Annotated in this window: 54 protein-coding genes (1 of these 54 running past the window's edge); 29 read left to right on the forward strand and 25 right to left on the reverse strand. The window is 69.3% G+C overall.

Annotated features, from left to right (window positions below):
* Both AB4850_RS21820 and AB4850_RS21825 read left to right on the forward strand, forming a co-directional pair.
* Nucleotides 1-415: the 3' portion of an ATP-binding protein gene (locus AB4850_RS21820; RefSeq protein ID WP_414445062.1), read on the forward strand. Its footprint begins 653 nt before the window's first position; the window shows 415 of its 1,068 coding nt (coding positions 654-1,068); its start codon lies beyond the left edge, outside the window; the stop codon is at nt 413-415.
* Between the two features lie 83 nt (nt 416-498).
* The gene (locus AB4850_RS21825) at nt 499-1,083 is read left to right on the forward strand and encodes a magnesium chelatase (RefSeq protein WP_414445578.1); all 585 of its coding nucleotides are present in this window, start codon (nt 499-501) and stop codon (nt 1,081-1,083) included.
* 242 nt (nt 1,084-1,325) lie between these two features.
* Here AB4850_RS21825 and AB4850_RS21830 read toward each other — a convergent pair whose 3' ends face one another.
* Nucleotides 1,326-2,075: an IclR family transcriptional regulator gene (locus tag AB4850_RS21830; RefSeq protein WP_414445063.1), complete on the reverse strand. Its 750-nt coding sequence runs from the start codon at nt 2,073-2,075 to the stop codon at nt 1,326-1,328.
* A 129-nt stretch (nt 2,076-2,204) separates the two neighbouring features.
* Here AB4850_RS21830 and AB4850_RS21835 point away from each other — a divergent pair, with 129 nt between their 5' ends.
* On the forward strand, nt 2,205-3,404 hold the full coding sequence (locus tag AB4850_RS21835; protein ID WP_414445064.1) for a fumarylacetoacetate hydrolase family protein: 1,200 nt from the start codon (nt 2,205-2,207) through the stop codon (nt 3,402-3,404).
* A gap of 37 nt (nt 3,405-3,441) precedes the next feature.
* Here AB4850_RS21835 and AB4850_RS21840 read toward each other — a convergent pair whose 3' ends face one another.
* The 3 genes from AB4850_RS21840 to AB4850_RS21850 all read right to left on the reverse strand — a co-directional run bounded on the left by AB4850_RS21840 (nt 3,442) and on the right by AB4850_RS21850 (nt 6,660).
* On the reverse strand, nt 3,442-4,563 hold the full coding sequence (locus tag AB4850_RS21840) for a pyridoxal-phosphate-dependent aminotransferase family protein (RefSeq protein WP_414445065.1): 1,122 nt from the start codon (nt 4,561-4,563) through the stop codon (nt 3,442-3,444).
* Between the two features lie 337 nt (nt 4,564-4,900).
* Nucleotides 4,901-6,349 carry an ATP-binding protein gene (locus AB4850_RS21845; RefSeq protein ID WP_414445066.1) on the reverse strand — a complete coding sequence of 483 codons (1,449 nt, stop codon included), beginning with the start codon at nt 6,347-6,349 and terminating at the stop codon, nt 4,901-4,903.
* A gap of 8 nt (nt 6,350-6,357) precedes the next feature.
* Entirely contained in the window at nt 6,358-6,660 is a 303-nt protein-coding gene (locus AB4850_RS21850) for a hypothetical protein (protein ID WP_414445067.1), read from the reverse strand.
* Here AB4850_RS21850 and AB4850_RS21855 point away from each other — a divergent pair.
* From AB4850_RS21855 to AB4850_RS21865, 3 genes are read left to right on the forward strand one after another with little or no spacing between them, the layout of a single operon-like run.
* Complete coding sequence (locus AB4850_RS21855) at nt 6,659-7,912, forward strand: ABC transporter substrate-binding protein (protein ID WP_414445068.1); 1,254 nt, start codon at nt 6,659-6,661, stop codon at nt 7,910-7,912. The genes AB4850_RS21850 and AB4850_RS21855 overlap by 2 nt on opposite strands.
* Nucleotides 7,909-9,030 carry a FecCD family ABC transporter permease gene (locus tag AB4850_RS21860; protein ID WP_414445069.1) on the forward strand — a complete coding sequence of 374 codons (1,122 nt, stop codon included), beginning with the start codon at nt 7,909-7,911 and terminating at the stop codon, nt 9,028-9,030. Before AB4850_RS21855 ends, AB4850_RS21860 begins: the two co-directional genes overlap by 4 nt.
* Nucleotides 9,027-9,824, forward strand: a complete 798-nt coding sequence (locus tag AB4850_RS21865) for an ABC transporter ATP-binding protein (RefSeq protein ID WP_414445070.1) — start codon at nt 9,027-9,029, stop codon at nt 9,822-9,824. Before AB4850_RS21860 ends, AB4850_RS21865 begins: the two co-directional genes overlap by 4 nt.
* Nucleotides 9,825-9,860: 36 nt before the next feature.
* Here the strand turns inward: AB4850_RS21865 and cobJ are convergent, their stop codons facing one another.
* The 4 genes from cobJ to cobG are packed head-to-tail and all read right to left on the reverse strand — an operon-like array spanning nt 9,861 to nt 14,447.
* A complete protein-coding gene (cobJ, locus tag AB4850_RS21870) occupies nt 9,861-11,669 on the reverse strand; it encodes a precorrin-3B C(17)-methyltransferase (RefSeq protein WP_414445071.1) in 1,809 nt (602 codons plus the stop codon).
* The gene (locus tag AB4850_RS21875; RefSeq protein WP_414445072.1) at nt 11,657-12,397 is read right to left on the reverse strand and encodes a precorrin-2 C(20)-methyltransferase; all 741 of its coding nucleotides are present in this window, start codon (nt 12,395-12,397) and stop codon (nt 11,657-11,659) included. The genes cobJ and AB4850_RS21875 overlap by 13 nt, the downstream gene beginning before the upstream one ends.
* Nucleotides 12,398-12,450: 53 nt before the next feature.
* Nucleotides 12,451-13,077, reverse strand: coding sequence for a precorrin-8X methylmutase (locus tag AB4850_RS21880; protein WP_414445073.1), 627 nt, complete (start codon nt 13,075-13,077; stop codon nt 12,451-12,453).
* A 5-nt stretch (nt 13,078-13,082) separates the two neighbouring features.
* Entirely contained in the window at nt 13,083-14,447 is a 1,365-nt protein-coding gene (cobG, locus tag AB4850_RS21885; protein ID WP_414445579.1) for a precorrin-3B synthase, read from the reverse strand.
* Between the two features lie 500 nt (nt 14,448-14,947).
* Here cobG and cbiE point away from each other — a divergent pair, with 500 nt between their 5' ends.
* Genes cbiE through cobM form a run of 4 tightly spaced genes read left to right on the forward strand, consistent with a single transcriptional unit; the run spans nt 14,948 to nt 18,806 of the window.
* Nucleotides 14,948-16,165 carry a precorrin-6y C5,15-methyltransferase (decarboxylating) subunit CbiE gene (gene cbiE / locus AB4850_RS21890; RefSeq protein ID WP_414445074.1) on the forward strand — a complete coding sequence of 406 codons (1,218 nt, stop codon included), beginning with the start codon at nt 14,948-14,950 and terminating at the stop codon, nt 16,163-16,165.
* Nucleotides 16,165-17,274 carry a cobalt-precorrin-5B (C(1))-methyltransferase gene (locus AB4850_RS21895; RefSeq protein WP_414445075.1) on the forward strand — a complete coding sequence of 370 codons (1,110 nt, stop codon included), beginning with the start codon at nt 16,165-16,167 and terminating at the stop codon, nt 17,272-17,274. The genes cbiE and AB4850_RS21895 overlap by 1 nt, the downstream gene beginning before the upstream one ends.
* Entirely contained in the window at nt 17,271-18,029 is a 759-nt protein-coding gene (locus tag AB4850_RS21900) for a cobalt-precorrin-6A reductase (protein WP_414445076.1), read from the forward strand. The genes AB4850_RS21895 and AB4850_RS21900 overlap by 4 nt, the downstream gene beginning before the upstream one ends.
* A 51-nt stretch (nt 18,030-18,080) precedes the next feature.
* Nucleotides 18,081-18,806: a precorrin-4 C(11)-methyltransferase gene (gene cobM / locus AB4850_RS21905; RefSeq protein ID WP_414445077.1), complete on the forward strand. Its 726-nt coding sequence runs from the start codon at nt 18,081-18,083 to the stop codon at nt 18,804-18,806.
* Nucleotides 18,807-18,878: 72 nt separating this feature from the next.
* Here cobM and AB4850_RS21910 read toward each other — a convergent pair whose 3' ends face one another.
* The 6 genes from AB4850_RS21910 to AB4850_RS21935 all read right to left on the reverse strand — a co-directional run bounded on the left by AB4850_RS21910 (nt 18,879) and on the right by AB4850_RS21935 (nt 25,814).
* Nucleotides 18,879-19,583, reverse strand: a complete 705-nt coding sequence (locus AB4850_RS21910) for a glutathione S-transferase N-terminal domain-containing protein (RefSeq protein ID WP_414445078.1) — start codon at nt 19,581-19,583, stop codon at nt 18,879-18,881.
* A 257-nt stretch (nt 19,584-19,840) separates the two neighbouring features.
* Nucleotides 19,841-21,475, reverse strand: a complete 1,635-nt coding sequence (locus tag AB4850_RS21915; protein WP_414445079.1) for a methyl-accepting chemotaxis protein — start codon at nt 21,473-21,475, stop codon at nt 19,841-19,843.
* A 413-nt stretch (nt 21,476-21,888) separates the two neighbouring features.
* On the reverse strand, nt 21,889-22,650 hold the full coding sequence (locus tag AB4850_RS21920) for an ABC transporter permease (RefSeq protein ID WP_414445080.1): 762 nt from the start codon (nt 22,648-22,650) through the stop codon (nt 21,889-21,891).
* A gap of 118 nt (nt 22,651-22,768) precedes the next feature.
* The gene (locus tag AB4850_RS21925; RefSeq protein ID WP_414445081.1) at nt 22,769-23,707 is read right to left on the reverse strand and encodes an ABC transporter ATP-binding protein; all 939 of its coding nucleotides are present in this window, start codon (nt 23,705-23,707) and stop codon (nt 22,769-22,771) included.
* Nucleotides 23,704-24,882 carry an ABC transporter permease gene (locus AB4850_RS21930; RefSeq protein ID WP_414445082.1) on the reverse strand — a complete coding sequence of 393 codons (1,179 nt, stop codon included), beginning with the start codon at nt 24,880-24,882 and terminating at the stop codon, nt 23,704-23,706. The genes AB4850_RS21925 and AB4850_RS21930 overlap by 4 nt, the downstream gene beginning before the upstream one ends.
* Nucleotides 24,879-25,814: an ABC transporter substrate-binding protein gene (locus tag AB4850_RS21935; RefSeq protein WP_414445083.1), complete on the reverse strand. Its 936-nt coding sequence runs from the start codon at nt 25,812-25,814 to the stop codon at nt 24,879-24,881. Before AB4850_RS21935 ends, AB4850_RS21930 begins: the two co-directional genes overlap by 4 nt.
* A gap of 464 nt (nt 25,815-26,278) precedes the next feature.
* Here AB4850_RS21935 and AB4850_RS21940 point away from each other — a divergent pair, with 464 nt between their 5' ends.
* On the forward strand, nt 26,279-26,476 hold the full coding sequence (locus tag AB4850_RS21940) for a DUF3562 domain-containing protein (protein WP_414445084.1): 198 nt from the start codon (nt 26,279-26,281) through the stop codon (nt 26,474-26,476).
* Nucleotides 26,477-26,638: 162 nt separating this feature from the next.
* On the opposite strand, the gene AB4850_RS21945 is transcribed toward AB4850_RS21940, so the two are convergent.
* From AB4850_RS21945 to AB4850_RS21955, 3 genes are all read right to left on the reverse strand, one after another.
* Complete coding sequence (locus AB4850_RS21945) at nt 26,639-26,941, reverse strand: hypothetical protein (RefSeq protein WP_414445085.1); 303 nt, start codon at nt 26,939-26,941, stop codon at nt 26,639-26,641.
* 260 nt (nt 26,942-27,201) lie between these two features.
* Nucleotides 27,202-27,840: a LysE family translocator gene (locus AB4850_RS21950; RefSeq protein ID WP_414445086.1), complete on the reverse strand. Its 639-nt coding sequence runs from the start codon at nt 27,838-27,840 to the stop codon at nt 27,202-27,204.
* Nucleotides 27,841-27,874: 34 nt separating this feature from the next.
* Entirely contained in the window at nt 27,875-28,849 is a 975-nt protein-coding gene (locus AB4850_RS21955) for a GGDEF domain-containing protein (protein WP_414445087.1), read from the reverse strand.
* A gap of 382 nt (nt 28,850-29,231) precedes the next feature.
* On the opposite strand from AB4850_RS21955, the gene AB4850_RS21960 reads away from it, so the two are divergent.
* The 3 genes from AB4850_RS21960 (at nt 29,232) to AB4850_RS21970 (ending at nt 32,091) form a co-directional block, all read left to right on the forward strand.
* Nucleotides 29,232-29,426, forward strand: coding sequence for a hypothetical protein (locus AB4850_RS21960; protein WP_414445088.1), 195 nt, complete (start codon nt 29,232-29,234; stop codon nt 29,424-29,426).
* A gap of 35 nt (nt 29,427-29,461) precedes the next feature.
* Nucleotides 29,462-31,576, forward strand: a complete 2,115-nt coding sequence (locus AB4850_RS21965) for a phosphocholine-specific phospholipase C (RefSeq protein ID WP_414445089.1) — start codon at nt 29,462-29,464, stop codon at nt 31,574-31,576.
* A gap of 296 nt (nt 31,577-31,872) precedes the next feature.
* Nucleotides 31,873-32,091 carry a hypothetical protein gene (locus tag AB4850_RS21970; protein WP_414445090.1) on the forward strand — a complete coding sequence of 73 codons (219 nt, stop codon included), beginning with the start codon at nt 31,873-31,875 and terminating at the stop codon, nt 32,089-32,091.
* Nucleotides 32,092-32,185: 94 nt separating this feature from the next.
* Here AB4850_RS21970 and AB4850_RS21975 read toward each other — a convergent pair whose 3' ends face one another.
* The gene (locus AB4850_RS21975; RefSeq protein ID WP_414445091.1) at nt 32,186-32,614 is read right to left on the reverse strand and encodes a CBS domain-containing protein; all 429 of its coding nucleotides are present in this window, start codon (nt 32,612-32,614) and stop codon (nt 32,186-32,188) included.
* A gap of 219 nt (nt 32,615-32,833) precedes the next feature.
* Between AB4850_RS21975 and AB4850_RS21980 the strand changes: the two genes are divergently transcribed.
* The 3 genes from AB4850_RS21980 (at nt 32,834) to AB4850_RS21990 (ending at nt 35,095) form a co-directional block, all read left to right on the forward strand.
* A complete protein-coding gene (locus AB4850_RS21980; RefSeq protein ID WP_414445092.1) occupies nt 32,834-32,989 on the forward strand; it encodes a hypothetical protein in 156 nt (51 codons plus the stop codon).
* On the forward strand, nt 32,986-33,555 hold the full coding sequence (locus AB4850_RS21985; protein ID WP_414445093.1) for a DUF3005 domain-containing protein: 570 nt from the start codon (nt 32,986-32,988) through the stop codon (nt 33,553-33,555). Before AB4850_RS21980 ends, AB4850_RS21985 begins: the two co-directional genes overlap by 4 nt.
* A 313-nt stretch (nt 33,556-33,868) precedes the next feature.
* On the forward strand, nt 33,869-35,095 hold the full coding sequence (locus AB4850_RS21990) for a YeeE/YedE family protein (protein ID WP_414445094.1): 1,227 nt from the start codon (nt 33,869-33,871) through the stop codon (nt 35,093-35,095).
* Between the two features lie 60 nt (nt 35,096-35,155).
* On the opposite strand, the gene AB4850_RS21995 is transcribed toward AB4850_RS21990, so the two are convergent.
* From AB4850_RS21995 to AB4850_RS22005, 3 genes are all read right to left on the reverse strand, one after another.
* A complete protein-coding gene (locus AB4850_RS21995; protein WP_414445095.1) occupies nt 35,156-36,700 on the reverse strand; it encodes a methyl-accepting chemotaxis protein in 1,545 nt (514 codons plus the stop codon).
* A gap of 360 nt (nt 36,701-37,060) precedes the next feature.
* Nucleotides 37,061-37,558 (reverse strand): hypothetical protein, encoded by a 498-nt coding sequence (locus tag AB4850_RS22000; RefSeq protein WP_414445096.1) that lies wholly within the window; start codon nt 37,556-37,558, stop codon nt 37,061-37,063.
* A 113-nt stretch (nt 37,559-37,671) separates the two neighbouring features.
* On the reverse strand, nt 37,672-38,403 hold the full coding sequence (locus AB4850_RS22005; protein WP_414445097.1) for a GntR family transcriptional regulator: 732 nt from the start codon (nt 38,401-38,403) through the stop codon (nt 37,672-37,674).
* A 224-nt stretch (nt 38,404-38,627) separates the two neighbouring features.
* On the opposite strand from AB4850_RS22005, the gene AB4850_RS22010 reads away from it, so the two are divergent.
* The 5 genes from AB4850_RS22010 to AB4850_RS22030 all read left to right on the forward strand — a co-directional run bounded on the left by AB4850_RS22010 (nt 38,628) and on the right by AB4850_RS22030 (nt 43,657).
* Nucleotides 38,628-39,941, forward strand: coding sequence for an MFS transporter (locus tag AB4850_RS22010; protein ID WP_414445098.1), 1,314 nt, complete (start codon nt 38,628-38,630; stop codon nt 39,939-39,941).
* A gap of 44 nt (nt 39,942-39,985) precedes the next feature.
* Complete coding sequence (locus tag AB4850_RS22015) at nt 39,986-41,560, forward strand: UxaA family hydrolase (protein WP_414445099.1); 1,575 nt, start codon at nt 39,986-39,988, stop codon at nt 41,558-41,560.
* 32 nt (nt 41,561-41,592) lie between these two features.
* Nucleotides 41,593-42,525, forward strand: coding sequence for a dihydrodipicolinate synthase family protein (locus AB4850_RS22020; protein ID WP_414445100.1), 933 nt, complete (start codon nt 41,593-41,595; stop codon nt 42,523-42,525).
* Between the two features lie 123 nt (nt 42,526-42,648).
* On the forward strand, nt 42,649-43,395 hold the full coding sequence (locus tag AB4850_RS22025; protein ID WP_414445101.1) for a DNA/RNA non-specific endonuclease: 747 nt from the start codon (nt 42,649-42,651) through the stop codon (nt 43,393-43,395).
* Complete coding sequence (locus AB4850_RS22030; protein WP_414445102.1) at nt 43,388-43,657, forward strand: hypothetical protein; 270 nt, start codon at nt 43,388-43,390, stop codon at nt 43,655-43,657. The genes AB4850_RS22025 and AB4850_RS22030 overlap by 8 nt, the downstream gene beginning before the upstream one ends.
* A gap of 49 nt (nt 43,658-43,706) precedes the next feature.
* On the opposite strand, the gene AB4850_RS22035 is transcribed toward AB4850_RS22030, so the two are convergent.
* From AB4850_RS22035 to AB4850_RS22050, 4 genes are all read right to left on the reverse strand, one after another.
* On the reverse strand, nt 43,707-44,768 hold the full coding sequence (locus tag AB4850_RS22035; protein ID WP_414445103.1) for an LLM class flavin-dependent oxidoreductase: 1,062 nt from the start codon (nt 44,766-44,768) through the stop codon (nt 43,707-43,709).
* A gap of 140 nt (nt 44,769-44,908) precedes the next feature.
* Complete coding sequence (locus tag AB4850_RS22040) at nt 44,909-45,223, reverse strand: hypothetical protein (RefSeq protein ID WP_414445104.1); 315 nt, start codon at nt 45,221-45,223, stop codon at nt 44,909-44,911.
* A complete protein-coding gene (locus AB4850_RS22045; protein ID WP_414445105.1) occupies nt 45,210-46,583 on the reverse strand; it encodes an acyclic terpene utilization AtuA family protein in 1,374 nt (457 codons plus the stop codon). Before AB4850_RS22045 ends, AB4850_RS22040 begins: the two co-directional genes overlap by 14 nt.
* A gap of 79 nt (nt 46,584-46,662) precedes the next feature.
* Nucleotides 46,663-47,967: a CitMHS family transporter gene (locus AB4850_RS22050; protein ID WP_414445106.1), complete on the reverse strand. Its 1,305-nt coding sequence runs from the start codon at nt 47,965-47,967 to the stop codon at nt 46,663-46,665.
* A 99-nt stretch (nt 47,968-48,066) separates the two neighbouring features.
* On the opposite strand from AB4850_RS22050, the gene AB4850_RS22055 reads away from it, so the two are divergent.
* From AB4850_RS22055 to hutC, 7 genes are all read left to right on the forward strand, one after another.
* Nucleotides 48,067-48,957: a LysR family transcriptional regulator gene (locus AB4850_RS22055; protein WP_414445107.1), complete on the forward strand. Its 891-nt coding sequence runs from the start codon at nt 48,067-48,069 to the stop codon at nt 48,955-48,957.
* A gap of 260 nt (nt 48,958-49,217) precedes the next feature.
* The gene (locus tag AB4850_RS22060) at nt 49,218-50,066 is read left to right on the forward strand and encodes a transporter substrate-binding domain-containing protein (RefSeq protein ID WP_414445108.1); all 849 of its coding nucleotides are present in this window, start codon (nt 49,218-49,220) and stop codon (nt 50,064-50,066) included.
* Between the two features lie 124 nt (nt 50,067-50,190).
* Complete coding sequence (locus AB4850_RS22065) at nt 50,191-50,913, forward strand: ABC transporter permease (protein WP_414445109.1); 723 nt, start codon at nt 50,191-50,193, stop codon at nt 50,911-50,913.
* 16 nt (nt 50,914-50,929) lie between these two features.
* Nucleotides 50,930-51,673, forward strand: coding sequence for an ABC transporter permease (locus AB4850_RS22070; RefSeq protein WP_414445110.1), 744 nt, complete (start codon nt 50,930-50,932; stop codon nt 51,671-51,673).
* A gap of 26 nt (nt 51,674-51,699) precedes the next feature.
* Complete coding sequence (locus AB4850_RS22075) at nt 51,700-52,494, forward strand: ABC transporter ATP-binding protein (RefSeq protein WP_414445111.1); 795 nt, start codon at nt 51,700-51,702, stop codon at nt 52,492-52,494.
* A gap of 66 nt (nt 52,495-52,560) precedes the next feature.
* Nucleotides 52,561-54,171, forward strand: coding sequence for an HAL/PAL/TAL family ammonia-lyase (locus AB4850_RS22080; protein WP_414445112.1), 1,611 nt, complete (start codon nt 52,561-52,563; stop codon nt 54,169-54,171).
* Between the two features lie 91 nt (nt 54,172-54,262).
* Nucleotides 54,263-55,000: a histidine utilization repressor gene (hutC, locus tag AB4850_RS22085; protein ID WP_414445113.1), complete on the forward strand. Its 738-nt coding sequence runs from the start codon at nt 54,263-54,265 to the stop codon at nt 54,998-55,000.
* Nucleotides 55,001-55,177 lie beyond the last annotated feature (177 nt).

Genomic DNA, 55,177 nt, shown 5'->3' on the forward strand with positions numbered 1-55,177 from the left:
CCGCGCACGCGAGGCGTTGCCGGCAGTCGCCATCGACGATGCGGTGCATGCCCGCGTGGCCGCGTTGTGCATCGAGGCCGCGGTCGACGGGCTGCGCGCCGATCTCGTGATGCTGCGCGCGGCACGCGCGCTGGCCGCGTTCGAGGGCGATGCGGCTGTCGATGCGGCGCATGTCGAGCGCGTGGCCGAGGCGGTGCTGCGGCATCGCCGGACGGTGCCCCCGTCACCGCAGCAGCCGCCGAGCGATTCGGGCGAGTCCTCCGGGTCGTCCGGTCCGTCCGGTTCGTCGCCCGATTCTCCCGCTCAAATCCCCGGCGACGTTTCGCAAGACGGCGATTGGGGCTATCTGCCGCCCGAGCCAGTCGGCCTGGTGCCGGTGAAGGGCGTGATCCCGCTGCCGTCAAAAAAAGCCTGAGCCATCGGACGCATGCCCCCGCCGCGATCGGCAGCGGGGTTCGATGGCAGCACGGCGCTACCCCTGCACCGCGAGAACGTGGCCTGCCCGGCACGCGCATCGCGTGGCCGGCCACGCTCGCGGCCCGGCGCGGTGCGCCGCTGGCCGTCGATCACTTGCGGTTCCGCCCGCGTGCCGGTACGCCGCGCGCGTTCCATTGTTTCGTGCTCGATTGCTCGGCCTCGATGCTCGACGGCGGCCGGCTCGCGCGCGCCAAGGGCTTGCTGGTGGGGCTGTTCGATGCGGCCGCGCGCGAGCGCGCCGAGGTGGCGCTGATCTGCTTCGGCGCGGGCGGGGCGGTACGCCGTTTCGGGCCGGCCGTGCCGCGCTGGTGGAACGAGCGCTGGCTCGAACCGGTGGCGGGCGGAGGCGGCACGCCGCTCACGCTCGGCATCGATGCGGCCGCTGCCTTGCTCGCGCAGGTCGCGCGCCGCCGGCCTGGCGCTGCGCGCACGCTCTGGCTGCTGACCGACGGCCGTACCGACGAAGCGCCGGGCCGCCCGGCGCAGGCCGACGCGGCGCGGATCGTCGATTTCGACGATGCGGCCGTGCGGCTTGGCCGCGCCGCGCGGTTGGCGCAGCGGTGGGGCGCGGAGTGCTGCCTGCCGGACGATTTGCTGCTTCGATGAGCCGCCGCTTTTTTTAGCTTTGAATCGCAACTAACGGTCCGCCGTTCTTGCGCCCGGCCTTCCATTTCGGTGGCTTCGACACAATCCGTCAGTTTTGACCAACCCCTGGGCTTGCAGGCAGAGGCTTCTGTATCCGATCCGAGCCCTGTCTACCGTCCGCCGTCCACTATCCATCGCCCACGGCCCGCCGTCCCGTCCTCGTATCCGTCCGACGTCCCCCGTCGTCTCGTCTCCCGTCCCCGTCACAACCCGCGCGCCACGCGCTGCGCCAGCGTGGTCAGATCGACCAGCAGCCGCGTTTCGCGACGCGCGTCGAGCCGGTCCACCGGCACGCTGGTGCTGACCGCGATCCGCTTGCCGGCCTGCGACACGCCCACGAACACGGCCAGGCACGCCAGCCCGGTGCAGGCCTCCTCGCGCTCGATCGCGTAGCCGCGCTCGCGCACCTCGGCCAGCGCCGCGATCAGGTCGGCGCGCCTGGTCAGCGAATGCTCGGTCAGCGCGCGCAGCCGGGGCGGCACGATCATCTGCGCGGTTTCGTCGGACAGGCTCGCGAGCAGCGCCTTGCCGAGCGCCGAGCAATGCGCGGGCAGCCGCGAGCCGATATCGGAGACGAGCCGCACCGCGCGCGACGGGTCCTCGCGCGCCAGATACACCACCTCGGCGCGGTCGAGCACGGCCATCTGCACGGCCTCGTTGTGCTTCGCGACGAACCACGCGGCCTCGCGGCGAAACGCGTCGAGCGTGAAATCGGCCAGCAGGTAGGTGCTGCCGATCTCGAACAGCGCCACGCCGATCGCGTAGCCGTCGCCGCTCTTGACGAGCCATTGCCGCCGCTCCAGCGCGTCGAGCGTCAGATACAGCGTGCTGCGCGGCATGCCGGTGAGCGTCAGCAGATCCTTGGCGGAGGTCGGGCGGCGGGTGGCTTTCAGCGCATCGAGAATGTCGTGCACGCGAGCGATGGCAGGCACGTCGGTGAGCTTGTCGGGCATGCGGGCCTCGGCGGGTTGGCGAATGAACGGCGGTGTCGAATCCAGCAGGCTGGATTATAGGTCGTCCTGTTGGACAGCTTCGGTGCATCGCCCGTAGCATCGTCGGCATTCCACAACGAGGAGACAGACATGACCCATCCCGCCGAGCAGGACCCGATCGCCGCATTCCTGCCCGCCGATCTCGACGACGCGCTGCTGATCGGCCGCGTCTGGCGCAAGACGGCGGCGTTCGAAGGCCCGTGCGTGGTCGCGGTGCGCGGCGGCGAGGTGTTCGACATCACGGCGTTCGCCCCGACCACCGCCGACCTGTTCGATCTGCCCGATCCGGCCGGGGCCGCCCGCCGCGCCGAAGGCGAACGGCTCGGCACGGCGCGCGAGCTGCTGGCCGCGCAGTTCGGCGAGCACCCGGATCACGCCGCGCCCGCCATCCGCCTGCTCGCGCCGTGCGACGTGCAGGCGATCAAGGCCTGCGGCGTGACGTTCGCGGTCAGCCTGATCGAGCGGGTGATCGAAGAACAGGCGGGCGGCGACGCGGCCCGCGCCGTCGAGTTGCGCGCCACCATCCAGCAGGCGATCGGCGCGGATCTCTCGCAGATCGAACCCGGCTCCGACGCGGCGATGCGCCTGAAGGCGGCGTTGCAGGCGCGCGGTGTCTGGTCGCAATACCTCGAAGTCGGCATCGGCCCCGACGCCGAGGTGTTCACGAAATCGCAGCCGATGTCGTCGGTGGGCTTCGGCAGCGAGGTCGGCCTGCTGCCGATCTCCACCTGGAACAACCCGGAGCCGGAAGTGGTGCTGGCCGTCAATGCGGCGGGCCAGGCGGTGGGGGCGACGCTCGGCAACGACGTCAACCTGCGCGATGTCGAGGGCCGCTCGGCGCTGCTGCTCGGCAAGTGCAAGGACAACAACGCGTCGTGTTCGATCGGGCCGTTCGTGCGGCTGTTCGACGGCGGTTTCACGATCGACACGGTGCGCGGCGCTTCGGTCGGCCTGCGCATCGAGGGCGAGGACGGCTTCGTGCTCGACGGCGTCAGCCACATGAGCGAGATCAGCCGCGATCCGCTCGACCTGGTCGCGCAGACGCACGGCGCGCATCACCAATACCCGGACGGCTTCATGCTGTTCCTCGGCACGATGTTCTCGCCGATCCAGGATCGCGACGAGGCCGGCGCGGGCTTCACGCATCACCTCGGCGATCGCGTGACGATCTCGACCGCCTCGCTCGGCGCGCTGGTCAATCGCGTGTCGTTGTGCACCGAGGTGGCGCCGTGGGAATTCGGCACGCGCGCGCTGTATCGCAATCTGGCGGCGCGCGGGCTGTTGCGTTGAGGCGTTGATGCGTTGAAGGATGCGGCGAGACCGCGCGTTACACGCCGGCGTACGCGTCGGCGATGGCCTGGCCGGCCGCGTCGAGGTCCACCGGGTAGTTGAGCTGTTCGAGCGCGCCGCCGTACGCGACGATGTTCGCGTGCACGGCGTCCTCGGCCGCGCGCAGGCCGGTGTGGTCGAGGCGCACGATGCGCCGGGCCAGCGGGCCGGGGCCGGGCGCGAGTTCCACGCCGTGCCGGCGCGCATGCGCGATCAGCGCCGTCGCTTCCACGCCGGGCGGCACCGGCGCGGCGGTGACGAGTGCCGAGGCGGCGTCGTCGCGCGCGATCGCGGGCGGCACGCCGAGCGCCCGCAGCGCGGCGCGGCAGGCCTGCGCGGCCTGCGCATGGCGCGCGACGGTCTGCGCGATGCCTTCGGCCTCGATCCGGTCGAGCGCCGCTTCCAGCGCCCAGAACTCCAGCGGCGGCGGCGTGCCCGGCAATTCGCCGCGGCCGCAGTCGAGCCAGTCGCGGCGCAGGCGCGTCAACGACAGGTTCGAGGTGGCCAGCGGCGTCTGCGCGACATGCGGCTCGGCCGCCTCCAGATGCGCCCAGGCACGTGCGCCGAGCGCCACCGCCGACACGCCGGCCGGCCCTGCCAACGCCTTCTGCGGGCCGATCACGGCGATATCCACGCCGAGTGCGTCGAGTTCGAGCGGATGGCCGCCCACCGACGCCACCGCATCCACCACCAGCAGCGCGCCGCGCGAGCGCGCCAGCGCGGCCAGCGCCGCCAGCGGATTGAGCACGCCGGTGGCGGGCTCCGCATGCACGGCGGCCACCAGGTCGAGCTGGCCGAGGCCGTCGGCGCATGCGGCCACCGCTTCGATCGCGATCGCCTGACCCGGTTCGGCCAGCACCTCGTGCACGGTCGCACCGCCACGTCGCAACCAGGCGCCGAACGCCGCGCCGTGCGGGCCGCTCACCACGTTCAATGCGACCAGCCCCGGATACGCCACGCCGGCTGCCACGGCTTCCAGTGCGAGCTTGGCCTCGGCCGGCACGAACACCACGTCGGCGGCGGTCGCCAGCAGATGCTTGAGGCGGTCGGCCAGCCGTGCGTAACCGTGATGCGGATAGCGGGGCGGATCGAGCAGGGAACGGGGATCGAGGCGAATCATGGCGGGCGCGACGAGGAGGGGGAAACGCGTGCCAGGCGGGAAGCGGGGTGCGGCAAGCGGGTCGCAACCTGAGCCGAAAGAGTGTGCACGCAAGCGCGGGGCCGGCGTGCGCGCGGCGCGCAGCCGGCACCGCGTTTGCGAAGTAACGCGTTTGTTACGTCATCGAATTGACATGCGTGCCGTGGGCTTTCGAAAGGCGTGACGCGTGATGTGGCGCGATGTGGCATCACATCCGGCGCACACGCATCACGTGGCAGCATCAGATCCCATCGCTGCGCGCGCCATCCATGCGATTGCGCAGCGTCAGCGTGCCGCCATGCGCGGCCGCGATGCGGCATCACACGTCACGCGGCAGCACCAGTTCGGCGTCGAGCCCGTCGATGCGCTCGCCGTCCATGCGGTTTCTCAGCGTCAGCGTGCCGCCATGCGCGGCCGCGATGCCGCGCGCGATCGTCAGCCCCAGGCCGGTGCCGTCCGGCGCGGGCTTGCCGTCGCGATCGCCGGCCGCGCGGAAATACGGCTCGAACACGCGCTCGAGCAGCGCCGGATCGGCGATGCCCGCGCCGCGATCGCCGATCACGATACGCAGCGCCTGCGCGTCGTCCGTCACGCGGATCGAGATGCCGTCGGCCGTGCCGCCGCCGTGGCGGATCGCGTTGTCGACGAGGTTCTGCAGGCAGCGCTTCAGGTTGCGCGCGAAGCCCGGGTACGGCGCGCTTGCACGGCCCTCGATGCGCACCGCGTGGCCCGCGTCGCGCGCGTCCTCGGCCAGCCCGGCCAGCATCGAATCGATGTCGATGCGCTGGCTGGCCTCGGTGATCTCGATGCCCTGCACGGCGTCGAGCGTGCTGCGCACCATCGCTTCCATCTCGTCGAGATCGCCGCGCAGCCGTTCGCGCCAGCTCGCGTCGGGCAGCATTTCGGTACGCAGGCGCAGCCGCGTCAACGGCGAACGCAGGTCGTGCGAGACGGCCGCCAGCAAGCGCGTGCGTTCCGCGAAGCTGTCGATCAGGCGCTGCTGCATCGCGTTGAACGCCTTGGCCACGCTGCGCACTTCCTGCGGCCCGTCGAGCGCCAGTGGCGCGCGATAGATATTGCGGCCGAGCGCCTCGGCGGCCTTGGCGAACACGCGCAGCGGACGCAACGCGAAGCGCACCGCGACGAACGCCAGCACGCAGACCGCCACGAAACGGATCACGTACAGCCGCAGCAGATAGTCGGCCACCAGCGAACCCGGCTCGCTCTGCATGCCGGCCTGGCCCTCGTGCGCCACCACGTCGAGCCAGCCCTGGCCCGGCACCAGCATCTGCAGATGAAAATCGCCCATCGGCATGCGCGAATTGAACAGGCTCAGGATGCCGCGCTGGCGGCCGGCATCGTCGCTGATCTGCGCGTTGAGCAGCCGCACCTCGATCGGCTCGCCGAGCCGTTTGGCGATCACTCCCGCGATCAGCGCGGCCACCGCGCGCCGCGCGAGCGTGGGCTGCGGCGCGGCGGCGGCCATGCCGGTGGCCGATTCGGGGCCGGCGATCGCCCGCAACTGGTAGCGAGCGTCGGACAGGCGCGCGAGCGTGGCGTCGCGCGCGGCGTCGTCGGGGGCGTTGCGCAGCAGGCGCACGGTGTCGGCGAGCCGGCTCGCGAACAGCCGCGACGGGATTTCGAGCGTGCGGTAATCGTGCGTGTCGAACCAGATCGTGCTGGTCAGCAACTGGCCGGCGAACATGCCGGCCGCGAGGATCGCGACGAGGCGGCCGAACAGCGAATCGGGCCACAGGCGCAGCGTCATGCGCAGGTTCATGGAATGGGCAGGCAAAAAGACGATAAAAAGGGCGACGAATCGGGCAATGAAGCGGGCCATGAAGCGGGCGATGAAGCGAGCAGGGCACCGACGATCGCGACCTTACCGCGAACCGGCGCGCCGCGCGAGCAGCGCCGGTTCAGGCGCGCAGGCCCGCCTCGGGCCACGTTCGACGCATCGGTCACGCCAACATATTCCATTACAAAAGCCCCGCCGCCCGACACATCGACATTACAAACCGCCATTACAGTGACGGCCACGCACGAATAACAATCGTTCTCATTTGAGAAGGCCATCATGCAGCAGGTTCGTATCGCTTCGTTCGCTCCGTTGTCCCGCGCCGCACGCGCACTCCTGTCGGCCGGTTCGCTGGCTGCTTCATTGGCCGCTTCATTGGCGGTTTCGCTGGCCGGCTTGTCCGTCGCGCCGCCCGCCGCCGCGCAGAACGCGCCGGCCGCCACCGCCCCGCAAACCGTCACCGACCTGGCCGGCCGAACCATCCGGATTCCGGCCGCCGCGCCGCAGCGGATCCTGCTCGGCGAGAGCCGCACGCTGGAGGCGGTGGCGCTGCTCGAAGGCCCGCATCCGCTCGCGCGCATCGTCGGCTGGCAGGGCGACCTGCCGACCATGGACCCGCAGCGCTTCGACGCCTACGCCAAGGTGTTCCCGCAGATCCGCCAGGTGCCGCTGATCGGCAAGTCGAGCGAGGACAGCATCAGCGACGAGAAGGCGCTCGCGCTTAAGCCCGACGTGGCGGTATTCAGCGTGGCGGGCCACGGCCCGAGCCGCTACAACGCGCTGGTCAAGCAACTGGAGGCGACCGGCACCACGGTGGTGTTCCTCGATTTCCGCCTGCATCCGATGCAGAACACGGTGCCGAGCATCCGCCTGCTCGGCCAGGTGCTCCATCGCGAGAAGCAAGCGAACGACTACATCGCGTTCTATCAGCAGCATCTGGCGCGCGTGAAGCAGGTGGTCGATGCGATCCCCGAGGCGCAGCGGCCGAAGGTGTTCGTCGACATGCTGGCCGGCGTGTGGGATGCGGGCTGCTGCCATACGGCCGGCAAGGGCAACTTCGGCGAGTTCGTCGACGCGGCCGGCGGGCGCAACATCGCGGCCGGCCTGCTGCCGGGCGTGCTCGGCGACCTGAGCATGGAGCAGATCATCGCGGCGCGGCCCGACGTATATATCGCCACCGGCGCGCGCACCAAGCCCGGCCTTGCGTCGCTACGGGTGGGCGCGTTGACCAGCGAGCAGGATGCCCGCGTGAGCCTCGGCCAACTGGTCGCGCGGCCCGGCTTCGACACCATCAAGGCGATCCACGACGGCCGCGTGCACGGCATCGCCCACGATTACTACGATTCGCCGTACAACATCGTCGCGATCGAGGCGTTCGCCAAGTGGTTCTATCCGGACCGCTTCAAGACGCTCGACGTCAAGGCCACCCAGGCCGAGCTGTATCGCCGCTTCCTGGCGGTGCCGGTGACGGGCACCGAGTGGGTGGATTCGCCGCTGCCCGCCTTGGGCGCGGCCGGTTCGGCGGCGCGATGAGTGCGCCGTCCCGCGCGGCGGCCGTGACGGCGCGCGATGCGTCGGCCGCCGCGAGCGATGCGCCGACCTCGCCGGCCGCCGACGATGCCCACCGCGCCTACGCGCGCCTGACGCGCCGGCGCGTGCTGTTGCTGGTCGCGATCGCGCTGCTGATCGCCGGCTCGCTGCTGTTCGACCTCGGCTCCGGCCCGTCGGGGCTGCCGCTCTCGACCTTGCTGCACACGCTGTTCTCGCGCGCCGACGCCGATCCGGCCAACGTCGTGATCGTCTGGCAGATCCGCCTGCCGTACGCGGTGATGGCGCTGGTGGTGGGTGCGGCGCTCGGCCTGTCGGGTGCGGAGATGCAGACCATCCTCAACAACCCGCTGGCCAGCCCGTACACGCTCGGCGTGTCGGCGGCGGCCGCGTTCGGCGCGTCGCTGGCGATCGTGCTCGACTTCACGATCCCGCACGTGCCGCAAACCTGGCTGATCTCGGCCAACGCGTTCGTGTTCGCGTTCGGCTCGGCGATGGCGCTCGACCTGGTGGCGCGCTGGCGCGGCATGAGCACGTCCGGCGTGGTGCTGATGGGCATCGCGTTGGTGTTCTCGTTTCACGCGCTGGTCGAGTTGATGCAGTTCATCGCCTCGGCCGACGCGTTGCAGGGCCTGGTGTTCTGGACGCTCGGCTCGCTCGCGCGCGCCGACTGGCCGAAGATCGGCGTGCTCAGTGCGGCGCTCCTGATCGCGCTGCCGCTGGCGATGCGCAACGCCTGGGCGCTGACCGCGCTGCGGCTCGGCGAGGAGCGGGCGTCCAGCTTCGGCATCGACGTGCGCCGGCTGCGGCTCGGCACGCTGCTGCGGGTGGCGGTGCTGTCGGCGCTGGCGGTGTCGTTCGTCGGCACGATCGGCTTCGTCGGCCTGATCGCGCCGCACATCGCGCGCACGCTGCTCGGCGAGGATCACCGTTTCTATCTGCCCGGCAGCCTGCTGTGCGGGGCGCTGATGCTGTCGCTGGCCTCGATCGCCTCGAAGATGATCGTGCCGGGCGTGCTGATTCCGGTCGGCATCGTCACCGCGCTGGTTGGGATTCCGCTGTTTCTCGCGATCGTGGTGCGGTCGCAGGGGAGCGCGCCATGAACGGGCTGTCGATTCACGATGTGTCGGTGCGCTACGGCCGCCGCGAGGTGCTGCGCGAGCTGTCGGCGGGGCCACTGCCGCGCGGCATGATCACGGCGCTGCTCGGGCCGAACGGCAGCGGGAAATCGACGCTGCTGCGCGTGCTGGCCGGGCTGACCGCCGCCAGTGCCGGGCGGCTGACGCTCGACGGCGAGACGCTGGCGCTGTCGGCGCGCAGCGCGCGCTCGCACAGCGTGGTGTATCTGCCGCAAACCTTGCCGGCCGGCGTGCGCCTGCAGGTGCTCGAATCGGTGCTGGTGGCGCGCCGCGCCGGGCGCGATCCGGCGCTCGCGCGCGAGGGCACGGCCGCCGATCTGGCCGCCGCGCAGGCGGTGCTGGCGCGGCTGGAGATCGGCGCGCTGGCCGCGCGTTCGCTCGACGAGCTGTCGGGCGGGCAGCGTCAACTGGTCGGCATCGCGCAGGCGCTGGTGCGCGACCCGCACGTGCTGCTGCTCGACGAGCCGCTGTCGGCGCTCGACCTGAACCATCAATTCCACGTGATGCAGGTGCTGCGCGACGTGACGCGCGAGCGCGGCATGGTGACGGTGGTGGTGCTGCACGACATCAATGCCGCGATGCGCGCCTGCGACCGCGCGATGCTGCTGCATCGCGGACGCATCGAGCGCTTCGGGGAACCGGGCGAGGTGGTCACGCCGCAAAGCCTGGCCGACGTGTTCGGCGTGGTGGCCCGCATCGAGCCGTGCTCGTTCGGCCACCGGCAGGTGATGATCGACGGGCTGGCGGCCCAAGGTTGAGCGGTTGAGGCACGGGCCGAGCGCTCGGCCGTTGCCTCAATCGTAGAAGCGCGGCGTGTAGATCCATTCGCGCTCGCCGCGGGTGAAGCGGCGCGTCTTCGACGAACCGACGATCACCATCGTGCGCATGTCCACCTGATCCGAGCGCAGTTCGCCGAGCGTGGTGCTGCGCAGCGTCGCGCCGGGGCGGCCGATGTCGCGGCCGAGCACCACCACGGTGTCGGCGGTGCGCACGGCGCGCACGATCTCCAGCGCGCGATCGAGCTGCCACGGCCGCGCCTTCGACACCGGGTTGTAGAACGCCATCACGAGATCGGCGCGCGCGGCCAGCGCGAGCCGTTCCTCGATCACGCCCCACGGCTTCAGGTTGTCCGACAGCGAGATCACGCAGAAATCGTGGCCGAGTGGCGCGCCGGCCTGCGCGGCGGCGGCCATCGCCGCCGACACGCCGGGCACCACGTCCAGCGCGACGTCGGCCCACGCGGCGGCCTCGCTGCCGGCGCTGGCGTCGAGCGCTTCGAGCACGGCCGCCGCCATCGCGAACACGCCCGGATCGCCCGACGACACCATCGCCACGTGCCGCCCTTGCGCGGCCAGTTCGAACGCATGGCGGGCGCGTTGCAATTCCTCGCGGTTGTCGGTTTCGTGCACGCGCTGGTCGGCGCGGAACGGTCCGGCCATGCGCACGTAGGTGGCGTAGCCGAGGATGTCGGTGGCGCCGGCCAGCGCCGCGCGCGCGGCCGGCGTCATCAGCTCGGCGCTGCCGGGGCCGAGGCCGAGCACGGTCAGCTTGCCGCGTGCCTGGCCGAGCCGGGTGGCGTCGACGGGGGCGTCGGCGATGGCGATCGCGAGGTCGGTGGCGTGGGCGGTTGAGGGTGCCGAGGCGGGGATCGAGGCGGCGACGAGTGCCGCGTCGAGCAGCGTTCGGGCATCGGCGTCATCCGCAACACCGTTCGCAGAGCCGCTCTCGCCACCCTCCGCATCGACGAACCGCAGCGGCACCCCCAGCGCTTGCGCACCGCGCGCCAGCGCCGCGTCGCGCATCATGCGTTTCGGCGCAACCAGCACGGCCAGCGCGAGCGGCGACAAACCGGCTGCGGCAAGCGCATCGAGCACGCGGCACGCGAGCGGATCATCGTCGCGGCCATCGGCCGTCAAGGGAATCGATGCGTCGTATCGTTCGCTTTTCCGAGTGCCCGTCACGGCCACCACGACGCTGCGCGGATGAATCACGAGTTCACCCGACGCCGCGCCGCCGGCCTGCGGCGTGATGCGCACCGCATGCGCGGCCGACGGATCGACCGGCAGCGCCACGCCGTCGAGCCAGGGCGCGTCGCCTTCGATGCGCGTCGCGGCCCCGGCCAGCAGATCGGACACGAAACGCTTGCCCGCGCCGATGTCGGCCAGCGCATAGCCCTCGGGCGGATTGAGCACGCACGCGCCGAAGCGCAACTCGCCGCTGGTGGTGATCGCGGGCGCGATGCCGAGCACGTCGGCGATCTCGCGTGCGAGCAGGTTCACGCCGGTCAGGCCGCCGAGCAGCGGCACCACGGCGCTGCCGTCCTCGGCCACGGCCAGCACCGGCGGCTCGACGCCCTTGTCGGTCAGGCACGCCGCGACGCAGCGGATCACGATGCCGGCCGCGCACAGCGCGACGATCGGATTGCCGCGCGCATACAGCGCACGCAGATGCGCGCCGAGTTCGGTGAACGCCACGTCGCCTTCGACACGGCCCGCGAGCGCATGGATCGTCGCGCCCGCGTAGCGCGCGCGAATTCGCTCGGCCACCGGCAGCGCGCCCGCGCCGAGCACCACGATGGCCGGCGCGGCGTTCAGCCTTGCCATTTTTCCCCCGGCACGACGAGCAGCGAGAAGTAGGGCGAGGCCATCGGATCGACCTCGGCCAGCGGCACGATGCGCTGGTTCGCCATGGTCGCGCGCTCCACGTAGCGCGCGCGGCTCGCGAGGCCCAGCTCGTCGAGCACGCGGCGCACCTTGTCGAAATTGCGGCCGAGCTTCATGACCACGGCCGCGTCGGCCTTGGCGAGCCGCGCGCGCAGTTCGTCCTCGGGCAGCACGCCCGACAGCACCGACAGCGTCTGGTTGCGATACACGAGCGGCACGCCGAGCACCGCCGCGCCGCCCAGCATCGAGCAGACGCCGGGCACCACCCCGGTGTCGTAGCGATGCGCGAGCCGGTCGTGCAGGTACATGTAGGAACCGTAGAAGAACGGGTCGCCCTCGCAGATCACGGCCACGTCGCGGCCCGCGTCCAGATGGGCGGCCACCACCTCGGCGGCGGTGTCGTAGAAATCGGCGATCACGCGCTCGTAGCTGAGTGGCGGCGCCAGCGCCTCCGTCGTGACCGGGTAGACCAGCGGCAACTGAACCTGGGCGTCGTGCAGATGCGCTTCGATGATGCCGTACGCGTTGCCCTTCTTGCCCTTGGCGACGAAGTAGGCCACCACCGGTGCGGCCTGCAGCAGGCGCACGGCCTTCAGCGTCAGCAGCTCGGGGTCGCCCGGGCCGACGCCGATGCCGAACAGGCGGCCGCGCGATCTTGACGCGGGCATGGGTGCAGGCGTGCCGGCCGGCGGATTCGAAGCGGACGGGAAGCCGGGCGCGCTCATTCGACCTCCGTGGCCAGGGCGTTGACGGCAGCCGCCGCCATCGCGCTGCCGCCGCGCCGGCCCATCACCACCACGAACGGCACGCCGCGGCTGTCGGCCGCCAGCATCGCCTTCGATTCGGCCGCGCCGATGAAGCCTACGGGGAAGCCGAGGATCAGCGCCGGCTTCGGTGCGCCCGCGTCGAGCATGTCGAGCAGATGGAACAGCGCGGTGGGCGCGTTGCCGATCACCACCAGGCTGCCGGCCAGCGAGGGCCGCCACAGTTCGAGCGCGGCGGCCGAGCGCGTGTTGCCGAGTTGCTGCGCGAGCGCCGGCACCTGCGGATCGCCGAGCGTGCACAGCACCGGGTTGGCGGCCGGCAGCCGCGCGCGCGTGATGCCTTCGGCCACCATCCGCGCATCGCAGAGGATCGGCGCGCCGGCCGCGAGCGCTTGCCGCCCGGCCCGGCCCGCGCCGGGCGAGAAGCGCAGGTCGGCGACGACGTCCACCATCCCGCAGGCGTGGATCACGCGTACGGCGAGTTTTTCGAGGTCGGCCGGGATGGCCGTCAGATCGGCTTCGGCGCGGATCGTCGCGAACGATTGCCGGTAGATTTCCTGGCCGTCGCGAAGGTAGTCGAGCATGCGGTTCAGTCCTGATGGCGCCGCGCGGCGTCGAGCAACGCGGCGGCTTGGTCGATCGTCAGATGGCGCGCGTCGAGCCGGCCGAAGCCGTGCTCGCCGTCGCGCCGGTACAGGTCGTAACGGCCCGCCGCCACCGCGACCAGCGTGGCGGGGGCGGGCCACGGTTGCGCGCAGGCGCGCGCGCAACCGCTCAGATGCAGGGCCTGGGGCGCTGCGAGGCGCGCGGCCAGCGCGTGCGCGTCGGCCTTGGTGTCGGCCAGCGCGCGAGCGCAGCCGGTGCTGCCGGCGCAGGCCACCAGGTGCGCGAGCGGTGAGCCGGGCGCGGTGAGCAGGCCGAGCGTGGCGAGCGCCGCCAGCACGCGTTCGGCCGCATCGGCGCGCACGCCGGGCAGCAGCACGCCTTGCCACGGCGTGAAGCGCAGCGTGCCGTCGCCGTCGCGTTCGGCCAGCGTGGCCAGCGCCGCGAGCGTTGCGGCATCGAGCCGGCCGAGCGGCACTTGCGCGCCGACCTGGCGCGTGGCCGGATCGGATTCGCTCCGGATGCCGAAACGTCGCGACGGGTCGGCCGGCTGGCGGCGCCAGCCGGCGAGCGCGGCGTCGCGTTGCACCGCGAACCGCAGCCGCGCGCCGGCGTGCGCGAGCAGCGCGTCGGCGCTCAGGCGGGGCAGCGCGTCGCGCATGCGTTTCGCCTCGGGCGGCGCGTGGTCGAGGAACGCGAGCAGCAGCGCATGGGCGAGCGGCACGACCTGATCGGCCGCTACCGCGCCGAGCGCGGGCGCATCGTGGGTTTCGACGGGCGGCCGGCCGGCCAGCCCGAATGCGTAATCGGGCGCACCTGCCGCGTTGCGGCGCGCCGAGAACCACAGATCGTGCGGATGGGCGAGTTCGGCCAGCGCCTCGCCGCCGTCGAGCGACAGCGAGCATTTCGGCGAGAGCGCCGCGAAACGCGGCTCGGCCTGCAGCATCGCGAGCAGCGCCGCGCCGAGCGCGCGCGTGTCGGCGAGCGCGCCCGGATCGCGGCCGGCGGCGGGGCTCAACATGACGTTGCGCACGTCGTCGCGCAGCGCGGTGGCGGCAAGGTCGGTTGCGCCGTCGGGCGTCGGGCCGAGGCCCGCGTCGATCAGCGCCGCCGCGAGCGCGGCCTCGTGGCCGTCGCGTACGCCGCGAATCTGCAGGTTCGCGCGATTGGTGGCGTCGAGCGCGCCCGAGCCATGCGCTTGCGCGGCGGCGGCCAGCGCGCGTGCGCCGTCGGCCGTCAGCAGCCCGCCCGGCAGGCGCACGCGGCACAAGCCGCCGTCGTGCGTGGCCACCACGCGCACCAGCCCCGGGCAGGCGCTGGGCCGGATCGCCGGGGCGGGATCGACATCCACGCCACCGGCTTGGTCCGCGCGCACGCCGTCGTCCGGCTGCGCGGCAGGATTCGGGGGCACATCGCGGGTCGAGCGTGGGAGCGGCAAGGAGCGAATCGACAACGGAACGGGAAAGCGGGCGCCGGGGCGCGGGCCGGTTCGGAACGGGCGTGCGCGGCTTGCGCGGGCGACGCCGTGGCATCGGAACCCCGCCCGATGCGGCCGGACGTTCATTCGGCCGGGGCAGGTCTTCCGCGCCGAAGCGCATGGCCTGCCGCGACGCTTCCGGATGGTGTTCCGCAGCACGACGGGCAGACCACGGTGACGCAGGCCGCCTCGGCAGCGCAGCCGCGCCCTGCATTCCTGATCGGCCGCGCGGAACACCCTCGGACACCATTGGGCACCGGCAAACGAGGCTGTATTATGCCTGCTTTCGCCTGGCCGAGATACGCTGCGCGCCCCGGCGCGCGGTGGGCCGGGCGCGTATTGAACGAGGGCGAAACACGGATGGGGAACGGGGCATGACGGCGTGGCTGACGGTAATCGGCATCGGCGACGACGGCTTCGCGGGCCTGGGCAAGCACGCCCGGCGCGCGTTGATCGACGCGGCCGTGGTGGTGGGTGGCGAGCGTCATCTGGCGATGCTGCCGGGCTGCCTGCGCGCGCGCCGCGAACCGTGGCCGAAGCCGTTCGACATCGCCGCGCTGCTCGCGCATCGCGGCACGCCGGTGTGCGTGCTGGCGAGCGGCGATCCGATGTTCCACGGCGTCGGCGCGACGCTCGCGCGGCATGTGCCGCCCGAGGCGTTGCGGGTGTTGCCGGGGCCGTCGTCGGTGTCGTTCGCGGCGGCGCGGCTCGGTTGGTCGTTGCAGGATCTCGACGTGATCTCGTGCGTCGGCCGGCCGCTCGCCACGCTCGCGCGCCATCTGCATCACGGCCGCCGCCTGATCGTGCTGAGCGCCGACGGCGCCACGCCGGCCGCGCTCGCGCGGCTCGTCACCGAAGCCGGTTACGGTGCGACGCGCCTGAGCGTGTTCGAGCATCTGGGCGGCCCCGACGAGCGGCGCATCGACGCGCTGGCCCGTGCCTGGCCCGCGCCCGACGTCGCCGCGCTGAATCTGGTGGCGCTCGACTGCGTGCGCGACGCCGAGGCGCCCGCGCTCGGCCTCGTGCCGGGCCTGCCCGACGACGCCTACGAACACGACGGACAACTGACCAAACGCGACATGCGCGCGATCACGCTGGCGCGGCTCGCGCCGGCGCCGGGCGAGCGACTGTGGGATGTCGGCGCGGGCTCCGGCTCGATCGGCATCGAATGGATGCGCGCGCATCCCTCGTGCACCGCCATCGCGATCGAGGCCGACGATGCGCGCCGCGCCAGCATTGCGCGCAACGCCGAACGGCTCGGCGTGCCGGGCCTCGCGATCGTCGCGGGCCGCGCGCCGGCCGCGCTCGACGGGCTGGCCACGCCCGACGCGATCTTCATCGGCGGCGGCGGCTCCGAGCCCGGCGTGCTGGCCGCCTGCTGGGCCGCGCTGAAGCCGGGCGGGCGGCTGGTCGCCAACGCCGTGACGTTGCAGGCCGAGGCCGCGTTCCTGGCCTGGCGGGAGCAACACGGCGGCTCGCTGACGCGCCTCGCGCTCGCCACGGCCGCGCCGCTCGGCGGCTTCGACACCTGGCGGCAGGCCTTGCCGGTCACGCTGTACGAGGCCCGCAAGCCGCGCACGGAGGGCGCTTGATGCGCGAGGAAACGGCCGAACAGCCCGCGCCGCTGCGCAGCGGCTACACCACCGGCAGTTGCGCGACGGCCACCTCGCTGGCCGCCGCGCGGCTGCTGCTGACGGGGCAGGCCGACGAGATGAGCGAGATCGTGCTGCCCAAGGGCCAGCACGTGACGATGCGGCTGGTGTATTGCCGCCGCGCGGCAGCGAGCGCCGGTGTGAACCCCGATACCGCCGAGGCCGGCACCGTCAAGGATGCCGGCGACGATCCCGACGTGACGCACGGCGCGGTGGTCTACGCGCGCGTGACGCTCGCGGCGCTCCCCGGCGTGCGCTTCCACGCGGCCGATGGCGTGGGCACCGTCACGCGGCCCGGCCTGACGCTCGCGGTGGGCGAACCGGCCATCAACCCGGTGCCGCGCCGCATGATGACCGAGCACCTGCTGCAACTGGCGGCCGATCGCGGCTACGCGGGCGGCTTCGAGGTGGCGATCGGCGTGGAGGGCGGCGCGGCGCTCGCGCTGAAAACCATGAACCCGCGGCTCGGCATCGTCGGCGGGCTGTCGATCCTCGGCACCACCGGCATCGTGCGGCCGTTCTCATGCTCGGCCTATATCGCGTCGATCCACCAGGGCATCGACGTGGCGCGCGCCAACGGCGTGACGCATATCGCCGCCTGCACCGGCAATGCCAGCGAGGACGCGATGCGCGCGCACTACGGCCTGCCCGAGATCGCGATGATCGAGATGGGCGACTTCGCCGGCGCGGTGCTCAAGCATCTGCGCCGCGCGCCGGTCGCGCGCGTGAGCCTGTGCGGCGGCTTCGGCAAGTTCTCGAAGCTCGCGGCCGGCCATCTCGATCTGCACAGCCGGCATTCGAGCATCGATCTGCCGCAACTGGCCGCCTGGGCCGCCGATGCCGGCGCCGATTCGGCGCTCCAGCAGGCGATGCTGGCCGCCAACACCAGCCAACAGGCGCTCGCGCTGGCCCACGCGGCCGGCGTGCCGCTCGGCGACGCCGTCTGCGCGCAGGCGCTGGCGGTGGCGCGCGCGATCGTGCCCGACGGCGTGGCCGTCGAGGTGTTCGCGATCGATCGGCAGGGCGGCTTCGTCGGGAGCGCACGATGAACGACATCACCCATCACGCCGATGCCCCCCCGCGCATCCTGCTGCTCGGCGGCACCGGCGACGCGCTGAAGGTGGCGCGCACGCTGCCCGCGTCGGCCGTCTACAGCCTCGCGGGCCTCGGCAAGACGCCCGAGGGCTTGACCTGCGGCGTGCGGATCGGCGGCTTCGGCGGCGCCGAAGGGCTGGCGGGCTACCTGCGCGAGAACCGCATCGCGCTGCTGGCCGACGCGACCCATCCGTACGCGGCGCAAATCAGCGCCAACGCGGCCGCCGCCTGCGCCGCGACCGGCACTCCGTACTGGGCGCTGGATCGCGCGCCGTGGCAGCCGGGCGAGGGCGACGACTGGCGTTGCGTGCCCGATTGGGCGGCGCTGACGGCCGCGCTCGCGCCTTATCGCCGGCCGTTCTTCACGCTTGGCCGCGAGCCGCTCGCGCATCTCGACGCGATCCCGCCGCATCAGCACTGGACGATCCGCTGCCTCGATCCGCATCCGGGCAACGCGCGCGCCAACGTGATCGCCGCGCGCGGGCCGTTCGTGCTCGACGCCGAACGCGCGCTGTTCGCGCTGCTCGGCGTGGACGTGCTGGTCAGCAAGATGAGCGGCGGCGCGGCCACCGAGGCCAAGCTGGCGGTGGCGCGCGAACGGCGTGTGCCGGTGCTGATGATCGCGCGTCCGGCGCTGCCCGCCGCCGAGCGCCGCTTCGACACGCCCGACGCGCTCGCGCAGGCGCTGGCCGAATTCGGCGCGACATGACGCGCCGCTCGACTCATGCCATTTCATTCCCGTGAACGGAGAACCTTGCAGATGACGGTGTATTTCATCGGCGCCGGCCCCGGCGACCCCGAACTGATCACGGTGAAAGGCCAGCGCCTCGTGCGCGGCTGCCCGGTGATCCTCTACGCGGGCTCGCTGGTGCCGGCCGCCGTGCTCGACGGGCACCGCGCCGAAACCGTCGTCAACACGGCCGAACTCGATCTCGACGCGATCGTCGCGCTGCTGGCCGACGCGCATGCGAAGGGCCAGGACGTGGCGCGTGTGCATTCGGGCGACCCGTCGCTGTACGGCGCGATCGGCGAGCAGATCCGCCGCCTCAAGGCGCTGGGGATTCCTTATGAAATCGTGCCGGGCGTGACGGCCACGGCGGCCTGCGCGGCCACGCTCGGCGTGGAGCTGACGCTGCCCGGCGTGGCGCAGACGGTGATCCTCACGCGCTACGCCGGCAAGACCACGATGCCCGAGGGCGAGGCGCTCGGCGGGCTGGCCGCGCACCGCGCCACGCTGGCGATCCACCTGGGCGTGCGCCATCTGGCGAAGATCGTCGAGGAGGTGCGCCCGCATTACGGCGACGATTGCCCGGTGGCGGTGGTCTATCGCGCGAGCTGGCCCGACGAGACGCGCGTGACCGGCACGCTCGCCGACATCGTCGGCAAGATCGCCGGCACGGCGATCGAGCGCACGGCGCTGATCCTGATCGGCCGCGTGCTCGATACCGAGCAGTTCGACGATTCGACGCTGTACGCCAAGGCGTGATGGCGACGCCATGAAAAACGGGCCGCCGCGCAGTGCGCGAGCGGCCCGTCGGGCCGGGTCGATCGACCGGCGTCAGTCGCGCGCCGGAATCGTCAGGCCGCGTTCGACGGCCGGGCGCGCCACGAAGGCTTCCAGTGCGCGCGCGACGTGCTTGAAGGTGTCGAATTCCACCAGCTCGCGCGCTTCGTAGAAGCCCACCAGGTTGCGGACCCACGGGAACGTGGCGATATCGGCGATCGTGTAGTCGTCGCCGACGATCCACGCGTTCGAGGCGAGCCGCGCGTCGAGCACGCCGAGCAGGCGCTTCGATTCGCCGACATAGCGATCGCGCGGGCGCTTGTCTTCGTATTCGCGGCCGGCGAACTTGTGGAAGAAGCCGAGCTGGCCGAACATCGGGCCGATGCCGCCCATCTGGAACATCAGCCACTGGATCGTCTGGTAGCGCGCGGCCGGATCGGCGGGCAGCAGCTTGCCGGTTTTTTCGGCCAGATACAGCAGGATCGCGCCCGATTCGAACAGGCCGATCGGCTTGCCGCCGGGGCCGTTCGGATCGATCAGGGCCGGAATCTTGTTGTTCGGGTTCAGCGAGAGGAATTCGGGCGAGAACTGGTCGTTGGTGTCGAAGCGCACCAGGTGCGGCTCGTAGGGCAGCCCGAGTTCTTCCAGCGCGATCGAGGCCTTGACGCCGTTCGGCGTGGGCAGCGAGTAGAGCTGGATGCGGTCCGGGTGCGCGGCCGGCCATTTTTGCGTGATCGGGAAGGCGGACAGGTCGCTCATGGGGCGGCTCGGTCGGAGTTGAGGTGTGGCGATCATAGCCGGTTCGGCCGATCGCTGCCGCACAGGGCGCGGCACGCGCCGTTCCCGGTTGGCGCGTGCCGTTGTCGTCGTATCGATCGAGAACTGAAGCGAGAACTGAACCGCGAAGCTCGGAAGCGGCCGGGTGCCGGCCGCTTTTCGGGCAACGGCGGGGGGACGCATGACGCAGGCCGTGGTGCCGTGCGACGGCGCGCGTTGCGCCGTCGCACGGCAGGGGGTCATACCGTTGCCATGCGCCAGTCGGTCTGGCTCGCGCGCTGCGGTTCGGCCGCTGCGTTGCCGCCCCGGCGCCCCTGCTCGACACGGAACGCGGACACCGTCTCGTCGAGTTGGCGGCCTTGCGCTTCGAGCGATTTCGACGCAGCCGCCGCCTGTTCGACCAGCGCCGCGTTCTGCTGCGTGGTTTCGTCCATCTGCGTGATGGTCAGGTTGACCTGATCGATGCCGCGGCTTTGCTCGGCCGACGCGGCGGCGATCTCGCCCATGATGTCGGTCACGCGCGCCACGGCCTGGGTGATCTCGGTCATGGTGCGGCCGGCATCGCCGGCCAGTACCGAGCCGTCCCGCACGGTCTGCACGGAGGCGGTGATCAGCTCCTTGATCTCCTTGGCCGCCGCGGACGAACGCTGCGCCAGCGAACGCACTTCCGACGCCACCACCGCGAAGCCGCGGCCCTGTTCGCCGGCCCGCGCGGCTTCCACGGCCGCGTTCAGCGCGAGGATGTTGGTCTGGAACGCGATGCCCTCGATCATGCCGGTGATGTCGGCGATCTTCGACGAGCGCTCGCCGATGTCGTTCATCGTATTCACCACGCGCCCGACGGCGTGGCTGCCGCGCTGCGCGACTTCCGAGGCGCTCGACGCGAACGAGCTGGCCTGCTGGGCATTCTCGGCGTTCAGGCGCACCGTGGACGTCAGTTCTTCCATGGTGGCGGCCGTTTCCTGCAGCGACGCAGCCTGTTGCTCGGTGCGCACGCTGAGGTCGACGTTGCCGGCGGCGATCTCGCCCACCGCCAGCGCGATGCCCGAGCTGCCTTCGCGCACCTGGGAGACGATCCCCGAGAGCCGCGTGTTCATGGTGTCGAGCGCTTCGAGCAGGTCGCGCGTTTCGTCGTGGCCACGCACCTCGATGCGGCTCGTCAAGTCGCCGTCGGCCACCGTGCGCGCCACGCGCACCGCCTCCGACAGCGGCCGCGTGATCGAGCGCGTGATCCACAGCCCGGCAATCGCAGCGAGCACCACGGCGGCGGCGCACACGCCGAACATCAGCATGCGCGTTTGCGTGAAACGGTCCTGATTGATTTGAGCGATGTCCGACTCCTGCGTGCGCACGTAGTCGGCATAGGCGTTGGTCGCGCGCTCCAGTTCGGCCAGCAGCGGCCGGCATTTGTCGTCGATTTCGAGCGTGGCTTCCTCGCGTTGGCCGTTGAGCGCCTTCTTGACGATATCCCTCGCCACCGGGCCATAGCGGCTTTCGATTTCGGCGATGTCGGCGGCCAGTTGGTGGGCTTTCGGCGAGGCGTCGGTGGCGTTGGCCAGCAGCGTTTGCAGTTGCGCGAGGTAGTGTTGGACGTCGGCATCGGCGCGCTGCACATCGGCGGTTTCGAGCGCAATGTCGTCAGGCTTGGTCACCAGTACGAGGTTGCGCGCGGCAATTGCGCGGCGGTTCACGGCACTGCGGATCTGCGCGGCCGTATTGGCGCGTGCATTGATGCCGGTTGTGTAACCGATGAACGCCTGATTCGCATTTCCGAGCGCATGCAGTGCGAACGCCGAAACGGCAACGACAATCACGGCAAGGATGCCGAATCCACCGAGCAGTTTATGTTTGATGCTCCGCCGCAGGATGTTCATGGATGGCCTCTCTTAATAGGGTTCGGATCGACGATGCACAAGGTGATCGTTCGTTGTAAATAGGTTAACGGGATGCAGCTTTGTTTCTTTACCTTCCCGAACCCCAATATCGTTGACCCGCATCAAAGAATCATGATGGAAATATTCAAACACTTATAGATAAGAAAATCCTTATGCAGTAAGGGTTTGAGCTATAAAAATTCCCGCACATTTAAATGGAAATCGTTTGCGTGTCAATTGATATGACGAATCGACGGTGCTATCCGAAATTGGATATTTGCCAATGAATTTTTGGCGCACCGATTAAGTGTGGAAACGATAGGGAGATATGGAAAATCGGCATTTCCGATTTTCAATCGAGAAAATCAATAGGATTGAATGAAAATCGGAAACGCCGAAAAACGGGTAGGGATTTACTCGGCGCTGTTGCCCGAGGTGGCCCGCGACGGGGCGAAGCGGCGGGCGGCGACGCCGAGCGCGTCATACACGAGCACGGCCAGCAGCGCGACGATCACGCCGCCTTGCAGCACGAACGCCGTGTTGGAGGTTTGCAGGCCGGCGATGATCACGTCGCCCAGGCCCTGGGCGGCCACCGTCGAGCCGATCGTGGCGGTGCCGAGGTTGATGACCACGGCCAGCCGCACACCGTTGAGGATCAAGGGGGCGGCCAGCGGCAGCTCGATCGACATGAGCCGCTGGCGCGCGCTCATGCCCATGCCGCGTGCGGCATCGAGCGTGGCCGGCGCGATCGAGCCGAGTCCGGCCAGCGTGCTTTCGAACACCGGCAGCAAGCCGTACAGCGTCAGCGCGAGCAGCACCGGCTTCGCGCCGAAGCCGACGGCCGGCACGGCAAGCGCGAGCACGGCCACCGGCGGGAAGGTCTGGCCGAGGTTCGCGATGCTGCGCGCCACCGGCAGGAAATCGGCGCCGGCCGGGCGCGTGACGGCGATGCCGGCGAGGATCGCCAGCGCCGAGCCGATCAGGCTCGATACGGCCACCAGCGCCAGATGCGAGAGCGTCAGGCTGACGAGGCTCGCGCGGTCGTAGATGGCCGGTGCGCCATGTTCGGCGAGCGGCGCGAACAGCGGTTCGAGCCACGCCGGCCGCAGCACCAGCACGAGCAGGGCGGCCAGCGCGGCGAGCCGGGCGACGGCGGCAACGAGGCGGCCGGTCATGCGGTGTGACGCCGTGCTACGGGCGAAGCTTGCGCGGCGGCGGGGCCGACGGCGCGGCGCTCTGCTGCGGTCGAAGCTTGCGCGGCGGGTATGGCGGCGTGGTGCGACGGCAGGGCGTTCATGCGCCGCTCCGCGCGTGCGCGACCAGCGCCGCCAGCGTGATCCGCTGCTCGGCCGCGCCGGGCGGCACGACCACCGGCAGCGCATCGGCGCCGCGCCACAGCAGTTCGGACAGCGCGTCGCGCAGCGAACGCCGGCCGTCGATCGGCGCGCCGCTGGCCCCGCCCGGCTCGGCCAGCCTGGCCACCGGCGTCAGCGCGAGCAACCGCAGCGGCCGCTCGGCGCCGGCCACCAGCCGCTCGACGAAGCCCGGTGCGGGACGCGCGAGGATGTGCGCGGGCGGGCCGGCCTGCAGCACCTTGCCGCCGTCCATCACGGCGATCTGGTCGCCGAGTCGCAGCGCCTCGTCGATGTCGTGCGTGACCAGCACCACGGTGATCTTCAGGCGCTGTTGCAGCGCGGCCAGATCGTCCTGCGCCTTGCCGCGGATGATCGGGTCGAGCGCGCCGAACGGCTCGTCCATCAGCAGGATCGCCGGTTCGGCCGCCAGCGCGCGGGCCACGCCCACGCGCTGCTGCTGGCCGCCCGACAACTGATGCGGCAGCTTGTGCGCATACACGGCGGGTTCCAGCTCGAACAGCTCCAGCAGTTCGTTGACGCGTGCCTCGATACGCGCCTTCGGCCAGCGCGCCAGCGTCGGCACGGTGGCGATGTTGCGCGCGACCGTCCAGTGCGGAAACAGGCCGTGCCCCTGGATCACGTAGCCGATCCCGAGCCGCAGCGTTTCGCCGCCCACGCTCGCGGTGTCGACGCCGTCGATGCGGATCGTGCCGCTGCTCGGCTCGATCAGCCGGTTGATCATGCGCAGCAGCGTGGATTTGCCACTGCCCGAGGCGCCCACCAGCGCGGTGACGGTGCCGGGGGCGATCGTCAGGGAGACATCGTCCACCGCGACGAGCGGGCCGAAGCGGCGGGTGACGCGATCGATTTCGATCATCGGGGGTTCCGTTTCGACAACTGGATGGCCGCGTCGAACACCACCGACGCCACGAACGCGAGTGCGATGGTGGGCAGCGCGCCGAGCAGCACGAGATCGCTGGCCGCCTGGCCCAGGCCCTGGAAGATGAAGGTGCCGAAGCCGCCGCCGCCGATCAGCGCCGCGACGGCCGTCAGGCCCACGTTCTGCACCAGCACGATGCGCAGGCCGGCGAGGATCACCGGCAGCGCGAGCGCCAGTTCCACGCCGATCACGCGCTGGCGCGGCGCCATGCCCATTGCGCGGGCCGCTTCCACCACGGTGGGGTCCACGCCGTCGATGCCCACCACCACGCTGGAGACGATCGGCAGCAACGCATAGAGGAACAGCGCAACCAGGGCCGGCGCCGGGCCGATTCCGCCGATGCCGAGCGCGGCCGCGAGCGGCAGGTGGGCGGCCAGCAGGCCGAGCGGCACCATCAGGATGCCGAACAGCGCGATGCTCGGGATGGTCTGCACCACGTTGAGCACCGGCAGCAACGCGGCGCGCCAGGCCGGCCGGTGCGCGCAGGCGATGCCCACCGGCAGCGCCACGGCGAACGCCGCGAACGTCGAGCCGGCTACCAGTTCGAGATGGCGCAGCGCCTCGGCCCAGAAGCTGTCGGCGCGCACCGCGTATTCCTGCATGACCGAGAGGCCGTCCCATCCGCCGCTGGCCAGCGCCGCGCCGAGTGCGGCCAAGGCCAGCACCAGCGCGCCGATGCGCCGCGCCGGCGACGGCCCGAGCCGCGCGAACGCATCCGCGATCAGCACCGCGAACGCGAACAGCAGCAGCCACGCGCCGGCCGCCGGCGAAATGCGCGCGATGCTGGCCGAATCGGCATCCACGAGCCGGGCCGGCGCCGCGCCGAGCCAGCCGCCGAGCCACACGAGCGCCGCCACGCCGGCCGCCGCGCGCCGGGCCGGGCGGCCCGGCAACAGCGCGACGGCGGCTGCCGCGAGCCAGCCGGCAGCGGCCAGTGCGCCCAATGCGTGAGGAAACGTGGCGAGGATCGACAGCTCGTGGCCGGGCACGATCCGGTTCGCGCGAAACGTGACGAACGGCAACGCGAGCGCGCCGAGCGTGATCAGAGCGACCAGCACGCCGACGCGGTCGATGCGCGACCGGTTCGCCGCAGGCGCGGCGGCGTCCGTCATTTGACGAAGCCCTTGGCCTTCAGATAAGTAGCGGCGACGTGCGCGGCCGGTTCGCCGTTGATCTGGATGCGGCTGTTCAGTGTCTGAAGCGTCTTGAGGTCGAGGCTCGCGAACACCGGCTTGAGCCAGTCGGCGATCTGCGGGTGGGCCTTCAGCACGGCCTCGCGGATGACCGGCGCGGGCGCGTAGACGGGCTGCACCTTCTTGTCGTCGTCGAGCAGCACGAGGCCCGAGGCCGCGATCGCGCCGTCGGTGCCATACACCATCGCGGCGTTGACGCCATCGGTTTGCGCGGCGGCGGCGCGAATCGTGGCCGACGTATCGCCGCCCGACAGCACCAGCAGTTGATCGGGCTTCAGCTTGAAGCCGTAGGCCTTCTCGAACGACGGCAGCGCCGACGCGCTGTTGACGAACTCGGCCGAGGCCGCGAGCTTGGCCTTGCCGCCGCCGGCGATCCAGTGACCGAAATCGCTGAACGTTTTCAAGTGCTGCTGCTGCGCGATCGTGCCGAGCACGGCCACGCCCCAGGTGTTGTTCGCGGGGGCCGGCGCGAGCCAGACCAGGTGATTGGCCGAATAGTCGAGTTGCTTGGCCTCGGCATAGCCGCGTGCGGCATCCTTCCAGACCGGATCGTCGGCCTTGTTGAAGAAGAACGCGGCATTGCCGGTGTATTCGGGGTAGATGTCGATCTCGCCCGTAGTCAGGGCCTTGCGCACGATCGGCGTGGCGCCGAGGCTGATCTTGTCGACCACCGTCAGGCCATGCGATTTGAGCACTTGCGAGATCAGGTTGCCGAGCAGGCTGCCTTCGGTGTCGATCTTCGAGGCGACCGTGATCGAATCGGCGTGGGCCGCGTTGGCGGCGAGGCTGCCGCCCAGGGCGGCGGCAAGCGAAACAGCCGCGAAGACGCGGCGGCGAACGGCGGAATCCATCGTGAAGCGGCCTCCTTGGGGGACGGTCTGAAAATCTGGCGCGCAATCCGCCAAGCGGCGTTCAAGTTACGCGACTGGCGCCGCTTTGGCAAACGCTTCGGGGGCAGATCGGACCGGGCTGCGAGGATGCGGTGAATGGCCGCGCAGGCGGCATGTATCGTGCGACGGCGGGGCCGTGAGCGAGGTGGACGAAATCCCCGTGCTCATCATACGAATCGGGTGGGATGCATCCATGGCGCCCCGGTAACGGCTCGAGAGAACGAGGGCGCGATGGCAGGCGATGCGGCACTGAATTTCGCGATGTAGATGCACGATGCGCGCGTGATGGAAGCGGAAGCGTCATAGCGCGATTCAATTGGCGCAACGGGGCTGCGAGGCGTTCAATGTGCATCCCCGCAGTAGCCGTTCTGCCTTCGCCGTCTTGATTCGTCCCCCGTTCGTCCCACTCTCATGGAGCGCAACACATGACTGCACAGACCCGCGTCAACGTCGCCGAGATCGTCGAATCGATCGCCATCGAAACTCACACGCCGAAGGAAACCGTTTCGGCGCTCTACGAAAAGACGCTGGCCGAGTATCGCGAAGGTGCGCGGATTCTCGATTACGTGGCCCTGCTGGCCGCCAAGCGCGTAAAGAACGATTTGCGGCAAGCGCGGCACTGAATCGCCCTCATGCAACAACGCCCGGCCGTGGTTCGATGGCCGGGCGTTTTCGTTGGTGGGGGCGGCGCGGCTCGATCGAGGCCGGCGGCGGCATCCACCGGTTGCGCGGCTGCCGGTGCCCGCGGGTGGGGAGCTTGTCCTAGAAGTGCAGGACAAGTGGGATTAGCGGTTCCGCGCCTTGCGCGCGGCGTCCTGTTCCGCGTGCTGTTCGGCGTGGCGTTCGCAACGTTGCACCGCGAGACGTTGTGTCTCGTCCTGATCGGCTTGCACGATCTCGATGCCGTTTGGATCGATGAACCGGCAGCCGAATCCTGTGTGGGTTCCCGTACCGGCATGGGCCGGTGCGATCGCGGCGAAGCCGGCGGCCAGGACGAGCGAACGCAATGCATGCAGGCGCAATTGCGCGGTGGTTTGAAACGGGGTCGTCATAAGGCGGCCTTGTTGTAGATGAAAGAGAGCTTGCAAAGTATCGCGAAGCCCTGCGCCGTCGATATGAGAGGAATCCGAAGATCGGATCAGACGTGATTGGTAGTGCGGATGAATGCGTTTGGCGCGGTGGCAGGCCGGAAAGAACGGTGGCGCGATCGAATGCGCGCCGGATGGGGCAAGGTGAAACGCAGCGGCGCCGAGGGCGGCCCGCGCGAGGGAATCAGCGGCCGAACGCCTGGCGCTTCAGACGCCTGGAAAACCGCCAGGCCGGGCGTTGCACCCGGCCGGCTGTTCGCTCAGATCCCGGCCCCGCGCGCGTTGATGATCAGCCGCAGCCCGAGCACCGCGATCGCACCGGCCGCGACGCGATCGATCACGCCCTTGGCGCGCAGATACAGCTCGCGCGGCTGCCGCGTCGAGAAACCGAGCGCCACCACCGTGTACCAGGCCGTTTCCAACACGAACACGGCCGGCGGCAGCACGAAGTAGGCGATCGTCGGCGGATGCGCGGGCAGCAGCGCCGCGAAAATGCTGCCGTACCAGATCGCCGTTTTCGGATTGCTCAGTTGCGTCATCAGCCCGATGCGGAACGAGCGCAGCGGCTGGCCGTGGCGGCGTGCGATGTCGGCATCGAACGCGAATTCGCGCCGCGCGCCGCGCCAGAACTGCACGGCCAGATACAGCAGGTAGAGGCCGCCCGCCACCTTGAGCCCAGCGTAGAGCCAGGCCACCGAACTGAGCAGCGTGTACAGCCCGGCCAGCGCGATGCAGGCGAACACGATCGCGCCCGCGCCCATGCCGAGCGCCGTGGCCAGCCCGTCGCGGCGCGACAGGCCGATCGCGTTGCGGGCCACCAGCACGAAGCTCGGCCCGGGGATCATCGCGCCCAGCATCAGCGCGGAAAGAATGGCGACCAGCGAGGTAAGGGCGTGCATCGATCAGGGTTCCTGAAGAGAAAGGGGACGTGCGTCAGTTTCGATCGCCCGTTTTACGGCGGTGCTTGTCCGCGTACATGCGCGTGTCGGATTCGGCCAGCAGCAGCGCGACCGACGGCTCGTGCAGCGGATCGTAATCGACATGCCCGACGCTGAAGCGGATGGCGTAGTCGAGCGCGGCCTGCTCGGTGCGCGCGTCGAGATCCTCGCGCAGGCGCTCGATGATACCGGGTGCGTCGACGTCGTGCGTGGTGATCAGCAGCGCCACGAACTCGTCGCCGCCGAGCCGGCCGACCACGTCCATGTCGCGCAGCACGGTGGTCAGCGAGTGCGCGAAGATCGTCAGCGCGCGATCGCCTTCGGCGTGGCCGAAGCGGTCGTTGATCTGCTTGAAATCGTTGAGATCGAAGAACAGCAGCGAGGCGCGCCTGCCGCCGCGCCGGCAGGCGTTCAGCGCATGCTGCGCGAGCATCTCGAAGCCGCGCCGGTTCGACAGCGAGGTCAGCGAATCGAGCGTGGCCAACTGCACGGCGGCCAGCTCGCGCTCGGCGAGGCCGGCGAGGTCGCCCAGGTGGGCCAGATCGTCGCCGTCGAGCGTGCGCGCGCGCGTGTCGATCAGGCACAGCGTGCCGAGGTTGGTGCCGTCGGGCAGCGCGAGCGGATGGCCGGCGTAGAAGCGGATGTGGGGCGCGCCGGTCACGAGCGGGTTGTTGGCGAAGCGCGGGTCGCTGGCGGTGTCGGGGATCACGAGCGGCGCATGGGCCAGGATCGCGTGCGCGCAGAACGACACGTCGCGCGAGGTTTCGCGCGCGTCGAGCCCGAAGCAGCTCTTGAACCACTGGCGGTTCTCGTCGACCAGCGAGACGAGGGCGATCGGCACGTCGAAGATGCGCTTCGCGAGCCGCGTGATCCGGTCGAAGCGTTCTTCGTCCGGCGTATCGAGAATGTTCAGACTGCGAAGTTTCGTCAGCCGCGAAGCTTCATCGGCGGGAAAGGGGGCGATGTGCATACGATCTCGTCTCTCTCGGCGTTCTTGAAGGCGTGGACGCTGGGCGCGCCGGCTGTGAATCCGCCGGCCCGGGCCGGGATGGCGCGGCGCGAGCGCATGGCGCCATCCTAGAACATTCGCGCCGTTCGCGGAACGCCCGGGCCAACCCGTGTCGGTGCGCTCGCGCACTTTCCGCACCTTACCGATGCTTTCGGATTGCTTACTTTCAAAAGCCCGCTCAGGCCCGCCCGATAAGGCGCGGCACGGTGCCGAAAGCACTTTGAACACCGGCCTGTAACAATTGACAACTATTGTGTCGGCGGCGAACGCATGGAGGTAGCGCGATGCGGGCGCCCCGGATGCGAGCCCGCGTCCGCCGGATACATTCGACGGAGTAATCCCCATGCAGACGCCGGCACTACGGCATTTGATCCTGATCGGCACGCTCGCGACCGCGGCGATGCTCGGCGCTTGCAACGACGACGGCACGGCGACGCCCGTCAACACCTCGACGGCGCCCAAGGCGGCCTGCGGCAACGCGGCCCCGGCGAACGCGACGCTGCATTGCCCGCCGGGCTTCACGGCACCGAAATCCTGAGCCCCGCCCGACGCTCGAACCCATCAGGACCCGACATGGCTATCCAATCCCGACGCGACTTTCTGAAATTCTCCGCTGGCCTGGCCGGCGCGACCGCCGCCAGCACGCTGCTGCCCGAATCGATCCGCAAGGCGCTCGCCATCGAGCCGGCCACGGTCACGGGCACGATCCAGGATGTGCAGCATATCGTTGTCTTCATGCAGGAAAACCGCTCGTTCGACCATTACCTCGGCCATCTGAGCGGCGTGCGCGGCTATAACGACCGGTTCCCGGTCACGCTGCCGAACGGCCAGCCGGTGTGGTTCCAGCCGCGCCAGGAAGACAAGACCAAGACGGTCGCGCCGTTCCGCTACGACACCACCAACCCGAGCGTCAACGCGCAGTGCATCGGCGGCCTGCCGCACACCTGGGCCACCACGCACGGCGCCATCAACGGCGGCCGCGGCGACCAGTGGGCCGCGCAGAAGACCAACCTGACGATGGGTTATCACACCCGAGACGACATCCCGTTCCATTACGCGATGGCCGATGCGTTCACGGTGTGCGATCACTATTTCTGCTCGATCCCCGGCAACACGCACCCGAACCGCATGTATCTGATGACGGGCATGGTCGATCCGCTCGCCACCGGCGGCGGCCCGTTGCTCGACAACACCGACTACATCGACAACCAGTTCGACACGGTGCAACTGCCGCCGTTTTCGTGGACGACCTACCCGGAGCGCCTCGAAAAGGCGGGCATCTCGTGGCAGGTCTACCAGCAGGGCACGGGCTTCGACAACTTCACGGGCAACTACGGCACCAACATGCTCGCGGCGTTCCAGAACATCGTGAACGCGCCGGCCGGCTCGTCGCTGCAACTGCGCGGCAACAGCACGCGCACGATCGACCAGCTTAAGGCCGACGTTCAGGCGGGCAACCTGCCGCAGGTGTCGTGGCTGCTGCCGCCTGCCGCGTACTCGGAGCATCCGAAGTTCACGCCGCTGTACGGCGCGAACTACATCTCGACGATCCTCGACGCGCTGACCTCGAACCCGGACGTGTGGAGCAAGACCGTCCTGTTCATCATGTACGACGAGAACGACGGCCTGTTCGACCACATGGTGCCGCCGCAGCCGCCGACGCTGCCGAACACCGGCGCGAGCACGGTCGACATCTCGCTGGAGCGCCACAACGTGGTGACCGCCACGCAGGCCGGCACCTACACCGCCGACAACCTGCCGTACGGCCTCGGGCCGCGCGTGCCGATGTTCGTGGTGTCGCCGTGGTCGAAGGGCGGCTACGTCAGCTCGCAGGTGTTCGATCACACCTCGGTGCTGCAATTCATCGAGAAGCGGTTCGGCGTGCAGGAAACCAATATCTCGCCGTGGCGCCGCACGATTTGCGGCGACCTGACCTCGACGCTCGACTTCACCAAGACCGACGCGACGTTCCCGACGCTGCCGAACACCACGAACTACGTCGCCACGGCCGACCTGCAGTGCTCGCGCACCACGGCGCAGGCCGCACCGGCCGCCACCGCCGCGCAGACGATCCTCGCGCAGGAAGTCGGCACGCGTCCCGCACGCCCGAATCCGTACGAGCTGCACGTCAACGGCACGCTGACCGGCACCGGCTATCAGGTGACGTTCGCCAACAGCGGCTCGGTGGGCGCGCACTTCTGGGTCTACACCAACGACTTGAGCGCCACGCCGCGTCACTACACGGTCGAAGCCGGCAAGCAACTGTCCGACACGTGGGCGCTCGACGCGGGCAGCAGCTACGTCGTGAACGTGTACGGCCCGAACGGCTATTTCCGCCGCTTCATGGGCTCGGCATCGGGCGACACGGCCGCGCATCCGGACCTGACGACCTGCTACGACGTGGCCAACGGCAACGTCTACGTCACGCTGGCGAACGCCGGCACGCAGACGATGACGGTCACGGCCACCGACGTGGCCTATGGCCAGCCGGCGCGCACGCTGTCGATTCCGGCGGGCCAGAGCGTCGAGGCGCATTGGGACCTGTCGTGCAACGCGGCATGGTATGACCTGCAGTTCACGATGGCCGACAACACGTCGTGGGTGCGTCGCATCGCCGGCCACGTCGAAACCGGCAAGACCAGCACGACCGATCCGGCCGCCACGGCGCCGGTCACGACGGCGATCTGAGCGGGCGGGGCGCGCGGCTGCGCCCCATGACAGCCACAGGCATGGCGCGATGCCGCTTACGAGCGGCTCGCGCCGTTTTTATTGGGCCCCGGATGGCGCCCGATTGTGCCGGGGTGAAACCGGCCGGCTGCTGCGTTGCACAAATCCAACATGCAGTCGCCGCGATCGGGCGGTCAGCCTTGCCGGACAAGGCACGAAGCTTGTCGATGCGAATCCTGTTCCCGGCAAACTAGGTGAATACCCTAGGTATTAACCCTCGGTTGAGGTAGAATCCGCCTTCAAAGGAGGATTGAGGGATGCCTCACCGTTTCGTCGTACTCGAAAAGATTGCGTTCTCGCTGGTCGTCATGTCGGCTGTCGCCTGTTCCGCATTCATCACTTATGAACGCTGCCCGGAAGACGTGCAGGAAGCGCTCGCAGCCGGCAAGGACATGCTGGCCACCAGCGCCGCCGGCTACTCGATCGCCTGCGCGTCGGCCAGCCCGGACGCCTGCATCGGCCTGCCGACGTACTGATTTGCCGGTCCCGCGCTCGGGGCCGCCGCACCGGTTCGTGACGTGATTGCCCGCCGTTTCGCTTGAACGAGGCGGCGGGTTGCTGCATGCGGCGCTAGCGCCCCGGCTGCGACACGCGTTCCAGCGTGTTCGACAGTTCGTCCTGCGATGCGCCGCGAGCGCGCGTCGCGATATCGCCCAGCGACAACATCCCCACCAGTTTCCCGCCCGTATCGAGCACCGGCGTCCTGCGCACGCGCGCTTCGGCCATGCGCTGCTGGACGGCGTCGAGATCGTCGTCGTCGCGGCAGCAGATCAGCCGCCGGGTCGCGACGTCCCGAATCGCCGCATCGGGGCCGACATCGCCCGCCAGGACGCGCACCGCCAGATCGCGATCGGTCACGATGCCGACGATCCTGCCCTGGTCGCACACCGGCAGCACGCCGACGTCGTAATAGGCCATGTGCTGCGCAGCATGCCGGATCGTATCGTTCGGCGCGATCGCCACCACGTCGCGCGACATCACTTCCGCTACTCGAATCATTCGTTGTCCTCCTGATTGCCGTGAATCGGTATGGCTCGCAAAGCGCGTGCCGTTCGCGCACGGCAATGTCGAAGTCATATGGTGGCGGCTCGGTGTCCTTTGTGAATCGGGGCAGCCGACATAGGGTCGGATAGCGCGCCGATTCGTGGAAGATTTGCAATCGGTGGTGTAGCGGATGCCGGGTGCACGAAGGGCGCACGCGGAACACGCCGGAATTTCATGCAAATCGCGCCCTGGCAGGGCAAATCGATGCGGATTCCGAACGGCATGCGTCTTGCAGGAGATATCGGGTACGACCTGATGCGCGTCGGCTCGCCCTACGCGCTGAAGACCCTTCCGACACCGCCGCGTTTTCGCGGCAAGGAGCCGAGATGAAGCCTGTGAAATCTAACCCCACGCCGCAACGCCTGCACGAACAGGCCGGCCAGAGCCCGGTCAAGACGCCGGCCGCCGGCCAGGACCAGCCCGATGCCGCTACTCAGGCGGCCGGTTTCCACGCGCACGAGGAGAAGCAGGACAAGCCGAGCGCGCAAACCCCCGAGACGATTGCCGGCAAGACCCCGACCGGCCTGCCCGAGATCGAGCAGGGCACGCGCGGCGACGCCGAAGACGACCCGGTGCGCCGCGCGGCCGAGCGCATCACGTCGCTCGACAACGCCAACATGGCCGCCACCGACAACTCGGTCGACGTCGACGGCAAGGGCCTCGAAGCGCGCCGCGAGGCTTCACCGCGGCAGGACAACGTGATTCATTCGAACGCCTCGCTCGACGATGCAACTTCGCCGCCCGCCAATGGCCTCGGCGGCATCGACAGCCAGCCGCCGGCCGAAATCGCCGCCAAGCCGGGCTGGCAGGTGCGCGAGCGCGGCACCACGGTGGTCGAGCGCGATGGCAACCCGCGCGCCGAACGCGTCTTCAGTTTCGAGCGCGGCTCGCATTGAACGGCGTGTGCGGCGAGGGCATTGATCCGGAAACCTGACGATTGGCAGTGCGACCGATGAGGCTGGTCAGGCCTCGGTCTCGTCATGCGTTTCGTGCTACGCTTGCGGCCGCTCGGGCTTGCCTGGCCTGCCCGGGCAGCCCGCTCGCGCACCCCGCGACATGCCGGCCGCGCCCAGGCCGCGATTGATCCGATCGCCGCTTCGGTCCGCCTCCTGGGCCGCGTCGCGATCTCGCGCGCGACGGCTCGCATGTCGGGCCGCGCGCCGCCGGCACGCTGTTCCTCTCCCGTTACGTTTCCTGTCCGATCCGCTCATGTCGACCTTGCCTTCGTCGCCGGCGCGCGCACCGCGTGCCCTCGATTCCATCAATCCGAAATCGCTCGGCGTCGCGTTGCTGCTCGTCGCGCTCGGCGCCGTGTATCTCGCGCAGTCCGTCAGCGTGCGCCAGGCCGCGCTCTACGTGGTCGGCGCGCTGCTCGGCATGACGCTGTATCACGCCGCGTTCGGTTTCACGTCGGCATGGCGCGTGTTCATCGCCGACGGCCGCGGCGCCGGCCTGCGCGCGCAGATGCTGATGCTCGCGATCGGCGTGCTGCTGTTCTTCCCGGCGCTGTCGGCCGGCTCGCTGTTCGGCCAGCCCGTCACCGGGCTGGTGTCGCCGGCCGGCACCTCGGTGATCGTCGGCGCGTTCATCTTCGGCGTCGGCATGCAGCTCGGCGGCGGTTGCGCCTCGGGCACGCTGTATACCGTCGGCGGCGGCAGCACGCGGATGATCGTCACGCTGCTGGCGTTCATCGTCGGCTCGGTGGTGGCCACCGCGCACATGCCGTTCTGGACTTCGATGCCGCAATTGCCGCCGATTTCGCTGGTCAGGACGCTCGGTGTGCTGCCCGCCGTCGTGCTGAACCTCGCCGTGTTCGCGGCGATCGCGGCGCTCACCGTGGCGATCGAGAAGCGCCGTCACGGCCGGCTCGTCAACGCCACCGAGCGCGCGCCGCACGCGTCGCCCTGGCTGCACGGCCCGTGGCCGATGCTGGCCGGCGCGGTGGCGCTGGCCGTGCTCAACTTCGCGACGCTCGCGCTGTCGGGGCGGCCGTGGGGCGTGACCTCGGCGTTCGCGCTGTGGGGCGCCAAGGGCTTCGCGCTGTTCGGCGTGGACGTGGCGAACTGGAAGTATTGGCTGGCCGGCCCGAATGCGGCCGCGTTGTCCGCGCCCGCCAGCCACGACGTGACCACCGTGATGGATATCGGCATCGTGCTCGGCGCGATGGCGGCGGCCTCGCTGGCCGGCCGCTACGCGCCGGTGTGGCGCGTTCCGATGCGCTCGCTGATCGCCGCCGTGGTGGGCGGCCTGCTGCTCGGCTATGGCGCGCGGCTCGCGTACGGCTGCAATATCGGTGCGTACTTCAGCGGCATCGTGTCGGGCAGCGTGCACGGCTGGCTGTGGCTCGTGTGCGCGTTCGCGGGGAACGTGCTCGGCACGCGACTGCGCCCATGGTTCGGGCTGGAAGTCGAACGCGTCAAGAACACCGGCTGCTGAACATCATCGGGACCGTTGCGCGCGCAACGGTCAATGAATGGGCGGGCAGGGTGCGTCGGCTCAGTGCGAGAACACCGCCACCGCGCCCTGCAAACGCACCGCTTGCTCGTCGAGCGCGTGCGACGCCGCGGCCGCTTCCTCCACCAGCGCGGCGTTCTGCTGCGTGACCTGATCCATCTGCGCGATCGCCTGGCTGACCTGTTCCAGGCCGCGGCTCTGTTCGCTCGACGCCTGCGAGATCGCTTCCACCACATCCTTCGCCACCGCGATATCCGCTTGCAATTGCGTGATGGTCGCGCCCATGTCCTGCGCGCGCGTCGCGCCGCCGCCGATCGAGGCCGTCGAGCGCTCGATCAGTTCCTTGATTTCCTTGGCCGCCGTGGACGAGCGCTGCGCCAGCGAGCGCACTTCCGAGGCCACCACCGCGAAGCCGCGGCCCTCGGCGCCGGCACGGGCCGCTTCCACGGCCGCGTTCAGCGCAAGGATGTTGGTCTGGAACGCGATGCCCTCGATGATCGACGTGATCGAGGCGATTTTCTCCGCGCTGCCCGACGCTTCGTTCATCGTCGCGATCATCTGCTTCGACATCGCGCTGCCTGCGTTGGCCGATGCCATCGCGCGCTCGATCACGCTGCACGCGTGGCGCGCGCTTTCGGCGTTCTGGCGTACCGCTTCGTTCAGTTCGTGAGTGGTGGCCGAGGTTTCCTCGAGCGCCGCCGCCTGCTGCTCGGTGCGCGACGACAGATCCGTATTCCCCGCCGCGATCTGCGCCGCGCCCACCTTGACCGCCTCCACGCCGCTTGTCACCGAGCCGACGATGGTTTGCAGCGAGGCCTGCATCGCATGCATCGCCGCCAGCAGCCGGCCGGTTTCGTCGGTGCGGTGGCGTTCGATCCGGCTGTCGAGACGGCCGGCCGCGATGGCCTGCGCCGTCTCCACCGCACGCGCGAGCGGATCGCGGATTGCCGTCACGAGCCAGCGGCCCGCGAACGCGGCGCACACCACCGCGAGCGCCGCGGCCAGCAGCACGCTGAGGTTGATCGTGTGGCGCAGCGAGGCCAGCGCGTCGGTGCGCATCGCGATGCGTTGGCGTTCGGCCTTGTCGAGCGCATCGACCGCCGCGATCATCGCGTCCGTGCCCAGATAGCTGCCGAAGCCTTCCGTCAGCGCGCTCAACTGCGCGAGCGTGGCGCTGCCGTCGTTGACGTGCGAGCGCATTTCGATCATCGGATTCACCACCTTGGCGGCCCAGGCGTCGTATTGCGCCTGCGCCCGGTCCGCCAGGCCATTCAATTCGGTGTCCTGCGGATCGAGCGCCTTGATTGCCGCCATGTGCTGCGCGAAATCGCCGATGTGGTCGATCTTCCACTTGATGTGGCCCGGCTGGCCGTCGAGGTTGTAGGCCAGCAGCGACCAGATGATGTTCAGGTAATCGGCCGTGGCGTCCTTGATGACCAACTGCGCTTGCGCCGAGACGGCGTTCTGTTTCTGCTTGTGGTCGATCGCAGCGATGCCGTAGCAACACACGGCCGAACTGACGAGGAAGACCGCGATGACGGCGCAAAACGCCGTGGACAATTTCTTGCCGATCGAAAGATTCTGCATGTGAATGAAAAGAGTGGCGACAACGGAACACGCCATGCGCCGCAGCGGGCCGGGCGATTAAGATGGCATACGGTATACCAGACGAAAGAGGCCGACAAGCGCACGAGATATATGGAATACCACTATGCAGAAACCGGCCGAATTGCCGATTAGGCGGGGCGGCTTGTCGCGCGTTTGTGCCCGGATGGGCTGGCTTCACGTGTGGAAATAATCGGGCCGGGAAGGGCCGGCCGGGACTTGCGGATTATTTCGGAGGATTGAATTGACGGCTTTCGCGGAGATGACGCATCGGTCGAATGACCGGGCATGGGCGAATTTCGCGGCGCGAATGCCGATGCCCGGGCGGGCGTGTCGGGGCCGTCAGTCGGGCCGTTCGAAATCGCGGGCGACCCAGCGCGTGGCGCTGGCCTTGTCGAGACGGAAGCCGGCGTTGACGGTGAGTTCCGCGAGCGCGTCGCCGGCGTCGTCGAACGCCTTGAGGACGGCGTAGGGTTCGTCTTCGTCGGGGACGATGTCGAGCGTGACGGAGATGCTGCCGGTATCGGTGTGTACCGTCACCTGCTTGTGCAGCGTCGCGGCGCGCTGCTGCTCGTGGCGGCGCAGCACTTCCGAGGCCGTCTTGACCAGCGTGCGGAACGCGTTCGCGTCGAGCGGCTTCGGGTTCTTCTTGTCGCGGCCCATGGTCCAGGGGCCGACCAGCGCCGGCTCGGCCTCGCCGTCCTTGATCATCTCGACCGCCCAGCCATCGTCGTCCTCGTTCTTGATCACGCGGGCCGTCCAGCCGGTGTCGCGCCAGAGGGTGTTTTCGTGGATCACGGGGAGATCGTCGTCGGTGGGGGTGTCGGTGCCGGTGCTCATCGGGTGGGTGGGGTTGGGAGGTGCGGGGGTGGGATTGTAAACGGTTTGGCGGGTGGCTCGAACCTCGGCCGTTTGACCGGGCCATGCGCCCGCCGCCGTGTTTTGCCGGTCTGTCATTCCCCCTCGAACAGCGCGACATGCGCGTCGTAGGCCTGCTGCTGGCGCGCGTAGGCATCGTCGAGATGCTCGTGCAGCGCGCGTTCGGCGGCATCGGCGTCGTGCCGGGCCAGCGCGTCGAGCACCTTCTGATGTTGCGCCAGCGTGACTTCGCCGACCACCGGGTCGCGCACCGTCACATGCCGCACGCGGTCGATCGGGGCGCGCACGAATTCGACCAGTTGCTGCACGCGCGGCAGCCGCGCCGCGGTGCTGACGCCGGCATGAAATGCGTTGTCGCAGGCAATCGCGGCCACCGCGTTGTCGCGTGCGATCGCGCGCCGATGCGCGTCCTGGATATCGTGCAATTGATCGAGTTCGTGTTGCCCGATCACCTCGGCCGCGCGCCGGATGGCCGCGGTTTCCAACACCTTGCGGATCAGCGCGCTTTCGACGAATTGCTCGCGTCGCACCGGCGCGACGAAGGTGCCCGATTGCGCGGCGATCAACACCAGTTCCTCGCGGGCCAATTGCAACAAGGCCTCGCGTACCGGTGTGCGCGACACGCCGAGCGCTTCGGCGATCGCGCGTTCGTAGATCACGTCGTTCGGGTGCAGCGTCATCGTCACGATTGCGTCGCGTAGCAGCGCATGCACCTGGCCGGACAACGCCTGAGCGCGATCGAGCGCGAAATCGACGGGGATGAGCTGGGCAACGAAGGCGTCCTGGACGCTGAGTTCTGACTTCATAAATCGGGAGAAAGGTGGCGGGCAGCGGCGACTGGTCGATCAGTATATTAGTGCACAGGCCTGCGACGGTGCGCCAACCGGCCAATGCGATCCGTTCAGCGCGTGCCAGCAGCGGGTTTACACGGGTGCCGGAGGGAGGCGAGTTCCCTATAATTGCCAATTAGTATATTAGTTGGCCAACGCTTCGAAGAAAGCGGCCGGCAGCCACCCACCGGAGACACCCCATGCACCTCGAAGATTCGACCGGACCGCGCCAGGCGGCTCATGCGACAACCGCCGCGCCCACCGCCGTGCGATGGCGGATTTTCTGGCTGCTGCTGTTGCTGTCGTCGATCAACTACATCGACCGCGCTTCGCTGTCGGTCGCCTTGCCGATCATCTCGACCGAATTCCGCCTGTCGCCGGCGATGGAAGGCGTGTTGCTCAGCGCGTTCTTCTGGACCTACGCGCTGATGCAGATTCCGAGCGGGCTCCTGGTGGATCGCTTCAAGGCGCGCACCATCGTCGGCCTTGCCACGATCGGGTGGGGCGCCTGCCAGGCGGTCGCGGCGGTCTGCTTCAGTTGGGTGCCGCTGCTGCTGACGCGGCTCGGGCTGGGCATCGCCGAATCGCCGATCATGCCGGCCGGCGCGAAACTGGCCGGCACCTGGCTCACGCCGTCGGAGCGGGGCCGCGGCGCGGCGCTGCTCGACGGCGGCGCGCCGCTCGGTTCGGCCTGCGGCGCGATCATCATCACCGCGCTGATCACGGGCCTCGGCTCGTGGCGGCTCGCGTTCGTGGTGGCCGGCGTCGGCACCATCGTGGTGGGCATCGCCGCATGGTGGTACATCCGCAATCACCCGTCGGAGCATGCGGGCGTGAACGCAGCCGAACTCGCGCACGTGACGGCGCACGCGGCGCAAGCCCGCACCGGCGAACCGAAGGCCGGCGTGCCGTTTCGCGAGTTGCTGCGCGACCGCTCGGTGCTGTTCATGTTCGCGAGCTGGGCCTGCTACAACAGCGTGTTCTACGGACTGATGACCTGGATGCCGAGCTATCTGCACAAGGCGCACGGCTTCGATCTCAAGCAGATGGGCGGCGCGACGTTCGTGATCTTCATGTTCGGCTTCGTCGGCGAACTGTTCGGCGGCTGGCTCGCGGACAAATGGCGCTCGGCCGGCGGCGAGCCGAATCGCGTGATGCGCCTGATGTTCGCGACGGCCGGCTTCGTCTCGGCCGTGGCGATCCTTGCCGTGAGCTTCGCGACCGGCCTGGTCAGCGTGGTGGTGCTGCTGTCGATCGCGCTGTTCTTCATCCGCTGGTGCGGCATGTTCTGGGGCGTGCCGGCGGCGCTCGGCGGCCAGTCCCGCGCGGGCCTGCTGGCCGGCGCGATGAACTTCAGCGGCAACATCGTCGGCGTCATCGTGCCGATCCTGATCGGCCTGATCGTGCAGTTCACCGGCACCTACTTCCTCGCGTTGATGTTCTTCGTCGTGGCCGCGTTCGGCCTGGCTGTCTGCGCGAGCCTCATCGATTACCGCGACCGGGGCCTAGACTGAGTCGCCACCGTCGCACGATTTGCACGCTTCACACGGAAACCATCATGTCCTCACTCTCCACCGAAACCGCGCCGGCGTCGGCCGCGCCGCGCACCCGCGCGATCCGGCTGCATCCCGCCGACGACGTGGTCGTCGCCGTCGAGCAACTGGTGGGCGGCACGCAGCTCGACGACGAGGGTGTCGTCGTCGCGGGCCTGGTGCCCGCCGGCCACAAGGTCGCGACGCGCGCGATCGAGGCCGGTGCGCCGGTGCGCCGCTATGGTCAGATCATCGGCTTCGCGAGCCAGCCGATCCGGCCCGGCCAGCACGTCCACACCCACAACCTCGACATGGGCGAATTCGCGCGCGACTACGCATTCGGCGAAGGCACGCACGACACGGCCTACATGGCGCCGGCACAGCGCGCCACGTTCGACGGCATCGTGCGCGAGGACGGCCGCGTGGCCACCCGAAACTACATCGGCATCCTGACTTCCGTGAATTGTTCGGCAACGGTCGCGCGGGCGATCGCCGATCACTTTCGCCGCGACATCCATCCCGAGGCGCTGGCCGCCTACCCGAACGTGGACGGCGTGGTGGCGCTCACGCATGGCGTGGGCTGCGCCGTCGATCCCGACGGCGAGGCGCTCGCGATCCTGCAACGCACGCTCGGCGGCTACGCCTGCCATCCGAACTTCGCCTCGGTGCTGGTGATCGGGCTCGGCTGCGAAACCAACCAGATCCCGCGCCTGCTCGAAACGCAGGGGCTGAGCGAACATGCGCGGCTGCGCACGTTCACGATCCAGGACAGCGGCGGCACGCGCAAGACCATCGAGAAGGGCATCGCGATGATCGAATCGATGCTGGCAGCGGCCGATGCGGTGCGCCGCGAGCCGGTCGGCGCGAGCCATCTGACGGTCGGTCTGCAGTGCGGCGGTTCGGACGGCTATTCGGGCATTACCGCGAACCCGGTGCTCGGCGCGGCCGTGGACCTGCTGGTGCGGCATGGCGGCACGGCCATCCTGTCGGAGACGCCCGAGATCTACGGCGCCGAGCACCTGCTCACGCGCCGCGCGCTCACGCGTGAGGTGGGCGAGAAGCTGGTCGCGCGGATCCGCTGGTGGGAAGAATATTGCGAGCGCCATCATGCCGCGATGAACAACAACCCGTCGGCCGGCAACAAGGCCGGCGGGCTGACCACGGTGCTCGAGAAGTCGCTCGGCGGTATCGCCAAGGCCGGCAGCACGAACCTGGTCGACGTCTACGAATATGCGATGCCGGTGCGTGCCAAGGGCCTGGTGTTCATGGATACGCCGGGCTACGACCCGATCTCGGCCACCGGCCAGGTGGCGGGCGGCGCGAACCTGATCTGCTTCACGACAGGGCGCGGCTCGGCCTACGGTTGCGCACCCACGCCGTCGCTGAAGCTGGCCACCAACAGCGCGCTGTGGCGCCGCCAGGCCGACGACATCGACCTGAACTGCGGCGACGTGCTCGATGGCGGCGCCCGCATCGATGCACTCGGCGCGACGCTGTTCGGGATGATGCTCGATGCCGCCTCGGGCCGCGCGACGCGCAGCGAGCAACACGGCTACGGACAGAACGAGTTCGTGCCCTGGCAGATCGGCGCGATCACCTGACCTTCCCCTATCCGTTGCAAGGAGTTGCCTAGATGCAATCGAGCGTTTCCAGCCCGCGTTATGCGGGCGTGTTCCCGGTCGTGCCGACCATCTTCGCCGCCGACGGCCGTCTTGATCTCGACGGGCAGCGCCGCTGTGTCGATTTCATGATCGACGCCGGCTCGACCGGCCTGTGCGTGCTCGCGAATTTTTCCGAGCAATTCTCGCTGGCCGACGACGAGCGCGACGCGGTGATGCACTGCGTGCTCGACCACGTGGCGGGCCGCGTGCCGGTGATCGTCACGACTTCGCATTTCGGCACCGCCGTGTGCGCCGAACGCAGTCGCCGCGCGCAGGATGCGGGCGCCGCGATGGTGATGGTGATGCCGCCGTATCACGGCGCGACGTTCCGCGCGAGCGAGGCGGCGATCTACACGTTCTTCCGCACGGTGTCGGACGCGATCGAGATTCCGATCATGATCCAGGACGCGCCGGCCAGCGGCACGACGCTGTCGGCCGCGCTGCTGGCGCGGATGGCGCTCGAGATTCCGAACGTGTCGTACTTCAAGATCGAGGTGCCGCAGGCGGCCGCGAAACTGCGCGAGCTGATCGCGCTGGGCGGCGACGCGATCGTCGGCCCGTGGGACGGCGAGGAGGCGATCACGCTGATGGCCGATCTCGAAGCCGGTGCGACCGGCGCGATGACGGGCGGTGGCTATCCCGACGGCATTCGCACGATTGTCGATGCGTGGGCGGCGGGCAACGCGGCGGAGGCCGAGCGCAATTACCAGCGCTGGCTGCCGTTGATCCTTCACGAGAACCGCCAGGGCGGCATTGCCACCGCCAAGGTGCTGATGAAGGCCGGTGGGGTGATTGCGTCGGACGCGATGCGCCATCCGCTGCCCGACATGCATCCGGCCACGCGCGCGAGCCTGTTGCGGATCGCGCGCCAACTCGATCCGTTGGTGCTGCGCTGGGGACGTTGAGCGCGGGAAGGGGCGGTATTGGGGTGGACGCGGTGCGACATCGATACGCGGGCTTGCCCGCCGATATGTCGCCATGCATTCGGGTCCGCTACAATTCGCGCTTTTTTCTCCGCGCCCCCACCCATGAAATGGCTCGCCGCGCTCTGCGCGCTGACGATCTCCGCGACCGCATTCGCGTCGTCGTGCCCACAATTCTCCCCGTCCGGCCAGGAACCCGTACTTACGAATCCGAAGATGGCGCGCCAGACGCGCCTGATCTGCTATTCGGATTTCGTCGTGCTGCATTCCGGCGTCACGCACACGCCGTTGTGGTCGGCCGAGCATCTGACGGCCGCGCATCTGGCCGACGCGAAGGACGAGGTGCGCACCAACCGCTTCTTCGTCGAGCGCCGGCTGCCGGCCGGCGACAGCGCCACGCTGGCCGACTACCGACGCAGCGGCTACGACCGTGGCCACCTGAGCCCGGCCGGCGATCGCTGGAACGATCAGGCGATGGCCGAATCGTTCTCGCTGGCGAACATGATCCCGCAGAATCCGCAGAACAACCGCCGCCTGTGGGCGCACATCGAGGCAGCGGTGCGGGCGATGGCCGTGCGCAACGGCGAGGCCTACGTGGTGACGGGGCCGATGTTCCATGGCAGCGAGTTGCAGACGATCGGCGAGAGCCGCGTGATCGTGCCGACGGATATCTTCAAGCTCGTCTATCTGCCCTCGAAGAACACGGCGTTCGCGATCGTCGTGAAGAACGTCAACGCGAAACGGTACGATATCGAAACCGTGCACGAACTGGAGGCGGCCAGCGGGCTGCGCTTCCTGGGCGTGCCGGAACGACTGAAGGATTCAAAGCCAGGAGGGTTGTCGGGTGTCTAAGACCAATTTCACCGCTTTCGCGGACGACGCCAGCGTCGTCAATATCGCCGGCGACGCGCTGACGATCAGCAACGATCCGTCGCGCATCCAGATCAGCGGCGATTTGGAGATCGCGCGCGATCAGGAAGGGCTCAAGCGCGCGCAAGCGCTGCTGGCGGCCGTGACGAGCATCGTCGAGGTGCTGAAGGCCACGCCCAATCTGCCGGCCAAACTGGCCGACGAACCGCCGGCGCCCACCGGCAAGATCGCCAACCCGTTCTGAACGAAAGCGACAGCGACAGCGGCACCGGCGGCCCGGCCGCCGCGCCCGCTCAACGCGTCAGCAAGCGCCGCACGCGCGGCGCGACTTCCTCGGCGAAGCGCCGCATGTCGGCCTCGAACGGCTGGAACTGCAGCATGAACAGCTCGATGCCGGCGCGATGGAACGCGGCGATGCGCTGGGCCACCTCGTCGTAGCTGCCGACCAGCCCGGCCGCGGTGCCGCCGTTCGAGCCGACGCGCGCCGATTGCGCGAAGTTGCGCCACATCACCGCGTTCGGATCGATGTGCTGCTTCTGTTCCTCGCGCAGCGGCTTGTCGAGTTCGGCCAGCGCGAACAGGTGCGCGAGGTGCGCCTCGGCCTGCGCGGCGCTCTCGCGCGCGATCACGAACGCCGACAGCCCGTAGCGCAGCGGCGCGGCCCCGGCCGGCCGCGGCCGTGCATTCAAATCGGCGATCAAGGTTTCGACGTCGTCGAGCGGCTGGCCGTTGATGAACCACACGTCGCCCTTGTCGGCCACCAGCGCGCGCGCCGGCTCCGATTCCCCACCCACGTAGATGCGCGGCCGCGACCGGAACGGGTCGGTGGGCCGCAGCGCGTAATCGTCGATGCGGAAGTGCTCGCCGGCAAAGCGCACGGTTTCGCCGCGCAGCAGCGCGTCCACCACGGTGATCCATTCGCGTCCGTAGGCGTAGCGCGCATCGTGCTCGGCGAAGCCGATCCCGGCACGCTCCAGCTCGGGCCGGTTCCAGGCATTGACGAGATTGATCGCGAAGCGCCCGCCGCTGATGTGCTCGATCTGCTGCGCCATCTTCGCCAGCACGACGGGATGGTAGAGATACGGCTTGATGGCGGCGATGATCTCGATGCGCTCGGTCAGCGCGGCGAGCGCGGCCGAGGCGGTCCACGCCTCGAGCTGGTCGAGCGAGGGCCGATGCGGATTGATGGTGTGCTGGGCCACCAGCACGGAATCGTAGCCGAGCCGTTCTGCTTCCAGCACGAGCGCCTTGTTGCGCGCCCAGGAGGCGTCGTACGGCTCGTCGGGGTCCTGCAGCGCGGCGCGGCTGCCATGCACGAGCGCCCACACGCCGAAGCGGGGAAGGGAAGCGGACATACGGTTTTCTCGATCGGGTCGAAGCAACCGGTCATGTTCGCGCCGCGGGCGGCCCGCACCAACCAAGTTATTCAGCTAAGCATGTTCCTGCCGGTGGATGCGGGAGCGGGCATCGGCATCGGTGTTGATATCGGCGTTGATCAGCGCGGCGGCGCGGGCACCTCGATCGCCAGCAGCGCCGAGCTGACCGATTTGCCGTGCGCGTCGAGCGCGAGCGAACGCGTCACGCCGCCGCCGAGCGCATCGTCGAGCACGAAGTTGAACGCGGCCAGCGCGGGCAGTTCGTAGCGCCGCACCTCGCCGTGCACGAAGGCCCCGAGCCAGGCCTTCACCCGCTCGGCGCTCAGATGCTCGCGCAGGTGCGCGTAGTCGCGCGCATCGCGGCAGATCACCGAAACGTTCAGCGTATTGCCCTTGTCGCCCGTGCGCGAATGCGCGAGTTCACGCAGTTGCATCGTTGTCCTCCACGATTTCGAAGCCGGCCCGCACCTGTTCGCGCGGCAGCAGCACCGATTGCACGGCCAGCACCTCGCGGGCGGCCTTGGTCGCGCCGCCGCCGCCGGCGGGGCCGTTCGTATACAGCGTTTCCACTTCGTTGCCGATCCGCACCGCGTCGGCGGCAGTGGCGGTGCGCGCGGCCACGCGCAGCCTTACTTCGGCGGGTTCACCGCTGCCGCCGATATCGGTCGCGCCGTACAGCGCATCCACGCCGATCAGATCGATGCGCAACTCGCTCACCGGCACGCCGGTCAGGCGCAGCCGCTCGCGCACGATCTCGCCGGCCAGCCGCGCGCGCGCCAGCGCGCCGGGGCCGCCGTAGGAGATCTGGCCTTCGCCGATATGGCCGTCGGTGTAGGCCACCGACACCTTCAGCGTGTCGGGCCGCGCCCGGCCGATCCCGCCCGTCACGCGCACGCGGTCGGGGCCGGCGTCGGCCATCGTCACGGCGCTGAAATCGGCCGTCACGTCGGGTTGCAGGTAGCGCGCGGGATCGTGAATCTCGTACAGCAACTGCTGCCGGCAGGTGTCGAGGCCCACGCGCCCGCCGGAGCCGGCCACCTTGGTGATCGTCACCGCGCCGTCGGCCTCCACCTCGCCGATCGGAAAGCCGAGCCGCGCGAGGTCCGGCACGTCGAGCCAGCCCGGGTCGGCGAAATAGCCGCCGGTCACCTGGCCCGCGCATTCGAGCAGATGGCCGACCACGGTGGCTTGGCCGAGCGTGGCCCAGTCGTCCATGCGCCAGCCGAATTCGTGGATCAACGGCGCGGCGAACAGCGACGGATCGGCAACCCGGCCGGTCAGCACCACGTCGGCCCCGGCGGCGAGCGCGGCGACGATCGGCGCCGCGCCCAGGTAGGCGTTCGCGGACACGATGCGCTCGCGGTAGGCGGCCACGTCGTCGCCCGATTCGACGAAACGGAACGCGCCGCGCAGCACGGCGTCGAGCACGTCGTCGCCGGTCACGGCAGCCACTTTCAGCGGGCCGACGCCGAGTTCGGTGGCGATGCGCGCCGTCTCGCGCGCGGCGGCCAGCGGGTTGGCCGCGCCCATGTTCGAGACGATCCGCACGCGGTGGCGCGCGGCGGCCGGCAGCACCGCGCGCATGCGCGCGCCGAGCAGCGGGTCGTAGCCGAGCGCGGGGTTGCCGCGCCGCGCCTGCTGCGCGATCGCGATGGTGCGCTCGGCCAGGCATTCGAAGATCAGATAGTCGAGCGCGCCGTGCTCGGCCAGTTCGACGGCCGGCTCGATGCGGTCGCCCGAGTAGCCGGCGCCGGCGCCGAGCCGCACGCGCCGGGCGGAGGAAAGATCGGTCATGACGAGGTGTCCGGTCGCTTGCGCGACGAAATGAGCGACGAAATGGGCGGCAAAATGGGCAACGGCAGCGCGCGCCGCCTCACAGGGCGAAGATCCCGAACGCGACGCAGGCGATCGTCATGACGACCGACGCGCCGAACAGCAGCGGGAACGTGAATTTCTGGTGCTCGGCCAGCTCGATGCCGCACAGCCCGACCACCAGGAACGTGGCGGGCGTCAGCGGGCTGACCGGGAAGCCGGTGGTCATCTGCCCGAGCAGCGCGGCCTGGCCCACATGGAGCGCCGGCACGCCGAGCTGGCCCGCCACCTCGGCGATTACCGGCAGGACGCCGAAATAAAAGGAGTCCGGATCGAACAGCAGGCTCAACGGCATCGACAGCAGCCCGAGCGCCACCGGAATATGGCCGGCCATCGACGGCGGCACGAAGCCCACCGCGGCGCTCGCCATCGCCTTGAGCATGCCGCTGCCCTGCATCACGCCGGTAAACACGCCGGCCGCGAGCAGGATGCCGGCCATCATCAGCGCGGCGCGCGCGTGCGCGTCGATGCGCTTGCGCTGCATGTCCACGTCGGGATAGTTGACGAGCAGCGCGATGCAGAAGCCCACCATGAACATCAGCGCGGGCGGGATCTTCTCGCCCATCACCACCATCGTGCCGAGCACCAGCACCGTCAACACCAGGTTGAACCCGAACAGGCGAGGGCGGCGCAGCGCCTGCTGGTCGGCGCTCAACACGCGCTCGGGCATCGGGATCGCGCCGCCGCCCAGGTTCGCGCCGAGCCGCCGCTCCTCGCGGCGGCCGAGCCACCAGGCCGCACCGAACACGAACGCGAGGCCGACCGCCTGCACCGGAATCAGCGGATTGAACAGCGCCGAGACGGGCAGGTGCAGCGAGGCCGAGGCGCGGATCATCGGGCCGGTCCACGGCAGGAAGTTGATGCCGGCCGCCATCGACACGGCCGCCGCGAGCACGCGGCGGTCCATGCCGAGGCGGTCGTAGAGCGGCAGCATGGCCGGAATCGTTACGAGGAAGCAAACCGCGCCGGAGCCGTCGAGGTGGATCAGCAGCGCCAGCAGCGTGGTGCCCATCACGATCCGCGTGGGCCGCGTGCCGACCGCGCGCAGGATGCGGTCGATGATCGGATCGAGCGTGCCGGCATCGGTGATCACGCCGAAATACAGAATCGCGAACACGAACATGCCGACCACCGGGGCCAGGCTTTTCAGGCCGCCGACCACGAATGCGCTGGTTTGCAGCCCGAAGCCGCCGATCAGCGAGGCCGCGATCGGCACGAGGATCAGCGCGACCAGCGGCGACATGCGTTTCGAGAGGATCGCGCCGAGCAGCACGACGATGGTGGCCAGCCCCAGTAACGGCAGCATGATGGTGTCTCCGGTCTTGTCTTTTGATTCGGCCGAGCGTAAGTTCGCAAACGCGATAACGCAATTGAAATGATTTGATTGCAGCAATCACGAACTTTTATGGATCTGAATCTCCGCGAATTGCGTGCCTTCGTGACCGTCGCGCAGGCCGGCAACTTCACGCGCGCCGCGGCGCGCCTCAATCTTTCGCAGCCCGCGCTGACGGTGCAGATCCGCCGGCTGGAGGACACCGTGGGCGCGCGGCTGTTCGACCGCAACAGCCGCAGCGTGGCGCTGACGCAAACCGGGCGCGAGCTGCTGCCGCTGCTGCAGCGCTCGCTCGACGACATGGAGCGGGTGCTGCGCGACGCCCGAGCGCTGGGCGACGGCACGGCCGGCACGGTGCGGCTCGCCTGCCTGCCGACGTTCGCCGCGAGCACGCTGCCGGAACTGATCCGCGCGTTCCGCGAGCAGGTGCCGCGCGCGCGCTTCGAGATCCGCGACGGCGTGGCGAGCGCCGTGGAGGCACTGGTGCGCAACGAGGAGGCCGATCTCGGCCTGACCGGCGGCGAGGCGCTCGACCCCGCGCTCGAAGTGCTGCATACGGGCGCGGACCGGCTGGTGGCGGTGTGCCCGCGCAGCCATCCGCTGGCGAGGCGCCGCAGCGTGACGGCCGCCGAGGTGGCGGCCGCGCCGCTGGTGCTGACGGCGCGCGGCACCAGCGTGCGCGCGGTGGTGGATGCCGCGCTGGCCGGCGCCGGCCTCGCGCCCGAGATCGCCTGCGAGCCGACCTATATGATGACGGCGGTGGCGATGGTGCGCGGCGGGCTGGGCGTGACGATCCTGCCGGCCTCGGCGCGCGAGGTGCTGGCCGAGCCGGAGCTGGTGGCGCGGCCGATCGACGATCCGGCGTTCGTGCGGCCCGTGGCGCTGATCAAGCGGCGTGGCCGGACCTTGCCGGCCGTGGTCGAGGCGTTCGCCGAGCGCGTGATCGCGCGCGGGCTGTCGTGAGCTTCATACGCTCGCACCAAGTTGACTAGTTAACTTGGTGGTGCGAAGCATCGATTCCCCGGCAAGTCGCAATCATGCACCGCGATCGCGCATGCTGATTCGTCTGAAACCTATATGGAATAAAGCGTTCAGGGTATCCCCTAGGTCGCCGTTCGTTTTGGCGAAATTGCTTGCCAATGCGTTTTTGTTAACTCATTCTTGTCTATACAAGATCGCTCGTTAGCTTGGCTGGTAGTTCCAAACCTATGGGGAATGTCGACATGAAGAGTAAGCACAGCCGTCTCGTTTCGCTGTTGATCGGCGCGGTGTTCGGATCCGCGATGATGGCCGGCGCCGCGCAGGCGAAAGATTGGAAAACCGTCACGATCGCACTCGACGGCAGCTATGCGCCGTGGAACCTGACGCTGCCGGGCGGCAAGCTGGGCGGCTTCGAGCCCGAGCTGGTCGCGAAGCTGTGCGCGCACGCGCAGCTCAAGTGCAACCTGGTCACGCAGGATTGGGACGGCATGATTCCGGGCCTGCAGGCCGGGAAGTTCGATGTCCTGATGGATGCGATCTCGATCACGCCCGACCGCGAGAAGATCCTCGCGCTGTCGCAACCGTACGCGGCCACGCCGGCCACGTTCGCCACCTCCGATCCGAAGCTGCTGCCGAAGTCGGCGCCGAACACCGCCGCGCTGCGCCTCGACAACGACGCGCGCAGCAACGCGCCGGCCATCGAAGCGCTGCGCCGCGCCCTGAAGGGCAAGACCATCGGCCTGCAGTCGGGCACGATCTACACGGCCTTCGTCAACAACAACTTCAAGGATGTCGCCTCGGTGCGCGTCTACAAGAGCGCGCCCGAGCGTGACCTCGATCTGGCCAACGGCCGCATCGACGCCTCGTTCGACGACATCACCTACTACACGGCGAACGCCGACAAGTCGCACGTCTTGCCGGCCGGCCCGGTGGTCGCCGGCCCGATCTGGGGCCCGGGCGAAGGCCTCGCGTTCCGCAAGACGGATACCGACCTGAAGGCCAAGTTCGACGCGGCGATCGCGGCGGCCAAGGCCGACGGCACGATCAAGAGCCTGTCGATGAAGTGGTTCAAGACGGACGTCACGCCCTGAGCGTTTCGCCGTATCGCGGCGCCGTGTTGCCCACGGCGCCGTTTTCGTTGCATCGGTCGTTTGGCCCGTTGTTTGACCCGTTTTTGACCCGTTACACCTGTAGCCGGATTTGCCTGGGGGCGTCATGTCAATCATCACCATGCTCGGTTTCGGATCGGAAGGCTGGGGCAGCGTGCTGCTGCTCGGCGCGCTGATGACGGTCGTGCTGACCATCTCCGCGCTGCTGATCGGCTCCGTGTTCGGCGGCCTGATCGCGGCCGCCAAGCTGTCGCGCTTTCGCACGCTGCGCGTGCTCGGCGACTGCTACACCACGGTGTTTCGTGGCGTGCCCGAGCTGCTCGTGATCTACCTGTTCTATTTCGGCGGCTCGACGCTGGTCACCACCATCGGCCAGTGGTTCGGTGCCGACGGCTTCGTCGGCGTGCCGCCGTTCCTGATCGGCGCGGTGGCGGTCGGCATGATCTCGGGCGCCTATCAGGCCGAGGTTTACCGCGCCGCCGTGCTGGCCGTCTCGCGCGGCGAGCTCGAAGCCGCGCGCGCGATCGGCATGCCGCGCCTGACCGCCGCGCGCCGCATCCTGATCCCGCAGGTGCTGCGCTTCGCGTTGCCGGGCCTCGGCAACGTCTGGCAGTTGAGCCTCAAGGATTCCGCACTGATTTCCGTTACCGGCCTGGCCGAGCTGCTGCGCGCCACTCAGGTGGCGGCCGGCTCGACGCACGACTACTTCCTGTTCTTCGTGGCGGGCGGCGTGCTGTATCTGGCGATGACGGGCGTGTCGAACCGCATCTTCGGCAAGGCCGAGGCGCGTGTCGGCCGCTCGTTCAAGCGCAACTTCGCACGCAACTGACGCGGGGCTTTCCATCATGCATATCGATTTCCCGTTCCTGCTCGACACGATGCGGCAACTGATCGCCGCCGTGCCGACCACGCTGGGCCTGTTCTTCCTGTCGCTGGTGCTGGGCGGGCTGCTGTCGCTGGTGATCGTCACGATGCGCGTGTCGCCGCATTGGCTGCCGAACCGCTTCGCGCGCGGCTATATCCTGGTGTTTCGCGGCTCGCCGCTGCTGATCCAGATGTTCCTTGTCTACTACGGGCTCGGCGAATTCGGCGTGATCCGCGAGAGCTTTCTGTGGCCGGTGCTGCGCGAACCGTATGTGTGTGCGGTGCTGTCGCTGGCGCTGTGCACGGCCGGTTATACGGCCGAAATCATCCGCGGCGGCCTGATGGCCGTGCCGGTCGGCCAGATCGAGGCCGGCTATGCAATCGGCCTGTCGGGTTTCTCGCTGCTGCGCCGGATCATCGGCCCGATCGCGCTGCGCCAGTGCCTGCCCGCGTATTCCACCGAAGCCGTGCTGCTCGTCAAATCGACGGCGCTGGCGAGCCTCGTGACCGTCTGGGAAGTGACGGGCGTGGCGCAGCAAATCATTCAGCAGACCTATCGCACGACTGAAGTGTTTGTCTGCGCGGCGCTGATCTACCTGTTCCTGAATTTCGTCGTGGTGCGCGTGCTCGGCCTGCTCGAAACGCGGCTGTCGCGCCACCTGCGCGCCGCGCCCGCCGTGGCGCCGCGCGCCGCCGCCTCGCTCGAAACCCGCGCCGCGCCGTGACCGGCAGCCTCACTCTGGAGAACCGCATGCAATCCGCCAACCCTGTCGCGCTGTCCGCCCGCAACATCCACAAATCGTTCGGCGCGCACCACGTGCTCAAGGGCATCTCGCTCGACGCGCACGAAGGCGACGTGATCTCGATCCTCGGCGCGAGCGGCTCGGGCAAGAGCACGTTCCTGCGCTGCCTGAACCTGCTCGAGATTCCCGACGACGGCTCGGTCACGCTGGCCGGCGAGGAACTGAAGATGAAGCGCCGCCGCGACGGCACGCTGCAGCCGGGCGACCCGCGCCAGGTGGATCGCGTGCGCTCGCAGCTCGGCATGGTGTTCCAGAACTTCAACCTGTGGTCGCACATGACGGTGCTCGAAAACGTCATCGAAGGGCCGATGCGCGTGCTCAAGCGCAGCCGCGCCGAAGCGGTGGAGGAGGCCGAGGCGCTGCTGGCCAAGGTCGGGCTGGGCGACCGGCGCGGCCACTATCCGGCGCACTTGTCGGGCGGGCAGCAGCAGCGCGTGGCGATCGCCCGCGCGCTGGCCATGCATCCGAAGGTGATGCTGTTCGACGAGCCCACCTCCGCGCTCGATCCCGAACTGGTGGGCGAAGTGCTGCGCGTGATGCGCGCGCTGGCCGACGAGGGCCGCACGATGCTGGTCGTCACGCACGAGATGGGCTTCGCGCGCCATGTGTCGAACCGCGTGATGTTCCTGCATCAGGGGCAGGTGGATTCGGACGGCACGCCCGACGAGGTGTTCGGCGAACACAAATCCGAGCACTTCCGCCGTTTCGTGTCCGGTCACGAAGACCGCAACACGAACAACTGAGCCCCTTGTTTCAACCGGTTAACCGTTCAACCGTTTCCAACGCACGATCCGCAGGCACGCACGATCATGGCCATCCTCCGTACCGACCGCCCGCTCGACTGGCACGACATCGCCGCCGTCGCGGCCGGCGAACCGCTGCATCTTTCCGAAGCCGCGCGTGAGCGCATCATGGCCGCTCGCCAACTGGTCGAGCAGATCGTCGTGCGCGGCATCCGCGCCTACGGCGTGAACACGGGCGTGGGCGCGTTGTGCGACGTGGTGGTGTCGCCGGCCGATCAGCACGATCTGTCGCACAACATCCTGATGAGCCACGCGGTCGGCGTGGGCGCGCCGCTCGGGCGCGAGGAAACGCGCGCGATCATGGCCGCCGCGATCAACAACTTCGCGCACGGCCATTCGGGCGTGCGGCTCGAAGTGGTCGAGCGGCTCGTGGCCTTGCTCGATGCCGATTGCCTGCCCGAAGTGCCGGCCAACGGCTCGGTCGGCTACCTGAGCCACATGGCGCATATCGCACTGGTGTGCGTCGGCGCGGGCCACGCGCACTGGCACGGCGAACGGCTGACGGGCGCGGACGCCTTGCAGCGGCTCGGCTTCGCGCCGCTGTCGCTCGAAGCGAAGGAAGGCCTGAGCCTCGTCAACGGCACGCCGTGCGTGACCGGGCTGGCCGCGCTCGCGCTGCAACGCGCCGGGCGGCTGCTCGACTGGGCCGACGCGGTCTCTGCCATGAGCTTCGAAAACCTCGGTGGCCAGATGGCCGCGTTCGATGCCGATTCGCTCGCGTTTCGCGTGTCGCCGGGCCTCGCACGGGTGGGCCAGCGCATGCGCGCGGCGCTGGAAGGCAGCGGCCTGCTGGCCGCCGCGCTCGGCCGGCGCACACAGGACCCACTCAGCCTGCGCACCATTCCGCATGTGCATGGCGCGGCGCGCGACGTGCTGGCGGCGACCGGCGAAGTGGTCGATCGCGAACTGGCGTCCACCACCGACAACCCGATCGTGACGGGCACGCCCGAGGCCCCGCGTGTCTATTCGCAGGCGCATGCGGTGGGCGCGTCGATCGCGCTGGCGATGGACAGCCTGGCCGTGGCCGTCGCGCAGGTGGCGGCGATGGCCGAGCGGCGCATCGATCGGCTCGTCAATCCGCTCGTCAGCGGGTTGCCGGCGTTCCTCGCACATGCGAGCGGCACGCGTTCGGGTTTCATGATCGCTCAGTACACCGCAGCATCGCTGGTGGCGCACAACCGGCGCGAAGCCGCGCCGGCCAGCCTGGACGGCGGCGTCACCTCGGGCCTGCAGGAAGATCACCTGTGCCATGCCACGCCGGCCGCGCTCAAAGCGCTGCTGGTGATCGAAAATAGCTGCCGGATACTTGGGATAGAATTGCTCGCGGCCGCGCAGGCCTACGACCTGCAGCCGGTCGAAGCGCCGCGTGCCGCGTACACGGACACGCTCTACATGCGGATTCGCCACGACGTGGCGACCTATCGCGACGATCGGCCATTGGCCGACGACATCACGCTGGCCTTCGGGCTGATCGCGCATGACGCGCCGCCGCCGCTGCCCGATCCCGTGAAGGTGCGGCCGGTGGACGGCACCCTGATGCACGATGCGGCGCCCTCGGTGGCGGGCGGCCCGGTGGCCTCGGCCAACGACGTGCTGCCGGCCGCGGTCGGCGGCTGATGAGCGTGGCAAGCCGTGTAACAAGCAGCGTAACGAGCCGCGCGGGGCAGGGCTGGCCGATGGCCCTTCACGAAAGAAGTCGAGAATAACGATGACAACCAACGCAGTGGACGATGCAGCGCAGCCCCAGGCCGCGCGCAAGCTGGCACCCGCCTACGAGCAGATCAAGCGCTACGTGATCGGCCATATCGAGAACGGCACCTGGAAGCCGGGCGACATGATTCCGTCCGAAACCGAACTGGTGAAGGAGTTCGGCGTGGCGCGCATGACCGTGTCGCGCGCGCTGCGCGAGCTGACGGCCGACCGCGTGCTCAAGCGCGTGCAGGGCTCGGGCACCTTCGTCGCGCCGCGCGACATCGAATCGACCGTGCTCGACATCCGCAACATCGCCGATGAAATCGTCTCGCGTGGGCATCGGCATACGGCCAGGGTGCTCGCGCTCGAAATCAGCCAGGACCCCGAAGCATTGGCCGCCCTCAACCTGATCAAGGGGCCGGTGTTTCATTCGCTGATCGTGCACTGCGAGGAAGGCGAGCCGATCCAGTACGAGGATCGCTACGTCAATCCGCAAGTGTTCCCGCATTATCTGGAGCAGGACTTCACAACCGAGACGCCGAACCACTACATGGTGCAGCTCGCGCCGATCCAGCGCGCCGATTTCCGCATCTACGCGCAAAAGCCCGATGCGCCGGTGCGCCGCCATCTCGCGATGGAGATCGGCGAGCCGTGCCTGATGATGTGGCGGCGCACGTGGGTGGGCGAATCGGTCGCCACCTCGGTGCAGCTCTGGCATCCCGCCTCGCGGTTTCATCTGGCCGGCAGCGTCTGAGCGCCAGCGTTTGATCGCGCGCCCGTTCGTGGCGCGCCTTGGCTTTATTCCTCTGCTTGACTAGACAGGATCGTGTCGCAATGCCGGACACGATGATGTCGTTCATCTTCACCTCATATCGTTTTTAAAGGAACGGATGCCGTATCGGGATAAACACCGAGTGGCGGCCGAACCCGT

It is taken from the genome of Burkholderia sp. 22PA0106 (assembly GCF_047497155.1).
Taxonomy (GTDB): Bacteria; Pseudomonadota; Gammaproteobacteria; order Burkholderiales; family Burkholderiaceae; genus Burkholderia.

Bases quoted from the DNA above. Each gene is read 5' to 3' on its own strand.
- AB4850_RS21830 (WP_414445063.1), bottom strand. From the start codon at position 2,075: ATGCCCGACAAGCTCACCGACGTGCCTGCCATCGCTCGCGTGCACGAC.
- AB4850_RS21835 (WP_414445064.1), top strand. From the start codon at position 2,205: ATGACCCATCCCGCCGAGCAGGACCCGATCGCCGCATTCCTGCCCGCC.
- AB4850_RS21840 (WP_414445065.1), bottom strand. From the start codon at position 4,563: ATGATTCGCCTCGATCCCCGTTCCCTGCTCGATCCGCCCCGCTATCCG.
- AB4850_RS21845 (WP_414445066.1), bottom strand. From the start codon at position 6,349: ATGACGCTGCGCCTGTGGCCCGATTCGCTGTTCGGCCGCCTCGTCGCG.
- AB4850_RS21855 (WP_414445068.1), top strand. From the start codon at position 6,659: ATGCAGCAGGTTCGTATCGCTTCGTTCGCTCCGTTGTCCCGCGCCGCA.
- AB4850_RS21850 (WP_414445067.1), bottom strand. From the start codon at position 6,660: ATGATGGCCTTCTCAAATGAGAACGATTGTTATTCGTGCGTGGCCGTC.
- AB4850_RS21860 (WP_414445069.1), top strand. From the start codon at position 7,909: ATGAGTGCGCCGTCCCGCGCGGCGGCCGTGACGGCGCGCGATGCGTCG.
- AB4850_RS21865 (WP_414445070.1), top strand. From the start codon at position 9,027: ATGAACGGGCTGTCGATTCACGATGTGTCGGTGCGCTACGGCCGCCGC.
- cobJ (WP_414445071.1), bottom strand. From the start codon at position 11,669: ATGGCAAGGCTGAACGCCGCGCCGGCCATCGTGGTGCTCGGCGCGGGC.
- AB4850_RS21875 (WP_414445072.1), bottom strand. From the start codon at position 12,397: ATGCCCGCGTCAAGATCGCGCGGCCGCCTGTTCGGCATCGGCGTCGGC.
- AB4850_RS21880 (WP_414445073.1), bottom strand. From the start codon at position 13,077: ATGCTCGACTACCTTCGCGACGGCCAGGAAATCTACCGGCAATCGTTC.
- cbiE (WP_414445074.1), top strand. From the start codon at position 14,948: ATGACGGCGTGGCTGACGGTAATCGGCATCGGCGACGACGGCTTCGCG.
- AB4850_RS21895 (WP_414445075.1), top strand. From the start codon at position 16,165: ATGCGCGAGGAAACGGCCGAACAGCCCGCGCCGCTGCGCAGCGGCTAC.
- AB4850_RS21900 (WP_414445076.1), top strand. From the start codon at position 17,271: ATGAACGACATCACCCATCACGCCGATGCCCCCCCGCGCATCCTGCTG.
- cobM (WP_414445077.1), top strand. From the start codon at position 18,081: ATGACGGTGTATTTCATCGGCGCCGGCCCCGGCGACCCCGAACTGATC.
- AB4850_RS21910 (WP_414445078.1), bottom strand. From the start codon at position 19,583: ATGAGCGACCTGTCCGCCTTCCCGATCACGCAAAAATGGCCGGCCGCG.
- AB4850_RS21915 (WP_414445079.1), bottom strand. From the start codon at position 21,475: ATGAACATCCTGCGGCGGAGCATCAAACATAAACTGCTCGGTGGATTC.
- AB4850_RS21920 (WP_414445080.1), bottom strand. From the start codon at position 22,650: ATGACCGGCCGCCTCGTTGCCGCCGTCGCCCGGCTCGCCGCGCTGGCC.
- AB4850_RS21925 (WP_414445081.1), bottom strand. From the start codon at position 23,707: ATGATCGAAATCGATCGCGTCACCCGCCGCTTCGGCCCGCTCGTCGCG.
- AB4850_RS21930 (WP_414445082.1), bottom strand. From the start codon at position 24,882: ATGACGGACGCCGCCGCGCCTGCGGCGAACCGGTCGCGCATCGACCGC.
- AB4850_RS21935 (WP_414445083.1), bottom strand. From the start codon at position 25,814: ATGGATTCCGCCGTTCGCCGCCGCGTCTTCGCGGCTGTTTCGCTTGCC.
- AB4850_RS21940 (WP_414445084.1), top strand. From the start codon at position 26,279: ATGACTGCACAGACCCGCGTCAACGTCGCCGAGATCGTCGAATCGATC.
- AB4850_RS21950 (WP_414445086.1), bottom strand. From the start codon at position 27,840: ATGCACGCCCTTACCTCGCTGGTCGCCATTCTTTCCGCGCTGATGCTG.
- AB4850_RS21955 (WP_414445087.1), bottom strand. From the start codon at position 28,849: ATGCACATCGCCCCCTTTCCCGCCGATGAAGCTTCGCGGCTGACGAAA.
- AB4850_RS21960 (WP_414445088.1), top strand. From the start codon at position 29,232: ATGCAGACGCCGGCACTACGGCATTTGATCCTGATCGGCACGCTCGCG.
- AB4850_RS21965 (WP_414445089.1), top strand. From the start codon at position 29,462: ATGGCTATCCAATCCCGACGCGACTTTCTGAAATTCTCCGCTGGCCTG.
- AB4850_RS21970 (WP_414445090.1), top strand. From the start codon at position 31,873: ATGCCTCACCGTTTCGTCGTACTCGAAAAGATTGCGTTCTCGCTGGTC.
- AB4850_RS21975 (WP_414445091.1), bottom strand. From the start codon at position 32,614: ATGATTCGAGTAGCGGAAGTGATGTCGCGCGACGTGGTGGCGATCGCG.
- AB4850_RS21980 (WP_414445092.1), top strand. From the start codon at position 32,834: ATGCAAATCGCGCCCTGGCAGGGCAAATCGATGCGGATTCCGAACGGC.
- AB4850_RS21985 (WP_414445093.1), top strand. From the start codon at position 32,986: ATGAAGCCTGTGAAATCTAACCCCACGCCGCAACGCCTGCACGAACAG.
- AB4850_RS21990 (WP_414445094.1), top strand. From the start codon at position 33,869: ATGTCGACCTTGCCTTCGTCGCCGGCGCGCGCACCGCGTGCCCTCGAT.
- AB4850_RS21995 (WP_414445095.1), bottom strand. From the start codon at position 36,700: ATGCAGAATCTTTCGATCGGCAAGAAATTGTCCACGGCGTTTTGCGCC.
- AB4850_RS22000 (WP_414445096.1), bottom strand. From the start codon at position 37,558: ATGAGCACCGGCACCGACACCCCCACCGACGACGATCTCCCCGTGATC.
- AB4850_RS22005 (WP_414445097.1), bottom strand. From the start codon at position 38,403: ATGAAGTCAGAACTCAGCGTCCAGGACGCCTTCGTTGCCCAGCTCATC.
- AB4850_RS22010 (WP_414445098.1), top strand. From the start codon at position 38,628: ATGCACCTCGAAGATTCGACCGGACCGCGCCAGGCGGCTCATGCGACA.
- AB4850_RS22015 (WP_414445099.1), top strand. From the start codon at position 39,986: ATGTCCTCACTCTCCACCGAAACCGCGCCGGCGTCGGCCGCGCCGCGC.
- AB4850_RS22020 (WP_414445100.1), top strand. From the start codon at position 41,593: ATGCAATCGAGCGTTTCCAGCCCGCGTTATGCGGGCGTGTTCCCGGTC.
- AB4850_RS22025 (WP_414445101.1), top strand. From the start codon at position 42,649: ATGAAATGGCTCGCCGCGCTCTGCGCGCTGACGATCTCCGCGACCGCA.
- AB4850_RS22035 (WP_414445103.1), bottom strand. From the start codon at position 44,768: ATGTCCGCTTCCCTTCCCCGCTTCGGCGTGTGGGCGCTCGTGCATGGC.
- AB4850_RS22040 (WP_414445104.1), bottom strand. From the start codon at position 45,223: ATGCAACTGCGTGAACTCGCGCATTCGCGCACGGGCGACAAGGGCAAT.
- AB4850_RS22045 (WP_414445105.1), bottom strand. From the start codon at position 46,583: ATGACCGATCTTTCCTCCGCCCGGCGCGTGCGGCTCGGCGCCGGCGCC.
- AB4850_RS22050 (WP_414445106.1), bottom strand. From the start codon at position 47,967: ATGCTGCCGTTACTGGGGCTGGCCACCATCGTCGTGCTGCTCGGCGCG.
- AB4850_RS22055 (WP_414445107.1), top strand. From the start codon at position 48,067: ATGGATCTGAATCTCCGCGAATTGCGTGCCTTCGTGACCGTCGCGCAG.
- AB4850_RS22060 (WP_414445108.1), top strand. From the start codon at position 49,218: ATGAAGAGTAAGCACAGCCGTCTCGTTTCGCTGTTGATCGGCGCGGTG.
- AB4850_RS22065 (WP_414445109.1), top strand. From the start codon at position 50,191: ATGTCAATCATCACCATGCTCGGTTTCGGATCGGAAGGCTGGGGCAGC.
- AB4850_RS22070 (WP_414445110.1), top strand. From the start codon at position 50,930: ATGCATATCGATTTCCCGTTCCTGCTCGACACGATGCGGCAACTGATC.
- AB4850_RS22075 (WP_414445111.1), top strand. From the start codon at position 51,700: ATGCAATCCGCCAACCCTGTCGCGCTGTCCGCCCGCAACATCCACAAA.
- AB4850_RS22080 (WP_414445112.1), top strand. From the start codon at position 52,561: ATGGCCATCCTCCGTACCGACCGCCCGCTCGACTGGCACGACATCGCC.
- hutC (WP_414445113.1), top strand. From the start codon at position 54,263: ATGACAACCAACGCAGTGGACGATGCAGCGCAGCCCCAGGCCGCGCGC.